Raw genomic sequence first — 47,549 nt, 5'->3', positions numbered from 1 at the left:
TCGCCAACGGCGAAACCGTAGCGTGATGACGGAGTCATGAAAGAAAGTGCGGTCGCCGCCGCAGGTGGAATTGCGATAGAGATAACGGAGTGATAAACGCGCGCGCCGAGAGCCAGCACAAACAGCGAAAACGATAGCGATGACGGAGTCATCAAAGAGAACAAGGAAAAACAATAGCGATGACGGAGTGATAAAACAAAGTGCGGTCAAGTCTGACCGCACTTTGGAGTGATTATTTCAACGCGTTTTCAACGGCCTTTTCAAATTGCGCCATTGGGCAGAAGCCGGCGGCGTTGGTTGGGCAGTCTTGCAGCTCAAGCGTCACGCGCTTAGCAGGATTTTGCGCGCTCAGTGGCGTGCCCTCACGCAGTTGCTTGGTGGTTTGATAGAGGTATTCCACCTTCATCCACGCTTTGCCCTCGGCGTCTTTCCATTGCTCAAATGCTACTTTGCCGCTCACAGGGGTTTTTTCAAACTGCTCAGGCAAGGTGTAGTCTTTGACTTTCAGCAATGGCAGCAGTGAACCGACGTTGGAGTCATGCCCGACGAGGAGCACAATTTTTGCTTTTTGAGCGGCGTTAACCAATGGATGCTGGTAGCCTTTATCGACAAACGCATTTTGGATAAAGGTCAGCAGCGGTGTAGCGGCCTCTTTCGCGATCACCGGTGAGCCAAAGAGCACATCGTTGTATTTATTTTTAATATCAATTAACTTTTGCCATTGATCATCGCGGCTGACTTTGCCCCAAGCCACATCAGGCATGGTGAAGCCTTCATAATATTGCAGGCTGAAGCTGTCACCCGCGCCTGTGCCGTTGCGAAGCGGGCCTGTGGTTTTTGGCTCTTTGCCTTGCGCAAAGCTCAAGGTGTTTGGCTCTTGGGCGAAATCACAGTGCTGTTTTTGCAGGCACAGTGGCGAGTTTTTGTAATCCAGCACACGCTCAAGCTCTTGATAATTGGCGTTAAGCTGCGCGTTTAGGCCGTCAAAGCCACCGTTGCCAAGCATCTCGTCGATGGATTTTTTCGCTTTGGCTTCAAATTGTGCATCCACTTTGCTGCGCACAATCGGGTTGAAGGTGTTATCCATGGTGTCAATTTTGGCGAGATAATGGGTTTTGACATGACAATGCGGGAAGGCACCCTCGGCAAAGCTTTCCCCACTTTCAATGGTGCGCGGCTTGCTGTTGGTATAAATCAGCACTTCGCTGTCTGGGCATTGGTTTTTCGCCAGTAGGCCAGTTTGGTCAAACCACTCGTCTAAATATTGCGCAAATAGGCTTTCTAATTTCGCCCCTTTTGGCGTGAGGTGGCCAGGCTTAGTTTGCCATTGTGGCCAGGTTTGCGGGGTGGATTCTGCCAGCACACTGCCGTAGCCCACCAATGGCGCGCGAATGCCGTGGCGACTTAACATCACCACTTTTTCTAATGTCATTTTCTCAACCGCACTTTGTGATAATTCGGGTGCGCGTTGGCTGCTACAACCCGCAGACAGCGCCAGCGCAATCGACACAGCAATCAGTGAATAGCGTTTCATAACATCTCCTTTTGTTTATAAACCATATTCTTTGTAAGCTTTTTTGCGTGGCAATGCAACATGAGTGCGCAAGAAGTGTGATCCCGCCCGCACGATTAAGGGCAAAAAACAAAAGTGCGGTCAAATGAGGGGTAAACAAAAGCCCTCGAGCGAGGGCTTGGGAGATTAACGCGTGCCGTAGACGACAATGGTTTTGCCGTGGGCGGAGATGAGGTTTTCATCCTCGAGCATTTTGAGAATGCGCCCGACGGTTTCCCGCGAGCAGCCAACAATTTGGCCAATTTCTTGGCGGGTGATCTTGATTTGCATCCCGTCTGGGTGGGTCATCGCCTCTGGCATTTTAGCCAAGTTCAACAAAGTTTGCGCGATGCGGCCTGTCACGTCAAGGAAGGCGAGGTTCATCACCTGGCGTGAGGTGTGTTGCAAACGGTTCGCCAATTGGGTTGAGAGATACATTAATACCTCTGGGTTGACTTGGATCAACTGACGGAATTTTTTGTAGGAAATTTCAGCCACTTCGCACGGGGTTTTGGCGCGCACCCACGCAGTGCGTGAGCTGCCAGGCTCAAACAGGCCGATTTCGCCGACAAAATCCCCTTGGTTGAGGTAAGAGAGGATCATCTCTTTGCCTTCTTCGTCTTTGATCGACACCGACACGGAGCCTTTAATCAAGTAATAGAGGGTTTCCGCTTGTTCGCCAGCGTGAATGAGCGTGCTTTTCGCGGGGTATTTATGGATGTGGCAATGGGATAAAAACCAATCCAATGTTGGGTCTGCCGTTGGGGTGGCCGCAGCATTATTCGCGTTGCCATTGGCGTTGCTGTTAGCATTGGATTGTGGTTGTTTTTGGGCTGGTGTTTGCTCTTGCATAAATACCTCTTAGTTTACTGCACTTTCTTCAAGCCCTATTGCCCAAAGGAAGATTTTTCTTTTATATCAAGTGACTGGTGTAGTTCAGACCATACCAGCACGGCGCGTCCACACTCAAGCGCACGGCGCAAGCGCGCTGTTTTTTCAGCCAGCGTCAGTTCATGCGCGCCGTAATCGGTGCCCTCGCGCAACACGATGCTTTCGAGCACGTTTTCGAGGGTGTCGTGATTGAGTGATTGCCACGGTATTATCATAGTAACCCTATTTCAGTAATGACGCAAATAGTGGCCATTGCTGCTCAAAGTCGCTGTGCGGGCTGCGGCGGAAATTGGTGCGCACATAGCGGACAAACTGCCCTTCACAAAAGGTGACCAAATGCGCGGCGATCAGTTTTTCATCAATCGCAAATGGTTTGCCGTTGCGCAGGCGCTGCATTTGCAAAATGTTATTAAATTGCACCTCAAGGCTGTCGAAAAACTTCACCAGCCGCTGCTTGAGTTTGGGCTCTTCAAACATCAACGCGTGGCCGCTGAGCACGCGGGTCATGCCGGGGTTTTTGCGGGCAAAATCCAAAATCAGCTGCATAATATTGTGCACGCGGGTGACGCTGTCGGTGTCGTTTTTCAGCGACATCCGAATGCGATAGAGCAAATTTTCTTCAATGTGGTCAATCAAGGCGGTGAATAACGCTTCTTTGCTGTCATAATAACGATACAGCGCCGCCTCTGACACGCCCACCTCTTGCGCCAAGCGTTTGGTGGTGATGCGCTGCATGCCACACTCTGAGTGCAACAAATGCGCCAGCACCGTCAGCACTTGCTTTTTGCGCTCCGCGCGAGGGCGTTTTTCAGTCGGTTGTTTCATGCTTATTGCTTACCTGAATGGCCAAACCCGCCCGCGCCGCGCTCGCTGGCTTCAAAGTCGTCCACCACGTTAAACTGCGCTTGCACCACCGGCACAAACACCAGTTGCGCGATGCGATCGCCCACCTCAACGGTAAATTCGCTCTGCCCGCGGTTCCACAATGACACCATCAGCGGGCCTTGGTAGTCGGAGTCAATCAAGCCGACCAAGTTGCCCAGCACAATGCCGTTTTTATGGCCCAGGCCAGAGCGCGGCAAAATCACCGCGGCAAGGTTGGCGTCGGCCACGTGCACCGCGATGCCAGTGGGGATAAGCTGGGTTTCGCCTGGTTTCAATGTTAATGGTGCGTCAAGCATCGCGCGCAAATCCAGCCCGGCTGAGCCTGGGGTGGCGTAGGCCGGCAGCGGGAAGTCGCGCCCAATGCGTGGGTCTAAAATTTTCAGATCAATGCTTTTCATGCTATTCCTTTGGGTTGACCGCACTTTGGGTTTTGTTGCGGTGCGTGATAATCAAATCCACCAGCGCGCGGGCTAGAGTCAGCTTGCTGGCCTGCGGCAAATCGGCCTGCCCACCTGGCCAAAACACGCTCAGCGCATTTTGCTCTTGGCCAAAGCCAATCTCTTTTCGTGACACATCATTGGCGCAAATCATATCAAGATTTTTGCGCGCGAGTTTACGCTGGGCGTAGTCAGCCACATTTTGCGTTTCGGCAGCAAAGCCGACCACAAACGGGCGCTGCGCTGTCAACGCCGCCACCGAGGCGATGATGTCTGGGTTTTTCACCAAGGTCAGCGTCAGGGTGTCTTGTGCGTCGGTTTTTTTCAATTTATGCTCGGCAACCTGTGCCATTTTGTAATCCGCCACCGCCGCGCAGCCAACAAAAACCGCACTTTGCTTCGCCAGTGCCATGGCGTGGCGGTGCATTTCTTGCGCGCTGAGCACATCAATGCGCGTGACATTCGCCGGCGTTGCCAGCACCACAGGGCCTGCGATGAGGTTGACCTGCGCGCCGCGTTCAGCAAAGGCCTGCGCGATAGCAAAGCCCATTTTGCCTGAGCTGTGATTGCTGATATACCGCACCGGGTCAATCGCCTCTTGAGTGGGGCCGGCCGTCACGCTGACCACCAGGCCAGCGAGGTCATTTTCGCGGTGTAAAAGTGCGGTCACGGCGTCAAAAATTTCACTCGGTTCAGCCATGCGCCCCAAGCCGACATCGCCACAGGCTTGCTCGCCCGCATTCGGGCCGACGGTGTGCGCCCCGCGCGCTTTTAACGTGGCGAGGTTGGCCTTGACCGCGGCGTGCGCGAACATTTGCTGATTCATCGCTGGCGCCAGCAACAGTGGCGCGCGGGTGGCCAAGCACAACGTGGTGAGCAAATCATCGGCCTGCCCCGTAGCAAGGCGGGCAAGCACATCAGCTGTGGCCGGTGCAATCACCACCACATCGGCCCATTTGGCCAGCTCAATATGCCCCATCGCCAGCTCGGCTTGCGGGTCGAGCAGCGAGGTGGCCACCGCATTGCCTGAAATCGCCTGCAGCGTCAATGGCGTGACAAACGCCTGCGCAGACTCGGTCAGCACCACGCGCACACAAGCGCCCGCCTTGCGCAACAGGCGGATAAATTCAATGCTTTTATACGCGGCGATGCCAGCGGTGATGCCAACAACAATATGTTTTTCAGCGAGTTTATTCATGTTCACCTCTTTTGCGCCATTTTACTGCAAAAATTCCCATTCGGCTAACAAAACAATGCCGCGCAGCCAAATGTTAATGAGTACTCACAAAAGTTTAACACAATGAAAGACAAGCGGTTATTGAAATCAAAGTGCGTTGGGGGGATGTCAAGTGCGGTGGCCTTTGCGCGGGTTGTCACATGATTGTCATATTCTTTGGGTAAAATCCTCGTCGAATAAAAACCACAAACACAAAAGGAGACACTATGACTTTTTCTTATCTCAAAAAAGGTGCGTTGGCGGCCGTGTTGGCTGGCGCATTATCTGCCAGCGCATTAGCGGCTGACGACCTTAATACGTTGATTGATGCTGCCAAAAAAGAGGGGGCGATTAACAGTGTTGGCATGCCAGACACCTGGGCGAACTGGAAAGACACTTGGGATCAGCTTGAGCAAAAATACGGCTTGAAGCACACCGACACCGACATGAGCTCGGCGCAAGAGATTGCCAAATTTGCCGCCGAAAAGAAAAACGCCACCGCGGACATTGGTGATGTAGGGGCCTCCTTCGGCCCACTGGCGGTGAAAAAGGGCGTGACCATGGCCTATAAAACCCGCTATTGGGACCAAATCCCAGCGTGGGCAAAAGACCAAGAGGGCCACTGGATGCTGGCATATACTGGCACCATTGCGTTTATCGTGAACAAAAATCGTGTTAAGGATATCCCGAGAAGTTGGGCGGCGTTGAAAACAGGGCAATATAAAGTCACCGTGGGCGATGTCAGTGCCGCGGCGCAAGCGGTCAACGGCGTGCTGGCGGCCAATTTTGCCCTCGGGGGTGATGAGCGTGACCTTAGCCCAGCCTTGGCGTTTTTTGCCGAGCTGGCCAAACAAGGCCGCTTAGGTGTATCAGACCCGAGCATTGCCAACCTTGAAAAAGGCGAGGTGGAAGTGGCCGTGGTGTGGGATTTCAATGGGCTGAATTATCGCGACCAAATCGACCCAAACCGTTTTGAAGTGTTGATTCCATCTGACGGCTCGATCACCTCCGGCTATTCTACCATCATCAATAAATACGCCAAGCACCCGAATGCAGCTAAATTAGCGCGGGAATACATTCTCTCTGACGAGGGGCAAATCAATCTCGCTCGCGGCTATGCACGCCCGATCCGCGCCGATTTCATCAACTTGCCAGAGGATGTGGTGAAAAAGCTGCTGCCATCGGCGCAATATCAAAACGCGCGCCCAATTCAAGATGCGCAAGCGTGGGAGAAAAGCGCCAAGCAGCTGCCACGCCAATGGCAAGAAATGGTTATCATCAACATGAAATAAGGGCTGGCTTATGAACGTCATCATGGTGGTGCTCGATGGGCTCAATTATCAAACGGCAACACAAACATTGGGGCACCTGCAAGCCTGCTGTGATGCACGTTTAGGGTGCCTTTACGCGGTGCGATGTGAGCTGCCCGCGCTCTCTCGCCCGCTGTATGAATGCCTGCTCACGGGTGTCAAGCCGCTTGACAGCGGCATTGTGAATAACCGCATCACGCGGCAATCGAAAGAGCAAAGCGTGTTTCATTATGCGCGCCTTGCAGGGCTGACTACCGCTGCGGCGGCCTATCACTGGGTGAGTGAGCTTTATAACCAAAGCCCGTTTTCGCCCGCGCGCGACAGGCACACGCAAAACCCTGCGCTGGCGATTCAATACGGGCATTTTTATTATCAAGATGATTACCCCGATTCTCACCTGTTTGCCGATGCCGAAAGCCTGAGAAGGCGCCATCAACCGCACTTTTTGCTGATTCATTCGATGAATATTGATGATATCGGCCATCAGCACGGGCAAAACAGCCAAGCCTATCGCAACGCTGCGCGCCGTGCGGATAATCTGTTGTCGGATTATCTGCCAGGCTGGCTGGCAGACGGCTATCAAGTGATTGTCACCGCCGATCACGGCATGAACGATGACGGTGACCATTGCTGTGGCAGTGATGCCGAAACGCTGGTGCCGCTGTATGTGCTTGGCGAAGGGTTTAGCCTTGATGATGCGCAAGTGAAGCAAACAGACATTTGCGGCACGGTGTGTCAGCTGCTGGGTGTGGCGCACGACAAACCGTATTGCGCCGCACTGCTCAAAGGGGGCTGAGATGAAAACCCAAAGTGCGGTTTGGCTGGTGTGTGCGCCATTTATTGTGTTGTTTTTGCTCTTTCAACTCCTGCCGCTGGGTTGGATCATCATCAACAGCTTCCAAATAGAAGACGAAGGCTGGGGGCTTGGGAATTTTATTGAAATTGCCCAATCGCCGTTTTATCGCCAAGCGATAGCTTACTCGTTGGAGATTTCGTGGTGGTCGAGCTTGTTCGGGCTAGTGATCGCCTTTGTGGGCAGTTATTCCCTCAGTGCGCTGCAGCCCTCACGCGTGGGGCGTTTTATTTTGTCGTTTAACAGCATGACCAGCAACTTCTCTGGCATTCCGCTGGCGTTTGCGTTCATCATTTTGGTTGGGACAAATGGCACGGTGAATTTGCTGCTGCGGGAATACGGCTTTTCGGCGGTGAATATTTATTCCAAAAGCGGCGTGATTTTGATTTATACCTATTTTCAAATCCCGCTGGCGGTGTTGCTGCTTTACCCCGCGTTTGAAGCGCTGCGCCAAGAGTGGCGAGAAGCGGCGATGCTGCTGGGCGCCGGGCGGCTGACCTATTGGCTGAAAATTGCCCTGCCGGTGTTGATGCCGTCGATTCTCGGCACCTTTGTGATTTTGTTTGCCAACGCCATAGGCGCCTATGCCACGCTGTATGCCCTGACCAACGGCAATTTTAACATTATCCCGATTCGCATCGGTGCGCTGGTCAGTGGTGACATCTTCCTCAACCCCTATTTGGCCAGTGCGTTGTCGGTATTTTTGGTGCTGTTGATGCTGCTTATCACCGTGATTCACCGCACTTTGCTGAAAAAATATCACCTGCAGGAGGCACAATGACCCGCGCAAAACTCTATCACAGCGGCGTGGTGGCACTGTTGTTGCTGATTCTCGCCGCCCCCATTGCCGCCACGCTGGTTTATTCCCTTTCAACCCAGTGGGGCGCGACCTTTTTGCCCGAGGGGCTGACACTTAAGTGGTATGCCCAGTTGTGGCAAGACACGCGCTTTCTCGCCGCCCTTGGCCGATCGCTGCTGGTTTGCACCCTTGCGCTGGTGGTGGCGGTGGTGTGTACCTTCCCGGTGATTTTTGTGGTCAATTATTATTACCCCAAACTCAAAGGGCTGATGAACTTGCTGGTGATTTTGCCCTTTGCGGTGCCGCCGGTGGTGTCGTCTGTGGGCTTGCTGCAGCTTTATGCCGACGAGCCGTTGGCGTTAACGGGCACGCCGTGGATTTTAATTGGGTGTTATTTCATCATTGCCTTGCCGTTTATTTACCGCGCGATAGAAAACAATATGCAAGCGATTAATCTGCGCGATTTAATCGACACCGCCCGCCTGTTGGGCGCAAGCATGCCACAGGCGGTGATGCAGGTGATTGTGCCGAATTTGCGCCATGGCATTCTCTCGGCACTGTTTTTGTCGTTTTCATTCCTCATTGGTGAATTTTTATTCGCCAATATGTTAGTCGGCGGGCAGTTTGAAACCTTGCAGGTGTATCTGTTTAACATCCGCAACCGCAGCGGGCATTATTCCAGCGCGCTGGTGGTGTCGTACTTTTTGTTAATTTTAATCGCCACGTTGCTGGCTAATCTCAGCAACAAAGCGGCACACAAGGAGCGATGATGTCGTATTTAGCGGTGGAAAACCTCCACAAAGATTACGCCAACAACCCGATTTTTCAAGATATTGCGTTTTATGCCGCGCGTGGCGAGTTTGTCACGCTGCTCGGCCCCTCAGGCTGTGGCAAATCCACATTGTTGCGCTGCATTGCGGGGCTGACGGATATCAGTCGCGGGCAGATTCACCTCAATGGGCGGGATATCACCGCACTTTCACCACAAAAACGCAACATCGCGATGGTGTTTCAAAGTTATGCCCTCTTCCCGAACATGACGGTGTTTGACAACGTGGCGTTTGGCCTGAAAATGCGCAAAGAGTTGCCGTCGGCCATCAAAGTGCGGGTGGAGGAGATTTTAACCCTCGTTGAGCTGCAAGATTACGCCAAGCGTTATACGCATCAGCTCTCAGGCGGGCAGCGCCAGCGGGTGGCACTGGCCCGCTCACTGGTTACGCGGCCCGATTTGCTGCTGCTCGATGAGCCACTCTCCGCCCTTGATGCCAGAATCCGCAAACACCTGCGTGAGCAAATCAAAAAAATCCAGCAGGAGTTCAACCTCACCACCTTGTTTGTCACCCACGATCAAGAAGAAGCGCTGACGCTCTCTGATCGCATTGTGCTGATGAACCAAGGACGGATTGAGCAAAATTGCGATGCCGAAACCCTTTACCTCGCGCCGAAAACGCGCTTTAGTGCCAGTTTTATTGGCAATTACAACGTGCTCAGCGCACAACAAGCCAGCACGCTGTTGGGCCAGCCGATCACGCGCGATGTGGCCATTCGCCCTGAAGCGATAGGGCTGACGGTGGATTTTATCCACGGCAAAGGGCACATCACCGAGCGCAGTTTGCTGGGCAATATTGTCCGCTATCGGGTGTCGGTTGGCGGCATGGCGCTGACGGTTGACCACCTCAATTTAAGCAAGGCGGCGTTGCTGCCCGTTGGCAGCGTGGTGGCGCTGGATATCCCAGCGGCGCAAATACAGGAGCTCGAATGCAACCCCTCGTGTTATTCGATTTAGATGAAACCTTGATCGCCGGCGACAGCGCATCACTGTGGGTGGCGCATTTGCATCACTGCGGCTGGGTCGATGCGGCGTTTGTCGCCAAAGAGCAGGCGATGATGGCGCAATACAGCCAAGGACAGTTGCCTATGGCGGCGTATATGCGCCATTTTCTCTCACCACTGGTGGGCAAAACCTCGCCAGAGATTGCCCCGTTGGTTGAGCAATTTGTGCAAAGTGCGGTTTTGCCTAAGGTTTATGCCCAAGCCAAGCAAACGCTTGCCTATTGGCAGGGGCAAGGCGCGCGCCTGATAATTGTCTCCGCCACCGCGGATTTCCTCGTCAATGCCATTGCCAAAGCGCTTGGTATTACCGAGGTGGTGGCAATCACCTGTGAGCAGCGCAACCGCACTTTCACCGGCAACACCGTTGGGGTGTTGAGCTATCAAGCGGGCAAAGTCACCCGCGTGCAGGCGCACTTGCAAGCGCACGCATATGCGTTGCGCCATGCGCGATTTTATTCCGATTCCATCAACGATTTGCCCTTGCTACAGGCGGTTGCCCACCCCATGGTCATCAACCCTGATGCCAAGCTCCACAGCCACGCGTTGCACCACCACTGGCCCATTTTTCACTGGCAATAAATCAAAAGTGCGGTCAAGACCGCACTTTGGGTTTAGCGTTGTTTGTAATGCACGTCGCTTAGTTTTGCCAGGCGTTCGGCGGCTTGTTCGGCAGTCAAATCGCGCTGCGCTTCGGCGAGCATTTCATAGCCGACCATAAACTTGCGCACGGTGGCTGAGCGCAGCAGTGGCGGGTAGAAGCAGGCGTGCAGCTGCCAATGGTCAATGTTGCGCCCGTCTTTGAAAAACGGCGCAAAGTGCCAGCCCATGGAGTACGGGAAGGCGCACTCAAACAAGTTGTCATATTTGGTGGTGAGTTTTTTGATCGCCACGGCTAAGTCGTCGCGCTGGGCGTCGTTGAGCTCGTCAAAGCGGCGCACTTTCACTTTCGGCAGCAGCATGGTTTCAAACGGCCACGCCGCCCAGTACGGCACCACGGCCAGCCAAAATTCGGTTTCCACCACGGTGCGCGCGCCGTCTTTCAGTTCGGCGTTGACGTAATCAAGCAGCAAATTGCTGCCGTGCTTGTCATAATAGGCTTTGAGATTTTTCTCTTTGGTGGCAATTTCGTTGGGCAAAAAGCTGTTGGCCCAAATTTGCCCGTGCGGATGCGGCTGGGAGCAGCCCATCATCGCGCCTTTGTTTTCAAAGGCTTGCACCCACAAATACTCTTTGCCAAGCTCCTGCAGTTGCGCATCCCAAGTATCAATCACGCCGCGAATGGCACTTAAATCCAGCTCGGGCAGCGTTTTGCTGTGGTCGGGTGAAAAGCAAATCACGCGACTTAGGCCACGCACGCCTTGCACTTGAAAGAGCGGGTTATCACTTGGTGGCGCATCGGGGCTGTCGGTCATCAACGCGGCAAAATCGTTTTGGAAGACATAGGTGCCTTGGTAATCGGGGTTCTTCTCGCCAGAAATGCGTGTGTTGCCAGGGCAGAGAAAGCAGTTGGGGTCATAGCTTGGCAGTTCATCGCGCGCGGGCGCTTCGTTTTGCCCACTCCACGGGCGTTTGGCGCGGTGCGGGGAGACTAAAATCCATTCATCTTTGAGCGGATTATAGCGGCGGTGCGGGTGTTCGGTTGCATCAAATTGCATAGTATGCTCCTAGTTTTTGTGATTTTTTTGAAAATTCCAGGTGTCTTGCATCATTTGGTCGAGCTTGCGCTGCGCCTTCCAGCCGAGGTGTTCAAAGGCTTTTTGCGGGTTGGAATAACACACCGCAATGTCCCCCGGTCGGCGTGGGGCCATCACATACGGGATGGTGATGTGGTTGACCCGCTCAAAGGCGCGCACCATGTCGAGCACCGAGTAGCCTTCACCCGTGCCAAGGTTGTAAATGTGGCTGCCTGGCTCGTTTTGGTGTTTTTTCAACACCGCCAAATGCCCAAGGGCCAAATCCACCACATGGATGTAATCGCGCACGCCAGTGCCGTCGTGGGTTGGGTAGTCATCACCAAACACGGAAAGTTTTTCTAACTTGCCGGCGGCCACTTGGCTGATGTACGGCATCAAATTGTTCGGGATGCCGTTAGGATTTTCGCCAATTAGGCCGCTTTCATGCGCGCCGATAGGGTTGAAATAGCGCAAAATCATGGCGCTGAGTTGTGGGTGGGCGTGGGCGGCATCAAGCAAAATGCGCTCAACCATGTATTTTGAGGTGCCATACGGATTTGTGGTGTTGCCCACGGCGCACTCTTCGGTGATTGGGATTTGCTGCGGGTCGCCATAAACGGTGGCTGATGAGCTAAACACAATGTTGTTCACGCCCGCTTTTAGCATCGCTTGCAGCAAGGTGAGGGTGCCGGTGACGTTGTTTTGGTAATAAAAGAGCGGTTTTTCCACGCTCTCGCCCACCGCTTTGAGGCCAGCAAAGTGAATCACCGCCTCGATGTTGTGCTTGGCAAAGAGGTTGTCGAGCAAAGTGCGGTCGAGAATGTCGCCTTCATAAAAAGTGACGGATTTGCCGCTGATTTGCTCAATTTTGCCGATGGTGGATTGAGAGGCATTGTGCAGGTTGTCTAAAATCACCACCTCAAGGCCTGCGTTTAAAAATTCGACAGCGGTGTGGGAGCCAATATAGCCGGCGCCGCCGGTGATTAAAATTGCCATAATCTTCTCCTAAAAAGTCAAAAGCCTTTGCTCATCACGGTGGCAAGCAAAGGCTTTGTGTTACAACACGCAAGGTGTCACATTAGTCTTGTTCTTTTGCCACTTTAAGGCCAAGTTTTTTGGCTTTTTCGATGGCGCGGATTTTACGTTCTTCCACCACTGCCACCAAGGCCAAGAGCACCACGGCAATCACACAGGCAACGTAGAACACGCTGAACACATCCGCCCAGCCGTGCAAGTTGTGGCCGAAGATAGTCAAGCCGTTTTTGTTCGGGTCGGCAATCGCGGCCAAGCCCACTTTCGCGGTGGAGTCACCAAAGAGATACCCGAAGGTGCCGGCCAAGCCGTTGGCCACACTCACGCCTTTTTTCGGTGCCAAGTTAATGATAGACAGCGGGATTAATGTCAGTGTACCGAAAATCAACAAGCCAAGTAAGAATAGGGCAATGTTCACCGCCATCACGCTGGAGCCGTCGCGGTAGTAGCCGATGGTGAAGAACACGATGGTCAAACAGAACACACCCACCAAGGCGTTGCGGCCTTTGAGGTAGTCGGCCACCACACCCCAAGTGAGGCTGCCTAAAAAGGCGCCGGCTTCAAAATAGAAGATGGTGTTCACGGCATCATAGCTGCCGAAGTTGAGGGTTTCACGCACGTATAATGGCGCCCAGTTATCGATCCCGATACGCAGGATATAACCAAACACGTTGGCGATACACAGCACCCACACCCACGGGTTGGAGAGCAGGTATTTTTTGAAGATTTCCCATTTGGTCATGCTCTCTGCGGCGATGTTTTCCGCCTCGATTGGCTCTTCAAAAATCTCTTCAGAGCGGTTCCAGCCGAGCTCTTCTGGGTCGTCTTTACCCCAGAACAGGCCGATAACACCAATGATTAACGCAATCACCGCCGGGAAGATGAACATCCCAACAATATTGCCGCCAAAGAAGGTGTTGGCACCCCACAGCGCTAAGGCACCGGCGATGGCGCCACCGACGTTGTGCGAGCTGTTCCAAAGGCCCATGGAGGTGGCACGTTTAGTACGCGGCACCCAGCGGTAAATGGTGCTGTATGAGGCAGGACCACCAACGGATTGGAAGGCACCATTGAGCCCCCACAACACGATAAACACACCAATCACCGAGCCGAAGGCGCTGAGCACCAAGCCCATGGCAATCACCACCAAGGCGGCGCAAATCAAGCAAAATGACATGATGCGTTTGGTGTTTTTACCATCGATGAAATACCCGAAAATGGTTTTACCAAAAGCGTAAATAATCGAAAACGCCAAGCCGATGTAGCCGAGTTCTAGGGTTGAGATGCCGTATTCTTCTTTCAAGAACGGTTGCGCGGCCTTGAAGTTATTACGGATGAGGTACATACACATGTACGCCAAGAACACCACCATAAAGGCTTTCATGAACTGCTTAAGCCATTGTTTGCGCTGCTGCGCGGTGGTCAACCCAATCGGTGGAATTTTTTTAATATCAAAAAACCCTGCCATGATACAACTCCTGTAATGTGAGATTAATAAGAATTTTTATTAAAGTGATTAATAAACGAAACGCGATTGTAAAAAAAAAAATAATAATGCAAAGCATTAAAACAGCATTTTGTGAGGTATATCAAATTTTGAAATGAGAAATTTTCAGCTTTCAAAAGCCCGTCACAAATCCCACTTTTCGTGCTTGCGATAACGAACATTTTTGCCTTTAATAACTCCCCGAGCCCTCCGTTTTGGAGTCTTATTAAAACACAACACTTTAAGGGTATCTTTATGAAAAATATGAAAATCTCCGCTTTAGCACTTGTGCTTTCTCTCTCCAGCGCCGCGGCGCTGGCCAGTGACGCCACCAGTCAAATTTTAGAGCGCTTCACGCACTATCCGTTTGCGGTGATGACCGCCTCCCACCGTGCGCAAGCCGGCCTTGAAAGCCGCATTTTCCCGGAAAACTCGCTGGCGGCGATGGAGCTTGCCATCAACCGCGGCGTGAGTATCATTGAGTGCGACCCACGCTTGACCGCCGACGGCGAATATGTGCTGATGCACGACAGCACCCTTGACCGCACCACCAACGTGGCGGAGGTTTTCCCCGACAGAGCGGAGAAAGAGGGCAAATACAAAGGCAAATATTTGGTCAACAAATTCACCTTAGCCGAAATCAAGCAGCTCAAACTCACCGACGGCTTTGATGGCCAAGAGCACCGCGTGCCAACCCTGCGTGAAGCGCTCACTTTGGCGAAAGACCGCGTATTCCTTGACCTCGATTTGAAAGAAATCGACATCCCGCAGCTGGAAAAACTCATCGCCGAGTTTGGCAAAGACAACCTGCTGGCGTATAACTCCAACGCGGAAAAATTAAAAGAAGTGACCGATAAAATCGGCGTTATCCCGCTGCCAATCAACACGCCACTGCAAAAAGGCGGCGACCCGGTGGCGGATTTCAAAAAATTCAAAGAGATGTGGGGCGATGAGTTCAAAATCATGCACACCCAAATGGCGGACATCTCGCCTGAGCTTTTAGACATTGCCGATAAAAGCAAAGTGCGGTTGTGGATTAACACCCTCAACGACCCAGACGGTGCGGCTGAGCGCTTTGATTATTCCGTGTGGAAGAGCTACCTCAACTCTGGCGCGAACGTGTTCCAGTCTGACCTCGCGATTGAGCTGACCCGCTTTATCGAGCTGCGCGATGCTTGCACCTCACTGAAAAACGTGAAAATTTGCGACACCTATCGCTAAGCAACACAAGACAAGGGGTGTGAAACGCCCCTTGTTTTTAGCAGTCTTGACGTCTAGATTGTGATTTTTAAAAAATTTGTTACAATACGCCTATTCTTTTTATGGCTAAAGGGCAAAACGATGGCACAGTGGGATGGGAAATACATTAGTCCGTATGCAGAGCACGGCAAAAAAAGTGAGCAAGTGAAGAAAATTACGGTGTCAATTCCTATCAAGGTGTTGGAGATTTTGACCAATGAGCGCACCCGCCGGCAAATCCGCAACTTGCGCCACGCCACCAACAGTGAGCTGTTGTGCGAGGCCTTTTTGCACGCCTTCACTGGCCAGCCGCTGCCCACCGATGACGATTTGATGAAAGAGCGCAGTGATGAAATCCCAGAGCAGGCCAAGCTTGAAATGCGCGCCCTTGGGATTGACCCTGACGAGTGGGAATACTAACGCTAACCGCACTTTAAAGTGCGGTTTTTAATTGGGCACACCGCGCAGCAGGGGCACCTTTTCAAACGGCGCTTGTGAGGTGGTGGCGGGGATGTCGTTAAACAGCAAGATAAACGGCGCAACTGGCACCGCCTTTTCTTTGCGCCACAGGCTGGAGATGCTCACCAGTTGGATGTCTTTGGGCAGTGTGGCAATGCCGTGTTGCAGCACGGCGATGGTATTTTTGCGCGGGTGGCCGATGGCAATCGCGCTGCCATGCTTGCGGGCATAGTTGACCGCACGTTGAAATTGCCGCTGCACGTCGGCCAACGCGTCGCTGTCATCTAAAAAAATATGCCGGCTCAACGCGCCCACGCCGTGTTCTTTGGCGACCTTTTCCGCCACGCTTGAGCCGATGGTGCGGCTGTCTAAAAAGAATAACTTTTCCTGCGCGAGTTTTTGCATTAAATGATTCATCAAAGTGCGGTCAGAGGTGGCGGCGCTGCCCATGTGGTTGTTCATGCCGATGGCGTGGGGCACGCGCTTTTTGGCGTAGTCGACTTTGGCGGCCACTTGCGCGGCACTCATGCCGATAAGCAACGCCTCGGGCTCAATTTTGTGCTGGCCTTTGGGCTGCATTGGCTGGTGAATGAGCACATCGCGCTGCTGGGCAAAGGCTTTGTTCGCCCGCTCGGTGGCATAAGGCGATGAGGGGATAATCGCCACACTCAGCGCACGCGGCATGGCATAGATTTTCAAATCATCGCCTCGATAACCCACGTCATCAATCACAATCGCCAGCTTGCCGGCCTGCACGCTGGCGGCAAAAAGTGCGGTTGCAAGCGAGATTATGCAAAGTGCGGTTTTTTTCATGGCTACCTCACCCAGCCTTGTGGATTGAGTGGCTTGCCTTTGCGGCGGATTTCAAAATAGAGCGCCGCGCGCCCTTGCCCGCCGGTGCTGCCCACCTCGGCAATTTTTTGCCCGCGTTTGACATATTGCTGATTGGCCACGCTGATGCGTTGGTTGTAGCCATAAAGGCTCATGTCTCCCGCGCCATGGTCAATCAGCACCACCAAGCCGTAGCCTTGCAGCCAGTTGGCTAAAATCACGCGCCCGTCAGCAATGGCATGCACCGGCGAGCCGGCCGGCGCGTTAATCACCAAGCCGCGCCAGCGCAGTTCGCCCATTTGCACGCTGCCGTAGCGGTTCGCCACACTGCCCGAAACCGGCATGGCATATTGCTGCTTGGCCGCGCCCAAGCCACCGCCTTGGCGGGTGAGTTGGCGCTCTTGCTCGGTGGGTTGATAAGGCTTGTTGTTGGCCTTTTCTTGCGCGGCCTTTTTGCGCTCGTAGGCGGCAATTTCACGCTGCTTTTGCTCACGCGCGCGCTTTTCCGCCGCGGCAATTGAGCTTTTCAGTTTGGCCTCATTTTGCTTGAGCACATCAAGGCGGTTTTCGCTTTGTTTAATCGAGCGGTCAAGCTTGGTGAGGGTGGTTTTGCGCTCACGCTGGCTTTTTTCAAGGCTGGTTTGCGATTTTTTTTGCTTGCTTAAAATCCCTTGCAGCTGGGTTTGCTGGGCTTGCGCTTGCGATTTTTGCGCCTCAAGGCTCTCTTGGGTGTGTTTAATCTCGGCAATCAGCGCCATGCGTTTGCGGTTGAACTCTTGATAATAGGCAAACATCCGCCCGCTTTGCTGGGCTTTGTCGCTGAGCATGCGCTCAATCACCGACGGGTTGAGCCCCGCGCGGTAGGCGGCATCAAGCTGCTCGGCGAGTTTTTGCTTTTGGGTGCGCAGCTGTCCTTCAAGGCGGGCGATTTGCTTGTCGCTCTCGGCGATGTCTTTGCGCACCTCGCGCAGCTCTTGCTCGGTTTTGCGCAGCTCCCCGAGCACCGCGTTGATGTTGCTTTCGTGCTTTTTCAGCTCTTGTTGCAGCTTGTTGTGCTCATTGCGCTGGGCGTTGAGCTTTTGCTGCTGCGCTTTGATTTGGCTGCGCACCTGAGAGAGGTCATCGGCGGCCTGCGCGCCAGTTACACTCACACCGAGCGCCAACGCGGCCAACAGGCTTAAAAAAACTCGCTTTTGCACACAACCTCCAAAACAATCCTAATCGCCCTATTCTACGCGTTAATCACAAAAAAATCAGCCTTTGGCGAAAATATCGTGAAAGTTGATCTCGCACTATTTAAACTTCGGCCATTATTTGCTATAAAGGCGCAAGTATTTTGATATCTTAAGGAGCTTAAAATGAAACTCGTATTTATTCGTCATGGTTTTAGTGAATGGAATGCCAAAAACTTGTTCACCGGCTGGCGTGATGTGAACCTCACTGAGCGCGGCGTGGAAGAAGCCAAAGCAGCGGGTAAAAATTAAAAGACGCCGGCTTTGAGTTTGACATCGCCTTCACCTCTGTATTAACCCGTGCGATTAAAACTTGTAACATCGTGTTGGAAGAGTCCAACCAATTGTGGATCCCACAAGTGAAAAACTGGCGTTTGAACGAACGTCACTACGGCCAATTGCAAGGCTTGGACAAAAAAGCCACTGCCGAAAAATACGGCGAAGAGCAAGTTCACATTTGGCGCCGTTCATACGACACCTTGCCACCGTTGTTGGACAAAAACGATCCAAACTCTGCCCACAACGACCGCCGCTACGCCAACTTGCCAAGCGATGTGGTGCCAGACGGCGAAAACTTGAAAGTGACTTTAGAGCGTGTGTTGCCATTCTGGGAAGACCAAATTGCGCCTGCGTTGTTAGACGGCAAACGCGTGTTAGTCACCGCGCACGGTAACTCACTGCGCGCTTTAGCTAAACACATTGAAGGCATCAGCGACGAAGACATCATGGGCCTTGAAATCCCAACCGGCCAACCGTTGGTTTATGAGTTGGATGAAAACTTCAACGTGGTGAAAAAATACTACCTCTAATGCCTACACAAAACACTTCTTTGGCGTGCGCCAAAGGAGTGTTTTAGTCATGCGTATTTTATTTGGTCATCGGCCAAAGTGCGGTTATACTTACCCACTGTTTACGTTTTTAACTTGAGAGCAAAGCATGCAAGAATTTTTACCCCAAGCGATGGAATTTGCACGCAATCACACCATCATGGTGATTGCTTGGTTGGCGGTGTTTGTCGCCGTGATTGTCACCAGTGTTAAATCCGCCACCTCAAAAGCCAAAGTGATTGATAACGCGCAACTCACGCAACTTATCAACAAACACAACGGCATTGTGGTTGATGTGCGCAGTGACGAAGAGTTTGCCCGCGGGCATATCGCCGGCAGCGTGCAAGCCTTGCCAAGTGAGATCAAAGGTAAACACATCCCCGCACTGGAAAAATACAAAGCCGTGCCGGCCATTGTGGTCGACAGCGCAGGCTTAGGCTCTGTGGAGTTGGCCAACGCACTTTATAAACAAGGCTTTAGCCAAGTTTATAGCCTCAAAGAGGGCATTGCCGGCTGGAACGGTGCCAATTTACCGCTTGTTAAACATTAATTAATCAGGGAGTTTTTATGGCTGACGAAAACCAACAAGACAACAACGCTGCAACCGAAACTGAACAAGCTGAAGCGTCGTTGCAAATTCAACGCATTTATATCAAAGATGTGTCGTTTGAAGCGCCAAACTTGCCAACTATTTTCCAACAAGAGTGGAAGCCGCAATTGTCGTTTGACCTCAACACCGAAACCCAAGTGCTGGCTGAAAACGTCTATGAAGTGTGCTTAAACCTCACCGTTGAAACCAAAATGGAAGGCAGCGACGAAGTGGCCTTTTTATGCGAAGTGAAACAAGCGGGCGTGTTCACCATCACCGGCCTTGAAGGCGTGCAATTAGCGCACTGCTTGAGCGCACAATGCCCGAATATGCTCTTCCCGTACGCGCGTGAGCTGATTTCAAGCTTGGTTAATCGCGGCACCTTCCCAGCATTGAACCTCTCGCCAATCAACTTTGATGCACTGTTTATGCAACAGCTGCAAGAGCAAATGGCGCAAGAAGAGGGCGAAGGCGAAGAAACCACGCATTAATCCATGGCTATTTATACATAAAACGCAGGCACGCCCTGCGTTTTTGTTTTATAATCAGCAAAAAGGCTAAGGAGAACAAGATGACGAATGCAATCAGCCACATTCCGATGACGGTGCTCGGCGCAGGCTCGTTTGGCACCGCACTTGCGATTGCGCTTTCTCGCAATGGCGCACCGACCTATTTGTGGGGGCACGACCCTAACCATCTTGAGCGCTTAAGCCATGACCGCGAAAATCGCGACTTCTTGCCTGATATCGCCTTTCCTGACAGTTTGATGATTGAGCCTGATTTGGCGCGCACGCTGAGCCACTCGCGGGATGTTTTGCTGGTGGTGCCAAGCCACGTGTTTGCCGATGTGCTGGCGCAAATCAAACCGCACTTGCAGCCCAACAGCCGCCTTATTTGGGCCACCAAAGGCCTTGAGCGCGACACCGGGCGGCTGCTCAGTGACGTGGCGCGAGAAATGCTCGGCCATCACTACCCACTGGCGGTGCTCTCTGGCCCCACTTTTGCCCACGAGCTGGCCTCAGGCCTGCCAACGGCGATCGCCATTGCCTCCGATGATGTGAATTTCGCCAAAGAGGTGCAATCGCGCATTCATTGCTCGAAGCATTTCCGCGTGTATGTCAACAACGACCTTATCGGCGTGCAGCTTGGCGGCGCGGTGAAAAACGTGATCGCCATTGGTGCCGGGATTTCAGATGGCATGGGCTTTGGTGCCAATGCGCGCACGGCGCTGATCACTCGCGGTTTGGCGGAGATCACGCGCTTGGGCTTGGCGCTCGGCGCGCAGCCAGAAACCTTTATGGGCATGGCAGGCTTGGGCGATTTGGTGCTGACGTGTACTGACAACCAATCCCGCAACCGCCGCTTTGGGCTGATGCTCGGCCAAGGGTTTGACGCGCAAACCGCACTTTCGAATATCGGCCAGGTAGTTGAGGGCTTTTACAACACCAAAGAGGCGCATTTGCTGGCGCAGCACCACGGCGTTGAAATGCCGATCACCGAGCAGATTTATCAAGTGCTGTTTTGCGGCAAAGATGCCAAAGAGGCAGCGCACGCACTGCTGGGGCGCAAAAAAACAGAAGAATTTAGCCAATGATAAACACCACTCAATCCGAGCCATTGCAACAGTTGTGGCAGGCCATACGCGCCGAGGCGCACACGCTGGCCGAGCACGAGCCAATGCTGGCGAGCTTTTTTCATGCCACAATTTTAAAGCATCACCACCTTGGCCAAGCGCTGAGCTACATTTTAGCCAACAAGCTGGCCAATCCGATTATGCAGGCGATCGCGCTAAAAGAAATTATTGAAGACGCCTATCAGCACAACCCTGAGCTGATTGACGCCGCCGCCCATGACTTGACCGCGGTGCGTGAGCGTGACCCAGCGGTGACGATGCTCTCCACGCCGTTGCTGTATCTTAAGGGCTACCACGCGCTGCAAAGCTACCGCATCACGCACTATTTGTGGCAGCAAGAGCGCAAAGCACTGGCGATTTATCTGCAAAACCAAATTTCGGTCGCCTTTGATGTGGACATTCACCCCGCCGCGCAAATTGGCTGCGGGATTATGCTCGATCACGCAACCGGCATCGTGGTGGGGGAAACCGCCGTGGTGGAAAACGATGTGTCGATTTTGCAAGGCGTGACACTCGGCGGGACAGGCAAAGCCGAAGGCGATCGCCACCCGAAAGTGCGCGCTGGTGTGATGATTGGCGCGGGCTCGAAAATTTTAGGCAATATTGAAATTGGCCAATTTGCCAAAATTGGCGCCGGCTCCGTGGTGCTGCAAGCGGTGCCCGCTTATGCCACCGCCGCGGGTGTGCCGGCCAAAATTATCGCGCGAGGGCAGGCCGATGGCGTGCCATCGTTTGAAATGGATCAATACTTTGAAGCTGACAAAAACGCCACTTCGGCGTGCGTTGATGAGAGATAACACAATGACAACACAAAAATTAAGCGTGGTGGTGCTCGCCGCTGGCAAAGGCACCCGTATGTATTCCGATTTACCGAAAGTGCTGCACAACGTGGCAGGCAAGCCGATGGTCAAACATGTGATTGACACCGTGCAGCAGCTCAACCCTGAAAAGGTTTATTTAATCTATGGCCACGGCGGTGAGCTGATGCAATCGCGCCTCAAAGACGAGCGCGTGGAATGGGTGCTGCAAGCTGAGCAATTGGGCACAGGGCATGCGATGCAACAAGCCGCACCGCACTTTGCCGATGATGAGAACATTTTAATGCTCTACGGCGACGGCCCGCTGATCACCGAAGAGACCTTAACCCGCTTGATTTCCGCCAAGCCCGAAGGCGGCATTGCGCTGCTGACCGTTACTCTCGATGACCCAACAGGCTATGGCCGCATTTTGCGTGGCGAAAACGACAATATCGTCGGCATTGTGGAGCAAAAAGACGCCAGCGACGCCCAACGCGAGATTAAAGAGGTCAACTCAGGCTTGATGGTGGCCAGCGGCGCGAGCTTCAAACGCTGGCTGGCGCAGTTAGACAACAACAACGCGCAAGGGGAATACTACATCACCGATGTGATTGCCCTGGCCAATCAAGACGGCTGCCAAGTTGTCGGCGTGCAAGCGCTCGACCCGATGGAGGTGGAAGGCGCGAATAACCGCTTGCAACTCGCCGCCCTTGAGCGCTATTACCAAGCGCGCCAAGCCAAGCAATTGCTGCTTGCCGGCGTGATGATCATCGACCCGCAACGCATCGACATTCGCGGCCAACTCACTCACGGCAAAGATGTGGAAATTGATGTTAATGTGATCATCGAAGGCGATGTGGTGCTTGGCGATCGCGTGCGTGTAGGCGCCGGCTGCGTGCTGAAAAACTGCCGCATCGGCGATGATGTTGAGCTCAAACCGTACAGCGTGATTGAAGAGGCCACCATTGGCGAAAGTGCGGTTGTCGGGCCATTTTCTCGCCTGCGCCCAGGCACCGAGCTGGCTGAGCGCACCCATGTGGGCAACTTTGTTGAGATCAAAAAAGCCCATGTTGGCGAGGGGTCTAAAGTCAACCACTTGACCTATGTGGGCGATGCCAGCATCGGCAAAAATTGCAACCTCGGCGCGGGGGTGATCACCTGCAACTACGACGGTGCGAACAAATTCCAAACCGTGATTGGCGATGATGTGTTTGTCGGCTCCGACTGCCAACTTGTCGCACCCGTCAACGTGGCCGACGGCGCCACCATTGGTGCGGGCAGCACCATCACCAAAGATGTTGCCAAAGACGAGTTAGTGATCACACGCGTGGCACAACGCCACATTACAGGCTGGGCACGCCCGCGCAAAAAATAGCCAAGCCGCGCGCAGCGTGCCGTCCGCGGTGAACTTTATCACCGCGGATGTGTCTGAGTTAAACACCTAGTGAGGGGGCGGATATGCATAAAGTGCGGTTTTTAGGCTTGGCCTTGTGTTTGGCAATGTGCGCGCAGCAAAGCGCCGCGCACCCGCACGCGTTTATTGACTTGCAAACCACCTTTGTCAGCCAAAACGACGCCCTCACTGGCATGCAGATGCGCTGGTTGTTTGACGAGCCCTCCTCGGCAGAAATTCTCTATGAATTAAAAACCGGCAAAAACAGCCCGGCAAAACGCAAAGCGCTGGCGGATGAAATCATGCAAAACATCGTTAACCAGCACTATTTCAGCTATTTTTACAACGCCCAACACGAGCCGATTAAATACACCAGCAAACCGAGTGATTACGGCTTTGAAGTGAAAGGCCACCAACTATTGTTTTATTTCACGCTCAACCTCACCCACCCGCAGCCACTGAAAGGGTTCAAGGCATTGCTGCAAACCTACGACCCAAGCTACTATGTGGAGATGAGCTACCCCAACAACCACGGCGCCGAGCCGCCTGCGGGCAGCCAGTGCAAGGTGAGCGTGACCACCCCGAGCATTGATGAAACCCTCAAGCAATACGCCAACGGATTAGACAAATCACAAAAAGACGAAGATTTCTCGCTTGGCGTGCAGTTTGCCCAACGCGTGGAGTTGACATGCCCTTAAGCAAAAAAGCCTTATTCACACAAGTGCTGCTGTTGACCGCACTTTGCCTGTTGTTATGGTATTTTTACCCCAACTTGCTTGCGCAAGTGATGCGCTGGCAGCGGCTATTTAACCAATCGATCAGCGAAAACCTCCACCTCGTGCGCCAAGCGCCCGCCTACGCTGGCGGCTATTTGGTGCTGGTGAGCTTTCTCTATGGCGTGTTCCATGCCGTCGGCCCGGGGCACGGCAAATTTATTATCGCCAGTTATCTTTCAGCCAACAGCATGCAAATCAAAAAAGGCATCCGCCTCACCTTGGTGGCCTCGCTGGTGCAAGGGTTGGTGGCGATTTTGATGACCTCAATTGTGGTGGTGGTACTCACGCTCTCCTCGCGCTATTTCAAGCTCACGCAAGTGTGGATGGAACGCGCCAGCTTTGCCATCATGGTGCTCATCGGGCTTTATTGGCTGGTGATGAGCGGCAAAAAATGGCTAAGTGCGGTACGAGCCAAACCAGCTGCTGCAATCAAGGCGGTGAAAATCAAGCGCATCAACGCCACCGCGCCAATTCCACAAGCCAGCAACATTGGGCTTAAAAAGCCACTGAGCCACAGTGATGACGGCTGTGGCTGTGGCCACAAACACGCGCCCAACGCGCAAGAGCTGGCCGCCGCCAGTGATTGGAAATCGCAACTGATGATCATTTTAAGCATCGGCATGCGCCCATGCTCTGGCGCGATTTTTGTGCTCTTTTTAGCCTACATGCTCGACCTCTACCCTTGGGGCATGCTCGCCACCATGGCGATGGCCATTGGCACAGGGCTTTCGCTCTCTGGCTTTGCCTGCTTGGTGCTGTTCGCGCGCAGCCACGCCGTCAAACTCGGGCGCTGGTACCTCTCGCCCCAACTGAGCCAACACATCGGCCTGTGGGTTAAAATGGCCTTTGGGTTGCTGCTCATCGCCTTGGGCATCGCCCTCATCCATGGCACCACCTTGCCTGCCAGCGGCGGCGCGGCACTGTTTAGCCGATAATAAAAAACCGCACTTTAAAAGTGCGGTTTAGGGCAAGGTTATTTGTCTTTGCCGAGGAACTTCACGGCGAGATCAGGGAAGTCAGTGAACAAACCTGTGGCGCCGGCTTTGTTGAACAAAGCGTCGTACATTTCATCAACGTTGCTGAAGAAATCTGGCAGGGCGTCTTTGCGCACGGTGTAAGGGTGGAGCTCAAGCTTGTTGGCGGCGACATCAGCGACCATCTCGGTGTATTGAATGTTGCCTTTTGTTGATTTTTTGTCATCGATCAGCATATACCAGCCAGGGCCCACGCCGTCGGCGTATTTCGCCACTTCCGCCATTGCACCTGGTTTGAACATCCAGTCATAGTTGTAATTCACCCATTTGCCTTGGGCGTTTTTCTCTTCGGTTTCATGCCAGTCGGTGTAGGCCACCAGTTGCACTAATTTGATGTCCATGCCCAGTTTTGGCAGCAATTCGGTTTTGATGCGTTTGAGCTCGTTGAAGTCAAAGGTTTGCAGATACACTGGGCTGTCTTTGCTGGTGTAGCCGTATTTTTTCAACACTTTAAGGGTGGCCAGCGCGATGTCTTTGCCTTCTTGATGGTGCAGCCACGGCGCTTTGATTTCAGGGTAGATGCCAATTTTTTTGCCGGTGGACTTCTCTAGGCCTTGGATAAATTCAATTTCATCTTCAAAGGTGTGGATTTTAAAGTGTGATTTCCACATCGGGAAGCGGTCAGGGTAAACTTGCACTTGCTTGCCGTTTTCTGTTTTGAAGTTTTCAGTCATGTTGAGCTGCTGAATTTCCGCCAAGGTGAAATCCGCCACGTAGTAGCGGCCGTCTTTACGGTGGCGTTTCGGGAATTTTTGCGCCACATCGGTCAAGCCGTCTAAAAAGTGGTCGTGAATCACCACCAAACGGTTGTCTTTGGTCATCGCCAAATCTTGCTCGAGGTAATCGGCTTTTTGCCCAAAGGCGAGCGCTTTGGATTCGAGCGTGTGTTCAGGCAAATAGCCGCTGGCGCCACGGTGAGCGATCACTAACTTATCTTGATTATTGTGGCTGACCGCACTTTGCTGCCCTGCGCAGCCCACCAGCACAGCGCTACACAACAGCGACATCGCCAATACGTTGACTTTTTTCATAGGTGCTCCTTTTGCTTTATTTTAGGTATAAAAAAGGCGAAGGTTGCCCCTCGCCTTTGGCTTAATGATTAGTTGCCGTAACGGTCGCTTGCGGCAATGCGTGCTTTGTGTTTGCCTTCTTCAATCATGGTTAAGAGCAACAACAAGCAGGCGATGATGGCGCCGCCGACCATGATGTAAAAGCCACCGTCCCAGCCGTATTTGTCTGCAGCCCAGCCGATGATAGCACTGGCTGCCACGGTGCCGCCGAGGTAGCCGAACAAGCCTGTGAAGCCTGCGGCGGTACCGGCTGCGTTTTTCGGTGCCAATTCAAGGGCGTGCAAGCCGATCAGCATCACAGGGCCGTAGATCAAGAAACCAATCACGGTCATCATGATAAAGTCGGTCAATTGATATGGGTTTTGATACCATGGCAATTGAGCGTATTTCGCCATTTCATCTGCTGGTGTGGCCGGGTTAAGCCAGAAGACCACCACCGCGATGGTCACCATGATCATAAACACCAAGCCGGTTAAGCCACGTTTACCTTTGAACACTTTATCCGACATCCATCCACAAATCAGGGTGCCTGGAATCGCGGCAAATTCATAGATGGCGTAAGCCGAAGCAGTGGCTTTGATGTTGAAGTGTTTCACCTCACCAAGGTAAACCGGTGACCATTTCAACACGCCATAGCGGATGAGATAAACGAACACGTTGGCGATGGCGATGTACCACAACAGGCGGTTTTTCAACACATAAGTGATGAAGATTTCTTTCGCGGTGAGGGTATTTTCCGCGGTTTTCTCGTCGTAATCTTCAGGGTAGTCGTTTTTGTAGACTTCGATTGGTGGCAAGCCGCAGCTTTGTGGGCGGTCTTTCATCAAGAAGTAGATGATAACAGAGGCCACCATCGCTGCGATACCCGGGTAGTACAACGCTTGTTGCCAAATATCACCAAAGGTCACTTTGGTCACTTCAGGGTGGTTAGAGGCGTAGATCATAGTTGCCAAGCCCACCAACAGCGCTGGCACCATGCCGCCTAAGTTGTGCGCGGTGTTCCAGATGGATACGATAGTACCACGCTCAGTTTTTGACCACCAGTGCACCATGGTGCGCCCACATGGCGGCCAGCCCATGCCTTGGAACCAACCATTGATGAACAACATGATGAACATGATCAAAATGCCTGATGTCGCCCATGGCACCAAGCCCATTAAGGTCATACACAAACCGGAAAGCGCAAGGCCGACTGGCAAAAAGATTTTTGGATTAGAGCGGTCAGAAATCGACGCCATTAAAAATTTAGACAAACCATAAGCAAGCCCTGGCGCAATCCCGATCACACCCAATTGGGTTTTGGTGTAAAGGCCGGCTTCAATCAGCCCCTTTTGCGCCAAATCGAAATTACTGCGTACAAAATAATAAGCTGCATAACCAAAAAAGATCCCCATAAACACTTGCCAGCGCAAACGGCGGTAAGTTGGGTCAATTTGATCTTTCGGTAACAAAGGCTTATCGGCACTCGGTTTAAAAAAACCTATCATAAGTCACCCCTTAATTCGTTATTAATATTCTCTAGATGGCACAAATGTAGAAATTGTGTCTGAGTGCATAATAACATGTTTAATAGGGTTGTTAATTTTCGATTATGAAAATTGAGAAGAAAATCACATTCCATTTAGAATTTATTATTTTTTAATGAGATAAAATAATTATTCTCATGGAATGTGATGCAAAGTGCGGTTATTTTTTCCAATTTTTCAGCGCATCGGCAAAGGCATTGCCCAGGGTGCTGCTTGGGGCAGTTTTGCCGCGGCCAGTGTGGGCTTTTTTGTCGCTGCGCACCGCACTTTGGCCTTTTGGCTGGGCGGTGTCGTCAAGGCGGCAGGTCAGCGCAATGCGTTTGCGTGGGATGTCTACATCCAACACTTTGACTTTGACGATATCACCGGTTTTCACCACTTGGTGTGGGTCTTCCACAAAGCGGTCAGAAAGCGCCGAGATGTGGACTAAGCCGTCTTGATGCACGCCGATATCCACAAAAGCACCAAAGTTGGTCACGTTGGTGACCGTGCCTTCCAAAATCATGCCCGCTTTGAGATCGTCTAAGCTTTCCACGCCTTCTTTGAAGGTTGCGGTTTTGAACTCGCCGCGCGGGTCGCGCCCTGGCTTTTCCAGCTCTTGGAGAATGTCGCGCACCGTTGGCAGGCCAAAGCGCTCGTCGATAAATTGCGCTGGGTCAAGGGCACGCACCGCTGGGGTGTTGCCCATCAGTGCGTCAATCGGCTCGCCGCAGGCGTGCAAAATTTTCTCCACCACAGGATAGGCCTCAGGGTGAACGCTTGAGGCATCAAGCGGGTTGGCGCCGCCTTGAATACGCAAAAAGCCCGCACATTGCTCAAAGGCTTTTGGCCCCAGGCGCTGGACATTTTTAAGCTGCTCGCGGCTGTCAAAGCGGCCGTGCTCATCGCGGTAAGCCACGATATTTTGCGCCAAGGTGGCACTCAAGCCCGCCACGCGGGTTAATAACGCACTGGATGCGGTGTTGAGATCCACCCCCACGGCATTCACGCAGTCTTCCACTACCGCGTCGAGCTTGCGCGCCAGTTGGCTTTGGTTAACATCGTGTTGATATTGCCCCACACCAATGGCTTTCGGGTCAATTTTCACCAGCTCCGCTAAAGGGTCTTGCAAGCGCCGCGCGATAGACACCGCGCCGCGTAATGACACGTCCAGCTCTGGGAACTCTTTGGCCGCCAGCTCAGAGGCGGAATAGACCGACGCGCCTGCCTCACTGACGATAACTTTTTGCGCCTGCCAGTCTTTTGACTGCGCCAATACGCCGGCGACAAAGCGTTCGGTTTCTCGCGATGCAGTGCCGTTGCCAATGGCAATCAGCCCAACGTTAAAACGCTTGCCGAGTTGATAAATACTGTGCGCCGCGCGCTCAAGCTGGCCGGTGTGTGGATAAATCGTCTCGGTTGCCAACAATTTGCCTGTGCTGTCCACAACCGCCACCTTCACGCCGGTGCGCAAGCCGGGGTCAAGCCCCATGGTGGTGTGGGCGCCGGCGGGTGCGGCCATTAAAAGTGCGGTCAAGTTGCGTGCGAACACGTCAATCGCCTCGCCCTCGGCTTTTTCACGCAGTGCCGCCATCAGCTCGGTTTCTAAATGCAGCGAGAGTTTAATCCGCCACGTCCAGCTGATCACCTGCTCGCGCCAGCTGTCGGCCGGCTGCTGGTTTAATCTCACGTTGTAATGGGCGCGGATAATCTCCTCGCAGTGGCTTTGGCGCTTGTCTTCGCTTTCAGGGTCGGCGTCTAGGCTGAGTTGCAACACGCCTTCATTGCGCCCACGCAGCATCGCCAGCGCGCGGTGCGACGGCACTTTAGACAGCAGCTCGCGGTGGTCAAAATAGTCTTGAAACTTCGCGCCTTCCGCCTCTTTGCCCTCAATCACCTGCGACACCAAATAGGCATTTTTTTGCAGGTATGACCGCACTTTGGCGATCAATTCCGCGTCTTCCGCAAAGCGCTCCATCAAGATATAGCGCGCGCCATCGAGTGCGGCTTTGGCATCGCTCACGCCGAGCTCTGGGTTTAAAAATTCGCTTGCTTTGTCTTCAGGCACTAGGCTTGGTTCTTGCCACAGTGCATCGGCCAGCGGCTCAAGGCCTGCTTCAATGGCAATTTGCCCTTTGGTGCGACGTTTAGGCTTGTAGGGCAGGTAGAGATCTTCAAGTGCGGTTTTGCTCTCGCAGGTGGTGATCTTCTCGCGCAGCTCGTCGGTCAATTTGCCTTGCTCGTCGATGGATTTCAAAATCGTCTGGCGGCGCTCTTCAAGCTCGCGCAGGTAGCCAAGGCGCGTTTCAAAATGGCGCAGCTGGCTGTCATCTAGGCCACCGGTGGCCTCTTTGCGGTAACGAGCGATAAACGGAATGGTGTTGCCCGCGTCAAAAAGTTCAATCGCGGATAGAATTTGCGCCGGTTTCACGCTCAATTCCGTGGCGATGGTTTGGCTGATGTGTTGGTTTAGCATAGTCTTTTGCGGTCAGTTGAAAAGGCTTAACATAGCAAAAAGTGCGGTGGTTTGAAACCCAACCGCACTTTTTGCAGGGTAATTAGTAGTAAGAGTGCTCGCCACGTTGGTGGTCGGTGACATCGCGCACGCCGTTTAACTCGCCGGCAAATTGCTCGAGCAGTTGTTTTTCAACGCCATCTTTCAAGGTCACGTCCACCATTGAACAGCCGTTGCAGCCGCCGCCGAATTGTAACACTGCCACGCCGTCGTCGGTCAGCTCAATCAAGGTGATGCGCCCGCCGTGGCTGGCCAGTTGCGGGTTGATTTGGGTTTGAATGACATAATCGACCCGCTCAATTAACGGTGCGTCGTCGGCGACTTTTTTCATTTTGGCGTTAGGCGCTTTCAGCGTGAGCTGTGAGCCCATTTCGTCGGTGACAAAATCAAGCTCGGCGTCTTCTAAAAATGGGTAGCTGACCTCATCCACAAAGGCTGAAAAAGTGTCGTATTTCAGCTCCGTGTCGGCCGCTTCCACCGCATTCGGCGGGCAGTAAGACACGCCGCACTCGGCGTTTGGGGTGCCTGGGTTAACCACAAAAATGCGGATATTGGTGCCCTCTTCTTGTTGGTCGAGCAATTTACGAAAATGCGCCTGTGCGGCTGGTGAAATAGTAATATACATAATTGTCCTTATTATTCGTCAATATCCGACTTAAATTGTCGGAATTATGCCTGTTATCATACCCCTAAACCGCACTTTTTTCCAGCACTCAATGCCCTTGGCTGCGACACAAGCACCAAACGCTCACCGCGCGTGCACCCGCGCGTTTGAGCACGCGGCACAGCTCATTGACGGTGGCGCCAGTGGTGACCACATCATCAACCAGCGCAATGTGCTTGCCTTTCAGCGAGGTGGTGGCTTTAAACACATGGCGAATATTTTCCTGCCGCGCCCGCGCACTCAAGCCCCGCTGGGGCGGCACGGCATAGGCGCGCACCACGGCGGTGGTGACAAGCTCTATCCCAAGCCAGTGGGCGAGATAGTGCGCGAGCTGCTCGGCTTGGTTATAACCTCGGCGCTTGTGCCGGCGGGGGTGCAGCGGCACAGGGATGATGGCATCGGGCAGTGGCGTGAGGTAGCGCCGGCGGTGGTCTAAAATCGCCAGCAGTAATAAGCGTGCCAAAGTGCGGTCAAGGGCAAAGCCGCCGGTGAATTTGAAGCGATGAATCCAGCCGCTCAGGGGCGGGGCATAGGGCGTGACCTGCACCAAATGCTGCCAGCGCGGCGGCGCGGATAAGCACTGGCCACATTGCGCGGCACTGTGTGGCAGCACAAGCCCACAGCGGCCACAGCACGGCGCGCGGGGCAGCGCACGCCAGCAGCGGCTGCACAGCCCAAAGCGCGCATGGCCCAAAGCACGCTGGCAGAGCAGGCAGCGCGGGGCAAGGGCATGGGCAAGGTGGTTGAGCAACACAGACATAGCGCCATTATGCCAAAATCCCTCGGTGGCGACATTTTTTGTGATAAGTTATGCGATCAGGCTCGAAAAAATGGTAATATGCCCGCTTTGCAAGCGACATAACGGATTTTATGCTTTCACCCGACCAGATTAAAATTGTCTTTTTGACATCGACGAAACCTTATACATCAAACACAAAAACACCCTGCCAAGCTCGGTTGCGCCCGCGCTGGCGCAGTTAAAGGCCAATGGCATCATCCCTGCCATTGCAACAGGGCGTGCGTTGTGCGCGCTGCCGGCACAAATTGACCAACTTATCGCCGAACTGCCAATCGATCTTTTTGTTAGTATTAACGGCCAATACAACTGCTACCAAGGGCAACCGCTCGCCAGCTTCCCGCTGGCGCAAAGCGAGATTGAAGAGATGGTGGCGTTTTTCACCCGCCTTGGGATTGATTACGCCTTTGTTGGCCATGAGGCTATCGCGGTCAATCGCCAAACAGCCAAAGTGGACAACGCCCTGCGCCCGATTACCGAGCGTTATATCGTTGACCCTGATTTTTATCAGCAAAGTGCGGTTTATCAAATGCTGGCGTTTTATGACGCCAGCCAAGATGCGCAAGTGGCTCGTGCGCCGCTGTTGCAATCACGCCTGCGCGTGGTGCGCTGGCATGACGACGCCGTCGATGTGCTCAGCCGTGATGGCTCGAAGGCACGCGGCATTCAAGCGGTGCTATCGCACTTCAACCTGGAGGCGAAAAACGCGGTGGCCTTTGGCGACGGCTTGAATGATTTGGAAATGATCAGTGCGGTCGGCTTTGGTGTGGCGATGGGCAATGGCCATGCGCAGCTTAAAGCCAAGGCGGATTATGTCTGTGGCGATATTGAACAAGACGGGTTAAAAAATGCACTTTTGCACTTAGGTTTAATCACCAACTCGTGATACTATGACCGTCAGAACAGAGGATACCCGATGAAAGCTGACCAAAAATACACACCCTTTATGGAATTCAACCGCCCGCAGTGGGCGGCGTTGCGTAAAAGTGTGCCGATGACGCTCACCGAGCAAGACTTAGAGCCGCTGCTGGGGTTCAACGAAGAGCTGTCATTGGATGAGGTCAGCACCATTTACTTGCCGCTGACCCGTTTGGTCAACTATTTTATTGAAGAAAACCTCGCCCGCCAAGCAGTGTTGCACCGCTTTTTAGGCGTGAAATCCGCCAACGTGCCCTATATCATCAGTATCGCCGGCAGCGTATCGGTGGGCAAAAGCACCAGTGCGCGGATTTTGCAATCCCTGCTTAGCCGCTGGCCACAACCGCGCAAGGTGGATTTGATCACAACCGACGGCTTTTTATATCCCTTAGCGCATTTGCAACAACACGATTTGCTGCACAAAAAGGGCTTCCCGATTTCCTATGACACCCAGCGCTTGATTCAATTTATCTCGGATATCAAATCTGGCAAGCGTGAGGTGAAAGCGCCGATTTATTCGCACTTGACCTATGACATCATCCCCAACCAATTCAACGTGGTTGACCAGCCGGATATCTTGATTTTAGAAGGCCTCAACGTGCTGCAAACCAGCGCTCATCACGCCAAAAACCCCGATCGGCTGTTTGTCTCTGATTTTGTCGATTTCTCCATTTTTGTCGATGCCAAAGAATCACTGCTGAAAAGCTGGTATATCAAGCGCTTTCTCAACTTCCGTAAAAGCGCCTTTAGTGACCCGAACTCCTATTTCCATCACTATTCCAAGCTCTCCGAAGACGAGGCGGTGGCCACGGCGAACCAAATTTGGGACGAGATCAACGGCCTCAACTTGCGTGAAAATATCTTACCAAGCCGCGAGCGCGCCAATCTGATTTTGGTTAAAGGCGCCAACCACAAAATCGCCCAAGTCAAATTACGCAAATAGCCCACGCGTGGCGCCAAAAGCAAAGTGCGGTTGGGTAAATGTGTTTGAAATTATCCGCTAAATTTGGCTTAATAGTAGCAGATTTTGTAAGGATATTTTATGGATGCACTGATTCGGCTGGATAACCTATGCTATTCAGCACAAACCTGCCTGCGATACCCGAACGTCAGCATTGCGCCAGGGCAGGTCACGTTTTTGCAAGGCCCCAGCGGTGCGGGCAAAAGCACGCTGTTTCGCCTGCTCAACGCCACGCTCACGCCCTTTAGTGGCACGATTTTTTATCAAGGGCAGGATATCGCCACCCTTGACACCATCACCCTGCGCCGTGAGATCTTGCTGGTCAACCAGCGGCTTTATCTCTTCCCGGGCAGCATTCGGGATAATTTCAACCAGTTTTATCACTACTTGGGCAAGGTGCCGCTCAGTGATGAGGAAATGGCACCCTATTTAGCTCTCAGCCAAGCGCAACAGTTTGGGTTGGACAGTGACTGCAGCCACCTTTCAGGCGGCGAGCAGCAGCGGGTGTTTATCGCCATCGCCTTGAGCCTCAAACCGACCGTGTTGCTGCTTGACGAGCCAACCTCGGCACTGGATGAACGCTTGGCCACGCAAGTGGTGGGCGATGTGCTCGCCTTTTGCCAGCGCGAGGGCATCACGCCGATCGTGATCAGCCACGACGAGCCACTGGTGCAGCGCTTTGCACAAAATAGTATTCACATCCACAAGGAGGGCGCATGAACACGGTGAGCATGAATCTGCTGAACTTCAGCTTGGTTTATCTGCTGCTTTTGATCGTCCTTTATGTGATGAAGAAAAACAACATCGCGCAAACACGGCTGTTGTTTGTCGCCAGCTTGCGCATGACGGTGCAGCTCATCATCGCCGGCTGGGTGCTGACGTATATTTTCGGGCATGAAAATCCGCTGTTTACACTGGCGTATGTGGCGGCGATGATCGCCTTTGCGATCCACCGCGTACTGTCGAAAAACCCGATGCTCAACCCACGCTTTAAACTGGCGGTGGCGCTGTCGTTGAGCGGCTCGGGCTTGTCGATTTTGGCCTTTTTTGTGCTGGTGGTGGCCAATCAAGATCTCTTCAACCCGCAGTATGTCATCCCCCTAGGCGGCATGATGATGGGTAACGCCATGACCGCACTTAACTTAGGCCTGAAAACCTTCCGCGAGAGTCTGCGCAGCGAAAACGACAAAATCAGCACGCTGCTCAATTTCGGCGTGACGCCAGAGAAGATTTTGCTGCCGTATGTCAACCAAGCGCTGGAAACCGCACTTTTGCCCACCCTCAACTCGATGGTTGGGATGGGGATTATCGCCCTGCCAGGCATGATGACGGGCCAAATTCTCTCAGGCACCTTGCCGAGCACCGCGGTGTTGTATCAAATCGCGATTATGATCGCCATTTGCACCGTGGTCAGCCTGTCGCTGTTCGGCGCGCTGCATTTTGGTTACCGCTCGTTGTATAACGATCGCAATCAAATCACCTTGCCACGATAAAGTGCGGTCAACCGCACTTTATATTTTGATAATAGTTATCATTCGTGATAATATCCTTTTGCAATTTATTCACAAAAGGACATTTCAATGAAACTCAAATCACTCTACGCCCTCGCCTTTGCAGGGCTGTTCGCCACCGCGGCCAACGCGCATAATTTGTTCCCAGTGCATACCGATCAAGGCTACGGCATCCAATTTTGGGCCGACGACCACTGGGAGTTGCCGGATTTTCAACAAGTGATCGGCGTGAGCGCCTACGACAACGCTGGCAAACGCCTGAAAGTCGGGTTTGACTACCAAAACGGCAACGTCAGCTTAAAAGACGAAAACGCTAAAGTCGGCTTGATGACCGCAGAATACGACTACGGCTACTTCACCTTCACCGCGGATAAACATTTTCACAAACCGCGCACCGAGGTGCAAGGCGTGATTTTTGACTCTCGCCGCATCTACAAACTCGGCAAAAGCATCTTTACCTGGAATGATACTTACAGCAAACCGGTGGGCTTGAAACTGGAAGTAACCCCGCTGAGCAACCCGTTGACCTTGAAAGAAGGCGACAAACTCAAAGTGCTCGTCACCTACAACGGCCAGCCGTTCAACAACGTGGAGTTTGAAGACCAAGCCGGCGACCTTGACGATGTGTCCATCAAAGACGGCGTGGCCGAATTGACACTGCGCAAAGCGCAAGACGGCTACCAAATCCTCGGCGCCACCGCCAAACTGCCATACCAGCTGCAAGACGACAAAGCGCAAACCTTGCAACTCACCGGCACCTTAGCTTTCAAAGCCGCCAAATAATAAAAGTGCGGTCAGAAACAAAAAAACCTCACCCAAGGGTGAGGTTTTTGCGATCTGGGTATGATTACTGTTGTTTAACGGCAAATGCACCCGTAATCTCTTTATCATGTACGCGGCCTTCAAACTTGCCTGCCGCTTCTTGTGCGCTCTCGCCATAAAAGCCACCGTCCATGTTCAAACCGTCTTCATTGGCGCTGAAGCGGTTGCCGTGAATATCACCACGGAATTGGGCGATTTTATCTCCAGTGCGACGAATAATGGCACCTTCAACCGTTTTTTCACCAAAATTGGCTGACAGGTTTGCGCTACCTTCTTGCAAGTCGCTACCAGCGAAGAATAATGCATCACCGTGATAGTCGACGAGGCCTTCCGTTGGCATGTTCGCCTCGAGCGTGCTTTCACCCTGCGCGAAGAAGTTACTCGTTTCTGCTTTTTTATCGATAACATAACCAAATACGCTGTGCTGATAATTTGCGCTGTAACGGCTATCGATGTTTTCATCATAACGTAGGTCATTATATCCAGGTATGCCTGCATCTTCACCCAAAGTGAGATCCATTTGAGTACCGTTGACATCTACTGTCATGTACGCCGGTGGCATTTTGGCATCACGCAATTTTTCATCGGCTTTGTCTTTGAGCTCATCAGCTTTGTCTTTGGCATCGGCTTTAGCATCTTTTGCTTTGTCTTCGGCTTTGTCAGCTTCCGCTTTGGCTTTGTCTTTCAGCTCATCGGCTTTGTCTTTAGCGTCAGCTTTCGCGTCTTTCGCTTTGTCTTCTGTTTTGTCAGCTTCTGCTTTGGCTTTGTCTTTTAGCTCATCAGCTTTGTCTTTGGCGTCGGCTTTCGCGTTTTTGGCTTTCTCTTCGGCTTTGTCAGCTTCCGCTTTAGCTTTATCTTTCAGCTCATCGGCTTTGTCTTTGGCGTCGGCTTGTGCGCCTTTCGCTTTCTCTTCGGCTTTGTCAGCTTCCGCTTTGGCTTTGTCTTTCAGCTCATCGGCTTTGTCTTTGGCATCAGCTTTGGCGTCTTTCGCTTTGTCTTCTGCTTTATCAGCTTCTGCTTTGGCTTTGTCTTTTAGCTCATCAGCTTTGTCTTTGGCATCGGCTTTGGCGTCTTGAGCTTTCTTTTCTGCTTTATCGGCTTGTGCTTTCGCTTTGTCTTTCACGCGTTGTTCTGTGTTTTGATTGCTGTTGCTTTGGCCATCATCACTGCCGCCACTGGAACAGGCGGTGATCATCAGAGAGCATAACAGCGTGGTTAATAAGGTTTTTTTCATTTAATATCCTTGTTTGGGTAAAAAAGAGCGCGGATTTTAATATACAAAAAATGACAAATCAACACATTTTTTTAAAATCTTGAAATAATTAAAAGTGCGGTCAGCCAAGGCTCAACACGGCGCGAGCCTTGGCAGGAGGGGATTAGTGAATGGCGGTGGCGTCTTTCACTTCGCTCATGTCTGGCAGCTGGTGGGCGATGCCTTTGTGGCAGTCGATGCAGCTGTTGCCGTTTTCAATCGCTTTACGGTGCATTTTGGCCGCCACGGATTTTTGTTGGCTGAAATCCATGTTGTCAAAGTTGTGACAATTGCGGCACTCTTGCGATTGGGTTTCTTTCATGCGTTCCCATTCGCGTTCAGCCATGTGCAGCCGGCGGGCGTTGAATTTTTCGATGGTGTCGGTGTAGCCCATCACGTGCGCATAAACCTCACGGCTGGCTTTCAATTTGCGGATAATTTTCGGCACAAATTGGTGCGGCACGTGGCAGTCTGGGCAAGTGGCCTTCACGCCGCTGCGGTTTTGGTAATGCGCGGTGTGCAGGTATTCTGGGTAAACGTCGTTGCTGTGGCAGCTGACGCAGAACTCTTCTGTGTTGGTTTGCTCCAGGCTGTAGTTAAAGCCCACCCAAGATACAACCCCTGCGATAAAGCCGATAATCAGCAGCGTGCCAATCGCCAGCTTGCTTGGGGTGCGAAACCAACGCCAAAAACGTGTAATGATGTTCGGTTTTTTCTCAGCCATTAGTTGCTCCCATAGCCTGGTAGCGGTTTAAATTCGTTTTCGATAATCGGCTCAACTTCCGCTTGCGGCACGTGGCATTGAAGACAGAAATAGCGCCGCGGCGCAAGGCTGCCGCTGACTTTGCCGTCACGGCTGACAAAGTGCGTTGGGCTGATGCGTGGCGCACCTGTGGCACGCGAGGCCGCTACGCTGTGGCAGTTGAGGCATTGGTTTTGATTTTTAGTCACCTGATAATTTTTAATACTGTGTGGGATCATCGGTGGCTGATTCACATAGTTCAGTGCCGCAGGCTCGGTTTCTTTTGGATTATTATGAAATGCCGGCGCCACGTTTTCAGGCGAGCTTTGAATGTCTTTGCCCACCGGCTCTACGTCTGTGTTGGCCCACGCACTGCTGGCCACACACAAAAGCCCCATTACAAATGCAGTTTTCAACGTCATTGGTCACTCCTAACCTTTATTAAAGCGTGTTGAAAAGGTAAATACAGATTCAGCGCACACGTCAACACAACGCCCGCAGCTGATGCAATCTTTGCTTAAAACCATTGGGCGCTCATCAGCGCCACCAAACAGAGGGCTGCGCAACACCTGCGGTTCAGGGCAGACGTTGATGCAGTCCATGCAGCGGTCACAGCGGTTGCGGTCAATCACCTGCACGCGCAGCACGCCTTTGGCGCCAATCACGCCGTAGGCCGCGCCAATCGGGCACAAATGCCCACACCAGCCGTGCTCCACCACCAATAAATCAAATAAAAAAATCGCCAACAGCAGCCAAATGCTCGCGCCAAAGCCATAAATCAGCGCCCGCCCCAATGCCGCAACGGGGTTGACCCACTCCCACAGCATAGTGCTGGTGATGGCTGAGCCGAGCAAAATCATCAGCAAAATGCCATAACGCAAAGTGCGGTTGAGCTTGGCACTTTGGCGAATGCGCAACTTGCGCCGCAGCCAAGCGGCAGCATCGGTCACCACATTGAGCGGGCAGCACCAAGCACAAAACACTTTGCTGCCCACCACGGCATAAAAGGCGATCACAATCAGCCCACCGAGCAAGGCGCTGAGCACGGGCACATAACCTGTCGCCAGGCTCTCGGCGAGCATCAGCGGGTCGGTCAGTGGCACGGTGTCGAGCAATAAGCTGGCGGAATAATTGCCTCGCAAAAGCCAAATGCCAAAGTGCGGTCCAGCCAAGAACATTGCCAAAATCGCCAGTTGCGATACACGGCGCAAAATCAAAAAGCGGTTAGCCTGCCACCAGCCGAGTTTTTGCCGCGCTTCACGCCCAGCGTGCTCAATCGCATTGGCCATTATTGCACCTCCGGCATACGCGTTGGCAAATCGATGATCTCTTGATTGAGCAGCGAGTGGCCCGCTTTTCTTTTCTTCCCAGCCGAGGCGATAATGTTTGCCGAGCATGCCTTTGGCCAGCGCCATTGGCAGCACTTTGATCGCCGCCTCTTCCAGGACGCAGGCCTCTTCACACTTGCCGCAGCCAGTGCAAGCATCAGAATGCACTGTTGGGATGAGCTTGGCGTGGCGGTCACTACGTGAGTTGTGCTGATTTTCAAGCGTGATGGCTTTGTCGATCAGCGGGCACACACGGTAACACACATCGCAGCGCAACCCTTGCCAGTTGAGGCAGGTTTCGTGATCTAACAACACGGAAAGCCCCATGCGTGCGTCGTTGATGTTATCTTGCGTGGCATCCAGCGCGCCGCTTGGGCAGGCCTTCGCACACGGGATGTCCTCACACATTTCACACGGCTTTTGGCGCGCGATAAAATATGGCGTGCCCGCCTCCAGCGGTGAAAGCAAGCCTGCCAGATGCAGCATATCGTAAGGGCAGGCTTGCACGCATTGGCCACAGCGCACACAGGCATTGGCAAAATCTTTGTCATCGCTTAGCGCAAATGGTGGGCGCAGCGCCACACCTTGGCGGGCTTGGCTTTGTTTTGTTGCAAAGCCAGCAACAACCCCACACTGGCTAAAGCGCCAGCGGTGCGTACGCCGTCTTTGATTACGCGGCGTCGTTGTGGGTTGTTCACGGGCTTTTTCATATTTTGCTTATGCCTTAATCACTTTGACTGCACATTTTTTGTAGTCAGTCTCTTTTGAGATTGGGTCGGTGGCGTCGAGCGTTAAGCGGTTCGCCAACTGACCGGCGTCAAAAAAGGTGGTGTACACCAAGCCTTGCGGCACGCGGTTGCGACCGCGAGTATCAATATAACTAACAATTTCACCACGACGAGAAACCACTTTCACTTTGTCGCCATGGCGCATGCCGCGCGCTTTGGCATCGAGTGGGTGCATATACACCAAGTTGTTTGGAAATGCGCGGTGCAATTCTGGCACGCGGCGTGTCATGGTGCCGGTGTGCCAATGCTCCAGCACGCGGCCGGTGGAGAGCCACAAATCGTACTCGTCATCTGGCATCTCTGCAGGTGGCTCATACGGCACGCCGAGAATAATCGCACGGCCGTCTGGCTTGCCATAAAAGCGCACGCCTTCGCCTGCTTTGACATACGGGTCATAGCCTTCGCGGTAGCGCCACAGCGTTTCTTTGCCGTCCACCACCGGCCAGCGCAAGCCGCGCGCTTTGTGATACATATCAAACGGCGCAAGATCATGCCCATGGCCGCGGCCAAAGCTGGCATACTCTTCAAACAACCCTTTTTGGATATAATACCCAAAATGTTCAGCCTCATCATTGAGATAACCCCCAATTTCGCTATTTGGGTATTTATCCACTTGCCCGTTGGTGAACAAAATGTCGTACAAACGCTTGCCGCGGTATTCTGGCATTTGCGCCAACAGGTCTTCTTCCCACATTTCATCGGTGGTGAAATATTTTGAAAACTCGACAATTTGCCACAAATCCGAGCGCGATTCGCCTGTTTTCGGCACCAGTTGATGCCAAAATTGGGTGCGGCGCTCGGCGTTGCCGTAGGCGCCTTCTTTTTCAACCCACATCGAGGTTGGCAAAATCAAATCTGCCGACAACGCACTCGCCGTTGGGTAGGGGTCGGAGACGATAATAAAGTTTTCTGGGTCACGCCAGCCTGGCAGGCGCTCTTGGTTGAGGTTTGGCCCGGCTTGCATATTGTTGTTGCACATCACCCACAACACATTCATTTTGCGGTCTTTGAGCATGCGGTCTTGCAAAATGGCGTGGTAGCCCACTTTGTCGGAAATGGTGCCTTTTGGCAATTTCCAGATTTTCTCGGCGATGTCGCGGTGTTTTTCGTTGGTCACCACCATATCCGCTGGCAGGCGGTGGGCAAAGGTGCCCACTTCACGCGCGGTGCCGCAAGCAGACGGCTGGCCGGTTAATGAAAACGGCCCACAGCCTGGTTTGGAGATTTTGCCAGTGAGCAAATGCACGTTATACATCAAGTGGTTCACCCACACACCACGGGTGTGTTGATTGAAGCCCATCGTCCAGAAAGAAATGATGTTTTTATCCGGATCGGCGTACAATTTCGCCAGCATCTCAAGCTGATCTTTTGGCACGCCACTGATTTCGTGGGCTTTGTCTAAGGTGTATTCCGCAACCAGCGCTTTGTATTGCTCAAAATCACTGTCGAGCATTTTGCCGTTGCCTGAATTTTGCGCTTTTTGCTCCAATGGGTGATCGTTACGCAGCCCATAGCCGATGTCGGTCACGCCTTTTTTGAAGTTGGTGTGTTTGTTGACAAAATCCCAATTGATGGCATCGTGCTCAATCAAATAGTTGGCGATGTAGTTCAAAATAGCCAAGTCACTTTGCGGCTTGAACACAATACCGTGGTCAGCCAGCTCAAAGCAGCGGTTTTCAAAGGTCGACAGGGCAAACACTTTGCTCTCAGGATTTGAGATGCGGCGATCGGTAATGCGCGACCACAAAATTGGGTGCATTTCCGCCATGTTTGAGCCCCACAGCACAAAGGCATCGGCGTGTTCAATGTCGTCATAGCAGCCCATTGGCTCATCAATCCCGAAGGTGCGCAAAAACGCCACCGCAGCTGAGGCCATGCAGTGACGGGCGTTCGGGTCAACATTGTTGGAGCGCAAGCCTGCTTTGTAGAGTTTGTTGAGGGCATAGCCTTCCCAAATAGTGGATTGCCCCGAGGTGAAGCAGCCCACGGCGTTGCGGCCATTTTTGGCGATCGCGGCTTTGAATTTGTCCGCCATGGTTTTAAACGCTTCATCCCAGCTGATTGGAGTAAACTCGCCGTTTTTGTCGTATTTGCCGTCGGTCATGCGCAGCATCGGCTGGGTTAGGCGGTCTTTACCGTACATAATTTTTGGCAAAAAGTAGCCTTTAATGCAGTTCAGCCCGCGGTTTACCTCGGCATCAGGGTCCCCTTGTGAGGCCACCACACGGCCATTTTGGGTGCCCACCAGCACGCTACAGCCCGTGCCACAAAAGCGGCAAACGGCTTTGTCCCACTTGATTGATGAATCAGCCGCGGCCACATTCACAACCGGAATGCTCAGCCCCGCAGCCAGGCTGGCTGCGGTGGCTGCGTTGGCTTTCATAAATTCACGACGCGTTAAGTTCATTATTCCCCCACCAAATTATCTTGATCTTGTTGGTGATACACCAAAGAAAGGGCCAGCACGCCGTCAATGTCGCGCGCTTGCTCCATACGTTCTAACAAATCGGCCTGGCTGCTCGATTCCATTACCACGGCCAATTTGCCATTTTGTTCATCCACGGCGCTGACCTCGGTTAAGGTCAAGGCCGAAAGTGCGGTTTTCACCGCGGCAATATCTTTCGGGTGGCATTGGGCAACCATGCCGCAAACATGCCACTGTGAGTGTGAGTTGTTGGTTTTTGCTGTCATTTTGCACCGCACTTGACTTTTTTACGCTGCTGATTATCCGCTGAACCGTGCAAGGGGATTAATGCCCAATAAGGGGTATTTATGACAAAAATTGACAGATGCTTGATCTACATCAAGCCCAAACGGGGCAAAAGTGCGGTTTTACTGTGCATTTTTCACGCATTAGGCTTGACGAATCAAAATGTGCTTGCACTGTGGCATTTTATTAGTAAAATGAACGCTCATTCACCTCGTTGTATAGGGCGATTATGTATCAGCAAGAAGGACAAACAGCACAGCAAATCCTCAACGCCACCGAAAAATTGATGGCAGAAAAGGGCTTACACACACTTTCCATGCAAAAAATAGCCAGTGCGGTCGGGATTTCCGTCGGCACAATCTATATTCATTTCAAAAATAAAGATGAACTTTTGCGGGATTTGGCTAAATATTTATTCACGCGCATCAACCACGCGCTGAGTGAAAATTGCGACGAACAGACCGCACTTTATGATCAATATCGCCAAATGTGGTGGAATTTGTGGCATTTTTGCCACGAGCATGAATATGTTTTGAAAAACATTTTTCAATACAAAAATATCCCTGGCTTTTCAGAGTTGGTCAAAGAGTGCAAAGTGCGCGAAGACCGCTGGGATCGCTTTGTCAAAGCGGGCAAAAAGCAAAAACAACTGTGTCATCTGCCCGCTGAGATCTTGTTTTCTTTAAGTTTGGAAAGCGCCATGAATTTGAGCTTTCGCCAGGTCTATTTTGACGAGCAATACAACAGCGAATTATTAGAGCAGGTGATCAAACGCACCTGGCAGGCTATCAGTTTTTAAGGTTTACGGAGTTATATCATGACAAACAATGACGCGCAAAAGCCAACACGGTCCAAGCGCTTTGTGCTTAAATTGGTTTTATTCATCGCACTATTGGTGATTGCAGCCGTCATTGGCTTGCAATTTTTCAAAGCTTATAAAAAGGCGGAGTTTTTATCCCACATGCCAGAGCCGGTGAACCCGGTGACGGTGATGGACGTGCAAACGCGCCAATGGACACCGGCGATTGAGGCCACTGGCATCGTGCGGCCAAATCAAGGGGCGATGCTCAGCTCACAAAGTGCAGGCACGGTGAAGGCGATTTTGATCAGCGCGGGCCAACAAGTCAACGCGGGCGATTTGCTTATTGAGCTTGACAGCGAGGTGGAAAAGGCCAATCTCGCCTCACTTCAAGCACAACTGCCTGCCGCGCAAGCCAACTTCCAGCGTTTTTCCACTTTGCTTAACAGCAAAAGTGTCTCAAAAAGTGATTTCGACAAAGCGCAATCAAGCTACAAAACCTTGCAAGCCAACATTGCCGCTGCCAAGGCCAGCCTCGCGCGCCGTCAAATTTATGCGCCGTTTTCAGGCACGGTTGGGATCATTCAAGTCAATGTGGGTGAATACGTCACCATCGGCAAACCGATGGTGCGGGTAGAAGACATCAGCAAAAGCAAAATTGACTTCTCTTTAGGCCAAAACGAGCTGCAAAACTTGCACATTGGACAAAAAGTAACCGTCACTACCGATGCCTTCACGGGGGAAACCTTTGAGGCGAAAATCTCCGCCATTGAGCCGGCCATCAACGCTAACAGCGGTTTGGTGCAGCTGCAAGCCAGTGTGGAAAACACCCGCGGCAAGCTGCTCTCCGGCATGTTTGCCCGCCTGCGCGTGGCGCTCAACACCGAGCACGACCAAGTGGTGCTGCCGAAAGTGGCGATCACCTATAATATGTATGGCGAAACCGTCTATCGCCTGACCGCACTTTCAGATGAAGATAAAGCTAAACTGCAAGGCCGGCAAGACCTTGATAAAATTTATCGCGTGGAATTGGTGACGGTGCACACCATTGACCGTTACGGCATTTATGCCCACATCAAATCTGGCGCGTTGAAATTTGGTGACAAAATTGTCACCGGCGGCCAGCAGCGCTTGAGTAACGGCGGCTTAGTGGTGGTGTCAGATCAAAGCGGTGCTGGCACTGAGCAGCCTGCGCAAAGCTCACGATTATAAGGATTGCGGTTATGCGTTTTACTGATATTTTTATTCGCCGCCCTGTGCTGGCCGCGGCAATCAGCATGCTGATTATCATCCTTGGGCTGCAGGCGATTTCAAAGCTCACCGTGCGTGAATACCCAGAGATGACCACCACCGTTATCAATGTCACCACGGTTTACCCAGGGGCGGATGCGAATTTGATTCAAGCATTTGTGACCTCACAGCTGGAAGAGGCGATTGCACAAGCCGATAATATCGACTACATCACCTCCTCGAGCAAGCAAAGCAGCTCGCTAATCACGGTCAAAATGAAGCTCAACACCGACCCGAACGCTGCGCTAGCCGACGTGCTCTCCAAGGTCAACTCCGTGCGTTCAGCCCTACCAAAAGAGATCAACGACCCGGTGATCACCTCCTCGAGTGGTGGCTCGGGCATGATGTATATTAGCTTCACCTCCGATGTGCTCGATTCCAGCCAGGTGACAGACTACATTCAGCGCGTGGTCAAACCGCAGTTTTTCACCATCCCTGGGGTGGCGAAGGTAGATATTTTCGGCGGCTCGCCTTATGCCATGCGCATTTGGCTTGACCCTGAAAAAATGGCCAACCTCAAGCTCTCCGCGCCACAGGTGATGCAAGCGCTTTCGAGCAACAACGTGCAAACCGCCGCCGGCAGCGCCAACGGCTGGTTCACCGTGATTAAAAACAAAGTCAACACCACCACCACCGACGTGCAGCAGCTTAAAGATTTGGTGGTGCACGCCGACGGCGATAATTTGATTCACTTGAGTGATATCGCCACCGTCGAGCTGACCAAAGAGAGCAATGACTTCCGCGCGGCCGCCAACGGCAAAGAGGCGGTGGTGCTCTCCATTGAGCCATCTTCAAGCGCCAACCCGCTGACGGTGATTAAAAACATTTATCCGTTGTTTGACACCATTAAGCGCAACTTGCCGCCGAGCATTGATTCCAAAATTTTGTATGACAAAACCATCGCCATCAACAGCTCAATTGAAGAGGTGGTGAAAACCATTCTTGAGGCGACCGTGATCGTGCTGGTGGTGATCACCATGTTCTTGGGCTCGTTCCGCGCCATGATTGTGCCAGTGGTAACCATTCCAATCTCGTTGATTGGGGTGATTATGCTGCTGCAATTATTTGATTTTTCAATTAACTTGATGACGCTGCTGGCAATGATTCTCGCCATCGGTCTCGTGGTGGATGATGCCATCGTGGTGCTTGAAAACGTCGACCGCCACATCAAGCTTGGCGAAACGCCATTTCGCGCCGCCATCATCGGCACGCGTGAAATCGCCCTGCCCGTGATTTCCATGACCATTGCGCTGTGTGCGGTGTATTCCCCAATGGCATTAATGGGCGGCATCACTGGCGCTCTGTTTAAAGAGTTTGCGTTAACACTGGCCGGGGCGGTGTTTATCTCCGGCATCATCGCGCTGACACTCTCGCCGATGATGTGCTCTAAATTGCTCAAAGCCCACACCAACCCAAGCTGGCTTGAGCGTCGTGTGGAAAGTTTTCTCACCCGCTTGACCAACACCTACAACACCTTGCTGGGTGTGGTGATGTACAGTCGCAAATGGATTTTGGGCTTTGCGGTGCTGATTTTTGCCAGCCTGCCGCTGCTTTTCAGCCAGCTTTCAAGCGAGTTGACGCCAAGCGAAGACAAAGGCGCGCTGCTGTCTATCGGCACCACCTCAGCGGATCGCAATGTTGACTACGTGCAAACCGCGATGAAAAAATTTGAAGCGCTGTTAAAAGAGATCCCAGAAGTGCAATTCTCGCAAGTGATCTCCGGCGTGCCGGCCTCCAACCAAGCATTGGCGATTGCCACCTTGGTCGACTGGAGCGAGCGCAGTCGCAGCCAAGCGGAGATCATGAACGAACTCAACGCCAAAGCAAAAAATATTCCTGAGATTTCTGTCTCTGGCTTCCCATTCCCAGAAATCAACACCGGCGAGCAAGGCATGCCAGTGTCGTTTGTGATCACCACCCCAAATGACTACCGCAACCTCGCTGATGTGGCGCAATCCATCTGGGCTGAGGCGCAAAAATCGGGGCAGTTTATCTTCTCGAATATCGACCTGAAATTCGACACCGCTGAAATGACCATGTCTATTGACCGCGACAAAGCCAACTCTTACGGCATCACCATGTCGCAAATCAGCTCGACTGTGGGCAGCTTCCTTTCCAGCGCCACCGTCACTCGTGTCGATTTGCAAGGGCGTGCGTATAAAATCATCTCCGGCATTGAGCGCAAAAAACGCCTCAATCCTGAATCGATGAACAATTTCTACCTCATCGCCAGTGATGGCAGTGCGGTGCCGCTTAGCAGCCTGGTCACCCTTGAGCTGAAAACCCAGCCACTGTCATTGCCACGCTTTAACCAGCTCAACTCCGCCGTTATCAGCGGTGTGCCAACAGGCTCCGTGGGCGATGCGGTGAAATGGTTCCAAACCACGGGGGCTGAGATGCTGCCGCAAGGCTACACCTACGATTTCCGTGGTGAGTCACGCCAATTTGTGCAAGAGGGCAACACCTTGGCCACCACCTTCGCCTTGGCGGTGATCATCATCTTCTTGGTGCTTGCTATTCAGTTTGAATCGATCCGCGACCCGCTGGTGATCATCGTCTCCGTGCCACTGGCGATCTCTGGCGCTTTGCTGGGGCTCAACCTGCTCGGCTTTTTGGGCGTGGCGGGCAGCACGCTGAACATCTATTCCGAGGTGGGGCTCATCACGCTGGTGGGGCTCATCACTAAGCACGGGATTTTGATGTGTGAAGTCGCTAAAGAAGAGCAGCTATTGCACGGCAAAACTCGGATTGAGGCAATTATGGAAGCCGCACGCATTCGTCTTCGCCCAATTTTGATGACCACCGCGGCGATGATAGCCGGCCTCATCCCACTGCTCTTAGCCGCGGGCGCCGGCGCCGTCTCCCGCTTTAGCATTGGCGCGGTCATCATCGCAGGCTTGGCGATCGGGACACTATTTACGTTGTTTATCCTGCCGGTGATTTACAGCTTCATCGCCACCGAGCACAAACCACTGCCTGAGTTTGATGAAACCCAACCACCGCTAGAAGAGCATCACTAATTAAAAAAAAACCTGCCACCGGCAGGTTTTTTCGTCTTTCATCACTCCGTCATGACTATCGCAGTTCCGCCTGCGGCGGGT

General features: G+C 52.7%; 44 protein-coding genes and 3 pseudogenes. 24 read left to right on the top strand and 23 right to left on the bottom strand.

What is annotated here, in order from left to right:
* Nucleotides 1-232: 232 nt before the first annotated feature.
* From agp to coaBC, 6 genes are all read right to left on the bottom strand, one after another.
* Nucleotides 233-1,534, bottom strand: coding sequence for a bifunctional glucose-1-phosphatase/inositol phosphatase (agp, locus tag HPC37_RS08070; RefSeq protein ID WP_208122648.1), 1,302 nt, complete (start codon nt 1,532-1,534; stop codon nt 233-235).
* A 165-nt stretch (nt 1,535-1,699) separates the two neighbouring features.
* Nucleotides 1,700-2,404 (bottom strand): cAMP-activated global transcriptional regulator CRP, encoded by a 705-nt coding sequence (gene crp / locus HPC37_RS08065; protein ID WP_208122647.1) that lies wholly within the window; start codon nt 2,402-2,404, stop codon nt 1,700-1,702.
* Between the two features lie 35 nt (nt 2,405-2,439).
* Nucleotides 2,440-2,658 (bottom strand): YheU family protein, encoded by a 219-nt coding sequence (locus tag HPC37_RS08060; RefSeq protein ID WP_208122646.1) that lies wholly within the window; start codon nt 2,656-2,658, stop codon nt 2,440-2,442.
* A gap of 7 nt (nt 2,659-2,665) precedes the next feature.
* On the bottom strand, nt 2,666-3,268 hold the full coding sequence (gene slmA / locus HPC37_RS08055) for a nucleoid occlusion factor SlmA (RefSeq protein WP_208122645.1): 603 nt from the start codon (nt 3,266-3,268) through the stop codon (nt 2,666-2,668).
* A 2-nt stretch (nt 3,269-3,270) separates the two neighbouring features.
* A complete protein-coding gene (gene dut / locus HPC37_RS08050) occupies nt 3,271-3,726 on the bottom strand; it encodes a dUTP diphosphatase (protein WP_208122644.1) in 456 nt (151 codons plus the stop codon).
* Nucleotide 3,727: 1 nt separating this feature from the next.
* Nucleotides 3,728-4,963: a bifunctional phosphopantothenoylcysteine decarboxylase/phosphopantothenate--cysteine ligase CoaBC gene (coaBC, locus tag HPC37_RS08045; protein WP_208122643.1), complete on the bottom strand. Its 1,236-nt coding sequence runs from the start codon at nt 4,961-4,963 to the stop codon at nt 3,728-3,730.
* 245 nt (nt 4,964-5,208) lie between these two features.
* Here coaBC and HPC37_RS08040 point away from each other — a divergent pair, with 245 nt between their 5' ends.
* From HPC37_RS08040 to HPC37_RS08015, 6 genes are read left to right on the top strand one after another with little or no spacing between them, the layout of a single operon-like run.
* Nucleotides 5,209-6,273 (top strand): ABC transporter substrate-binding protein, encoded by a 1,065-nt coding sequence (locus tag HPC37_RS08040; RefSeq protein WP_208122642.1) that lies wholly within the window; start codon nt 5,209-5,211, stop codon nt 6,271-6,273.
* Nucleotides 6,274-6,283: 10 nt separating this feature from the next.
* A complete protein-coding gene (locus HPC37_RS08035; protein WP_208122641.1) occupies nt 6,284-7,087 on the top strand; it encodes an alkaline phosphatase family protein in 804 nt (267 codons plus the stop codon).
* A gap of 1 nt (nt 7,088) precedes the next feature.
* The gene (locus HPC37_RS08030) at nt 7,089-7,925 is read left to right on the top strand and encodes an ABC transporter permease (RefSeq protein ID WP_208122640.1); all 837 of its coding nucleotides are present in this window, start codon (nt 7,089-7,091) and stop codon (nt 7,923-7,925) included.
* Nucleotides 7,922-8,713 (top strand): ABC transporter permease, encoded by a 792-nt coding sequence (locus HPC37_RS08025; protein WP_208122639.1) that lies wholly within the window; start codon nt 7,922-7,924, stop codon nt 8,711-8,713. Before HPC37_RS08030 ends, HPC37_RS08025 begins: the two co-directional genes overlap by 4 nt.
* Nucleotides 8,713-9,729 (top strand): ABC transporter ATP-binding protein, encoded by a 1,017-nt coding sequence (locus tag HPC37_RS08020; protein ID WP_208122638.1) that lies wholly within the window; start codon nt 8,713-8,715, stop codon nt 9,727-9,729. Before HPC37_RS08025 ends, HPC37_RS08020 begins: the two co-directional genes overlap by 1 nt.
* Nucleotides 9,702-10,355 (top strand): HAD family hydrolase, encoded by a 654-nt coding sequence (locus HPC37_RS08015; RefSeq protein WP_208122637.1) that lies wholly within the window; start codon nt 9,702-9,704, stop codon nt 10,353-10,355. The genes HPC37_RS08020 and HPC37_RS08015 overlap by 28 nt, the downstream gene beginning before the upstream one ends.
* A gap of 32 nt (nt 10,356-10,387) precedes the next feature.
* Here the strand turns inward: HPC37_RS08015 and galT are convergent, their stop codons facing one another.
* From galT to uhpT, 3 genes are all read right to left on the bottom strand, one after another.
* A complete protein-coding gene (gene galT, locus HPC37_RS08010; protein WP_208122636.1) occupies nt 10,388-11,431 on the bottom strand; it encodes a galactose-1-phosphate uridylyltransferase in 1,044 nt (347 codons plus the stop codon).
* A gap of 9 nt (nt 11,432-11,440) precedes the next feature.
* Nucleotides 11,441-12,445 carry a UDP-glucose 4-epimerase GalE gene (gene galE / locus HPC37_RS08005; RefSeq protein WP_208122635.1) on the bottom strand — a complete coding sequence of 335 codons (1,005 nt, stop codon included), beginning with the start codon at nt 12,443-12,445 and terminating at the stop codon, nt 11,441-11,443.
* 82 nt (nt 12,446-12,527) lie between these two features.
* Nucleotides 12,528-13,949, bottom strand: a complete 1,422-nt coding sequence (gene uhpT / locus HPC37_RS08000; RefSeq protein WP_208122634.1) for a hexose-6-phosphate:phosphate antiporter UhpT — start codon at nt 13,947-13,949, stop codon at nt 12,528-12,530.
* A 273-nt stretch (nt 13,950-14,222) separates the two neighbouring features.
* Here uhpT and HPC37_RS07995 point away from each other — a divergent pair, with 273 nt between their 5' ends.
* Nucleotides 14,223-15,188, top strand: a complete 966-nt coding sequence (locus tag HPC37_RS07995; RefSeq protein WP_208122633.1) for a glycerophosphodiester phosphodiesterase family protein — start codon at nt 14,223-14,225, stop codon at nt 15,186-15,188.
* A gap of 120 nt (nt 15,189-15,308) precedes the next feature.
* Entirely contained in the window at nt 15,309-15,626 is a 318-nt protein-coding gene (metJ, locus tag HPC37_RS07990) for a met regulon transcriptional regulator MetJ (protein ID WP_208122632.1), read from the top strand.
* 27 nt (nt 15,627-15,653) lie between these two features.
* Here the strand turns inward: metJ and HPC37_RS07985 are convergent, their stop codons facing one another.
* Both HPC37_RS07985 and envC read right to left on the bottom strand, forming a co-directional pair.
* The gene (locus HPC37_RS07985) at nt 15,654-16,478 is read right to left on the bottom strand and encodes a divergent polysaccharide deacetylase family protein (protein ID WP_208122631.1); all 825 of its coding nucleotides are present in this window, start codon (nt 16,476-16,478) and stop codon (nt 15,654-15,656) included.
* 2 nt (nt 16,479-16,480) lie between these two features.
* The gene (envC, locus tag HPC37_RS07980; RefSeq protein WP_208122630.1) at nt 16,481-17,695 is read right to left on the bottom strand and encodes a murein hydrolase activator EnvC; all 1,215 of its coding nucleotides are present in this window, start codon (nt 17,693-17,695) and stop codon (nt 16,481-16,483) included.
* A 159-nt stretch (nt 17,696-17,854) separates the two neighbouring features.
* Here envC and HPC37_RS07975 point away from each other — a divergent pair.
* The 8 genes and pseudogenes from HPC37_RS07975 to zevB all read left to right on the top strand — a co-directional run bounded on the left by HPC37_RS07975 (nt 17,855) and on the right by zevB (nt 24,678).
* Nucleotides 17,855-18,537: pseudogene (locus HPC37_RS07975) on the top strand (2,3-diphosphoglycerate-dependent phosphoglycerate mutase).
* Nucleotides 18,538-18,664: 127 nt separating this feature from the next.
* Complete coding sequence (locus HPC37_RS07970; protein WP_208122629.1) at nt 18,665-19,105, top strand: rhodanese-like domain-containing protein; 441 nt, start codon at nt 18,665-18,667, stop codon at nt 19,103-19,105.
* 17 nt (nt 19,106-19,122) lie between these two features.
* On the top strand, nt 19,123-19,635 hold the full coding sequence (gene secB, locus HPC37_RS07965; protein WP_208122628.1) for a protein-export chaperone SecB: 513 nt from the start codon (nt 19,123-19,125) through the stop codon (nt 19,633-19,635).
* Nucleotides 19,636-19,715: 80 nt separating this feature from the next.
* Nucleotides 19,716-20,738, top strand: coding sequence for an NAD(P)H-dependent glycerol-3-phosphate dehydrogenase (gpsA, locus tag HPC37_RS07960; RefSeq protein ID WP_208122627.1), 1,023 nt, complete (start codon nt 19,716-19,718; stop codon nt 20,736-20,738).
* Entirely contained in the window at nt 20,735-21,574 is an 840-nt protein-coding gene (gene cysE / locus HPC37_RS07955; RefSeq protein WP_208122626.1) for a serine O-acetyltransferase, read from the top strand. The genes gpsA and cysE overlap by 4 nt, the downstream gene beginning before the upstream one ends.
* 4 nt (nt 21,575-21,578) lie before the next feature.
* Entirely contained in the window at nt 21,579-22,949 is a 1,371-nt protein-coding gene (glmU, locus tag HPC37_RS07950; protein WP_208122625.1) for a bifunctional UDP-N-acetylglucosamine diphosphorylase/glucosamine-1-phosphate N-acetyltransferase GlmU, read from the top strand.
* An 83-nt stretch (nt 22,950-23,032) separates the two neighbouring features.
* Entirely contained in the window at nt 23,033-23,665 is a 633-nt protein-coding gene (locus HPC37_RS07945) for a DUF1007 family protein (RefSeq protein WP_208122624.1), read from the top strand.
* Nucleotides 23,656-24,678 (top strand): zinc transporter permease subunit ZevB, encoded by a 1,023-nt coding sequence (zevB, locus tag HPC37_RS07940; protein WP_208122623.1) that lies wholly within the window; start codon nt 23,656-23,658, stop codon nt 24,676-24,678. Before HPC37_RS07945 ends, zevB begins: the two co-directional genes overlap by 10 nt.
* A 38-nt stretch (nt 24,679-24,716) precedes the next feature.
* Here zevB and glpQ read toward each other — a convergent pair whose 3' ends face one another.
* The 5 genes and pseudogenes from glpQ to HPC37_RS07915 form a co-directional block, all read right to left on the bottom strand.
* On the bottom strand, nt 24,717-25,808 hold the full coding sequence (gene glpQ / locus HPC37_RS07935; RefSeq protein ID WP_208122622.1) for a glycerophosphodiester phosphodiesterase: 1,092 nt from the start codon (nt 25,806-25,808) through the stop codon (nt 24,717-24,719).
* A gap of 68 nt (nt 25,809-25,876) precedes the next feature.
* Nucleotides 25,877-27,334 carry a glycerol-3-phosphate transporter gene (gene glpT / locus HPC37_RS07930; RefSeq protein WP_208122621.1) on the bottom strand — a complete coding sequence of 486 codons (1,458 nt, stop codon included), beginning with the start codon at nt 27,332-27,334 and terminating at the stop codon, nt 25,877-25,879.
* 322 nt (nt 27,335-27,656) lie between these two features.
* Nucleotides 27,657-29,828, bottom strand: a pseudogene (locus HPC37_RS07925) (Tex family protein); the annotation flags it as partial.
* Nucleotides 29,829-29,910: 82 nt separating this feature from the next.
* The gene (gene nfuA / locus HPC37_RS07920) at nt 29,911-30,492 is read right to left on the bottom strand and encodes a Fe-S biogenesis protein NfuA (RefSeq protein WP_208122619.1); all 582 of its coding nucleotides are present in this window, start codon (nt 30,490-30,492) and stop codon (nt 29,911-29,913) included.
* A gap of 88 nt (nt 30,493-30,580) precedes the next feature.
* A complete protein-coding gene (locus HPC37_RS07915; protein ID WP_208122618.1) occupies nt 30,581-31,291 on the bottom strand; it encodes a phosphoribosyltransferase family protein in 711 nt (236 codons plus the stop codon).
* Between the two features lie 148 nt (nt 31,292-31,439).
* Between HPC37_RS07915 and HPC37_RS07910 the strand changes: the two genes are divergently transcribed.
* The 5 genes from HPC37_RS07910 to HPC37_RS07890 all read left to right on the top strand — a co-directional run bounded on the left by HPC37_RS07910 (nt 31,440) and on the right by HPC37_RS07890 (nt 35,500).
* On the top strand, nt 31,440-32,213 hold the full coding sequence (locus HPC37_RS07910; protein WP_208122649.1) for a Cof-type HAD-IIB family hydrolase: 774 nt from the start codon (nt 31,440-31,442) through the stop codon (nt 32,211-32,213).
* Nucleotides 32,214-32,243: 30 nt separating this feature from the next.
* The gene (coaA, locus tag HPC37_RS07905; RefSeq protein WP_208122617.1) at nt 32,244-33,188 is read left to right on the top strand and encodes a type I pantothenate kinase; all 945 of its coding nucleotides are present in this window, start codon (nt 32,244-32,246) and stop codon (nt 33,186-33,188) included.
* 99 nt (nt 33,189-33,287) lie between these two features.
* Nucleotides 33,288-33,926, top strand: coding sequence for an ABC transporter ATP-binding protein (locus tag HPC37_RS07900; protein WP_208122616.1), 639 nt, complete (start codon nt 33,288-33,290; stop codon nt 33,924-33,926).
* Nucleotides 33,923-34,699 carry an ABC transporter permease gene (locus tag HPC37_RS07895; protein ID WP_208122615.1) on the top strand — a complete coding sequence of 259 codons (777 nt, stop codon included), beginning with the start codon at nt 33,923-33,925 and terminating at the stop codon, nt 34,697-34,699. The genes HPC37_RS07900 and HPC37_RS07895 overlap by 4 nt, the downstream gene beginning before the upstream one ends.
* An 87-nt stretch (nt 34,700-34,786) precedes the next feature.
* A complete protein-coding gene (locus tag HPC37_RS07890) occupies nt 34,787-35,500 on the top strand; it encodes a DUF4198 domain-containing protein (protein WP_208122614.1) in 714 nt (237 codons plus the stop codon).
* A 64-nt stretch (nt 35,501-35,564) separates the two neighbouring features.
* On the opposite strand, the gene HPC37_RS07885 is transcribed toward HPC37_RS07890, so the two are convergent.
* The 7 genes and pseudogenes from HPC37_RS07885 to HPC37_RS07855 all read right to left on the bottom strand — a co-directional run bounded on the left by HPC37_RS07885 (nt 35,565) and on the right by HPC37_RS07855 (nt 42,340).
* Nucleotides 35,565-36,773 carry a transferrin-binding protein-like solute binding protein gene (locus tag HPC37_RS07885; RefSeq protein ID WP_208122613.1) on the bottom strand — a complete coding sequence of 403 codons (1,209 nt, stop codon included), beginning with the start codon at nt 36,771-36,773 and terminating at the stop codon, nt 35,565-35,567.
* 142 nt (nt 36,774-36,915) lie between these two features.
* Nucleotides 36,916-37,515, bottom strand: a complete 600-nt coding sequence (locus tag HPC37_RS07880; protein ID WP_208122612.1) for a cytochrome c3 family protein — start codon at nt 37,513-37,515, stop codon at nt 36,916-36,918.
* On the bottom strand, nt 37,515-37,931 hold the full coding sequence (locus tag HPC37_RS07875; RefSeq protein WP_235961632.1) for a nitrate reductase cytochrome c-type subunit: 417 nt from the start codon (nt 37,929-37,931) through the stop codon (nt 37,515-37,517). The genes HPC37_RS07880 and HPC37_RS07875 overlap by 1 nt, the downstream gene beginning before the upstream one ends.
* Nucleotides 37,932-37,964: 33 nt before the next feature.
* Complete coding sequence (gene napH, locus HPC37_RS07870; protein ID WP_208122610.1) at nt 37,965-38,822, bottom strand: quinol dehydrogenase ferredoxin subunit NapH; 858 nt, start codon at nt 38,820-38,822, stop codon at nt 37,965-37,967.
* Nucleotides 38,822-39,571: pseudogene (gene napG / locus HPC37_RS07865) on the bottom strand (ferredoxin-type protein NapG). The gene napH and the pseudogene napG overlap by 1 nt, the downstream one beginning before the upstream one ends.
* A gap of 7 nt (nt 39,572-39,578) precedes the next feature.
* Complete coding sequence (gene napA / locus HPC37_RS07860) at nt 39,579-42,056, bottom strand: nitrate reductase catalytic subunit NapA (RefSeq protein ID WP_208122609.1); 2,478 nt, start codon at nt 42,054-42,056, stop codon at nt 39,579-39,581.
* Nucleotides 42,056-42,340, bottom strand: a complete 285-nt coding sequence (locus HPC37_RS07855; protein WP_208122608.1) for a chaperone NapD — start codon at nt 42,338-42,340, stop codon at nt 42,056-42,058. Before HPC37_RS07855 ends, napA begins: the two co-directional genes overlap by 1 nt.
* Nucleotides 42,341-42,588: 248 nt before the next feature.
* Between HPC37_RS07855 and HPC37_RS07850 the strand changes: the two genes are divergently transcribed.
* Genes HPC37_RS07850 through HPC37_RS07840 form a run of 3 tightly spaced genes read left to right on the top strand, consistent with a single transcriptional unit; the run spans nt 42,589 to nt 47,468 of the window.
* On the top strand, nt 42,589-43,158 hold the full coding sequence (locus HPC37_RS07850; RefSeq protein ID WP_208122607.1) for a TetR/AcrR family transcriptional regulator: 570 nt from the start codon (nt 42,589-42,591) through the stop codon (nt 43,156-43,158).
* 18 nt (nt 43,159-43,176) lie between these two features.
* Nucleotides 43,177-44,370 (top strand): efflux RND transporter periplasmic adaptor subunit, encoded by a 1,194-nt coding sequence (locus HPC37_RS07845; RefSeq protein WP_208122606.1) that lies wholly within the window; start codon nt 43,177-43,179, stop codon nt 44,368-44,370.
* An 11-nt stretch (nt 44,371-44,381) separates the two neighbouring features.
* Nucleotides 44,382-47,468 carry an efflux RND transporter permease subunit gene (locus tag HPC37_RS07840; RefSeq protein WP_208122605.1) on the top strand — a complete coding sequence of 1,029 codons (3,087 nt, stop codon included), beginning with the start codon at nt 44,382-44,384 and terminating at the stop codon, nt 47,466-47,468.
* Nucleotides 47,469-47,549: the final 81 nt, after the last annotated feature.

It is taken from the genome of Spirabiliibacterium mucosae (assembly GCF_014884965.1).
GTDB lineage: Bacteria > Pseudomonadota > Gammaproteobacteria > Enterobacterales > Pasteurellaceae > Spirabiliibacterium > Spirabiliibacterium mucosae.
Note: the sequence above shows the minus strand (reverse complement) of the source record. Positions and strands in the feature narration are given on the sequence as shown.

What these genes read in the sequence shown, in the direction of transcription:
- galE (WP_208122635.1), bottom strand. Translation starts at nt 12,445, where the DNA reads ATGGCAATTTTAATCACCGGCGGCGCCGGCTATATTGGCTCCCACACC.
- slmA (WP_208122645.1), bottom strand. Translation starts at nt 3,268, where the DNA reads ATGAAACAACCGACTGAAAAACGCCCTCGCGCGGAGCGCAAAAAGCAA.
- HPC37_RS08060 (WP_208122646.1), bottom strand. Translation starts at nt 2,658, where the DNA reads ATGATAATACCGTGGCAATCACTCAATCACGACACCCTCGAAAACGTG.
- zevB (WP_208122623.1), top strand. Translation starts at nt 23,656, where the DNA reads ATGCCCTTAAGCAAAAAAGCCTTATTCACACAAGTGCTGCTGTTGACC.
- HPC37_RS08025 (WP_208122639.1), top strand. Translation starts at nt 7,922, where the DNA reads ATGACCCGCGCAAAACTCTATCACAGCGGCGTGGTGGCACTGTTGTTG.
- glpQ (WP_208122622.1), bottom strand. Translation starts at nt 25,808, where the DNA reads ATGAAAAAAGTCAACGTATTGGCGATGTCGCTGTTGTGTAGCGCTGTG.
- HPC37_RS07900 (WP_208122616.1), top strand. Translation starts at nt 33,288, where the DNA reads ATGGATGCACTGATTCGGCTGGATAACCTATGCTATTCAGCACAAACC.
- HPC37_RS08030 (WP_208122640.1), top strand. Translation starts at nt 7,089, where the DNA reads ATGAAAACCCAAAGTGCGGTTTGGCTGGTGTGTGCGCCATTTATTGTG.
- HPC37_RS07970 (WP_208122629.1), top strand. Translation starts at nt 18,665, where the DNA reads ATGCAAGAATTTTTACCCCAAGCGATGGAATTTGCACGCAATCACACC.
- HPC37_RS07845 (WP_208122606.1), top strand. Translation starts at nt 43,177, where the DNA reads ATGACAAACAATGACGCGCAAAAGCCAACACGGTCCAAGCGCTTTGTG.
- crp (WP_208122647.1), bottom strand. Translation starts at nt 2,404, where the DNA reads ATGCAAGAGCAAACACCAGCCCAAAAACAACCACAATCCAATGCTAAC.
- secB (WP_208122628.1), top strand. Translation starts at nt 19,123, where the DNA reads ATGGCTGACGAAAACCAACAAGACAACAACGCTGCAACCGAAACTGAA.
- HPC37_RS07840 (WP_208122605.1), top strand. Translation starts at nt 44,382, where the DNA reads ATGCGTTTTACTGATATTTTTATTCGCCGCCCTGTGCTGGCCGCGGCA.
- HPC37_RS08035 (WP_208122641.1), top strand. Translation starts at nt 6,284, where the DNA reads ATGAACGTCATCATGGTGGTGCTCGATGGGCTCAATTATCAAACGGCA.
- glmU (WP_208122625.1), top strand. Translation starts at nt 21,579, where the DNA reads ATGACAACACAAAAATTAAGCGTGGTGGTGCTCGCCGCTGGCAAAGGC.
- dut (WP_208122644.1), bottom strand. Translation starts at nt 3,726, where the DNA reads ATGAAAAGCATTGATCTGAAAATTTTAGACCCACGCATTGGGCGCGAC.
- galT (WP_208122636.1), bottom strand. Translation starts at nt 11,431, where the DNA reads ATGCAATTTGATGCAACCGAACACCCGCACCGCCGCTATAATCCGCTC.
- HPC37_RS07850 (WP_208122607.1), top strand. Translation starts at nt 42,589, where the DNA reads ATGTATCAGCAAGAAGGACAAACAGCACAGCAAATCCTCAACGCCACC.
- HPC37_RS07895 (WP_208122615.1), top strand. Translation starts at nt 33,923, where the DNA reads ATGAACACGGTGAGCATGAATCTGCTGAACTTCAGCTTGGTTTATCTG.
- cysE (WP_208122626.1), top strand. Translation starts at nt 20,735, where the DNA reads ATGATAAACACCACTCAATCCGAGCCATTGCAACAGTTGTGGCAGGCC.
- HPC37_RS07885 (WP_208122613.1), bottom strand. Translation starts at nt 36,773, where the DNA reads ATGAAAAAAACCTTATTAACCACGCTGTTATGCTCTCTGATGATCACC.
- HPC37_RS07875 (WP_235961632.1), bottom strand. Translation starts at nt 37,931, where the DNA reads ATGGGGCTTTTGTGTGTGGCCAGCAGTGCGTGGGCCAACACAGACGTA.
- HPC37_RS08015 (WP_208122637.1), top strand. Translation starts at nt 9,702, where the DNA reads ATGCAACCCCTCGTGTTATTCGATTTAGATGAAACCTTGATCGCCGGC.
- HPC37_RS08040 (WP_208122642.1), top strand. Translation starts at nt 5,209, where the DNA reads ATGACTTTTTCTTATCTCAAAAAAGGTGCGTTGGCGGCCGTGTTGGCT.
- gpsA (WP_208122627.1), top strand. Translation starts at nt 19,716, where the DNA reads ATGACGAATGCAATCAGCCACATTCCGATGACGGTGCTCGGCGCAGGC.
- agp (WP_208122648.1), bottom strand. Translation starts at nt 1,534, where the DNA reads ATGAAACGCTATTCACTGATTGCTGTGTCGATTGCGCTGGCGCTGTCT.
- metJ (WP_208122632.1), top strand. Translation starts at nt 15,309, where the DNA reads ATGGCACAGTGGGATGGGAAATACATTAGTCCGTATGCAGAGCACGGC.
- napH (WP_208122610.1), bottom strand. Translation starts at nt 38,822, where the DNA reads ATGGCCAATGCGATTGAGCACGCTGGGCGTGAAGCGCGGCAAAAACTC.
- coaBC (WP_208122643.1), bottom strand. Translation starts at nt 4,963, where the DNA reads ATGAATAAACTCGCTGAAAAACATATTGTTGTTGGCATCACCGCTGGC.
- HPC37_RS07995 (WP_208122633.1), top strand. Translation starts at nt 14,223, where the DNA reads ATGAAAAATATGAAAATCTCCGCTTTAGCACTTGTGCTTTCTCTCTCC.
- coaA (WP_208122617.1), top strand. Translation starts at nt 32,244, where the DNA reads ATGAAAGCTGACCAAAAATACACACCCTTTATGGAATTCAACCGCCCG.
- HPC37_RS07915 (WP_208122618.1), bottom strand. Translation starts at nt 31,291, where the DNA reads ATGTCTGTGTTGCTCAACCACCTTGCCCATGCCCTTGCCCCGCGCTGC.
- HPC37_RS07855 (WP_208122608.1), bottom strand. Translation starts at nt 42,340, where the DNA reads ATGACAGCAAAAACCAACAACTCACACTCACAGTGGCATGTTTGCGGC.
- HPC37_RS07880 (WP_208122612.1), bottom strand. Translation starts at nt 37,515, where the DNA reads ATGGCTGAGAAAAAACCGAACATCATTACACGTTTTTGGCGTTGGTTT.
- HPC37_RS08020 (WP_208122638.1), top strand. Translation starts at nt 8,713, where the DNA reads ATGTCGTATTTAGCGGTGGAAAACCTCCACAAAGATTACGCCAACAAC.
- napA (WP_208122609.1), bottom strand. Translation starts at nt 42,056, where the DNA reads ATGAACTTAACGCGTCGTGAATTTATGAAAGCCAACGCAGCCACCGCA.
- glpT (WP_208122621.1), bottom strand. Translation starts at nt 27,334, where the DNA reads ATGATAGGTTTTTTTAAACCGAGTGCCGATAAGCCTTTGTTACCGAAA.
- HPC37_RS07945 (WP_208122624.1), top strand. Translation starts at nt 23,033, where the DNA reads ATGCATAAAGTGCGGTTTTTAGGCTTGGCCTTGTGTTTGGCAATGTGC.
- uhpT (WP_208122634.1), bottom strand. Translation starts at nt 13,949, where the DNA reads ATGGCAGGGTTTTTTGATATTAAAAAAATTCCACCGATTGGGTTGACC.
- nfuA (WP_208122619.1), bottom strand. Translation starts at nt 30,492, where the DNA reads ATGTATATTACTATTTCACCAGCCGCACAGGCGCATTTTCGTAAATTG.
- HPC37_RS07890 (WP_208122614.1), top strand. Translation starts at nt 34,787, where the DNA reads ATGAAACTCAAATCACTCTACGCCCTCGCCTTTGCAGGGCTGTTCGCC.
- HPC37_RS07985 (WP_208122631.1), bottom strand. Translation starts at nt 16,478, where the DNA reads ATGAAAAAAACCGCACTTTGCATAATCTCGCTTGCAACCGCACTTTTT.